At 45.9% G+C, this 57671-nt stretch carries 45 protein-coding genes (1 of these 45 running past the window's edge); 39 read left to right on the top strand and 6 right to left on the bottom strand.

The features are described 5' to 3' along the window. From H7T88_RS19290 to H7T88_RS19275, 4 genes are all read left to right on the top strand, one after another. A protein-coding gene (locus H7T88_RS19290; protein WP_221789911.1) for a Na+/H+ antiporter crosses the window boundary here: on the top strand, positions 1-788 show its final stretch. Its footprint begins 1243 nt before the window's first position; 788 of the gene's 2031 nt are visible here — the last part of the coding sequence; its start codon lies off the left edge, out of view; the stop codon is at positions 786-788. Between the two features lie 79 nt (positions 789-867). After that, entirely contained in the window at positions 868-1659 is a 792-nt protein-coding gene (locus tag H7T88_RS19285) for a polysaccharide deacetylase family protein (RefSeq protein WP_221789910.1), read from the top strand. Between the two features lie 292 nt (positions 1660-1951). Next, positions 1952-2164: a YwbE family protein gene (locus H7T88_RS19280; protein WP_090924399.1), complete on the top strand. Its 213-nt coding sequence runs from the start codon at positions 1952-1954 to the stop codon at positions 2162-2164. Next, positions 2161-2772: a DUF4269 domain-containing protein gene (locus tag H7T88_RS19275; protein WP_221789909.1), complete on the top strand. Its 612-nt coding sequence runs from the start codon at positions 2161-2163 to the stop codon at positions 2770-2772. Before H7T88_RS19280 ends, H7T88_RS19275 begins: the two co-directional genes overlap by 4 nt. Here the strand turns inward: H7T88_RS19275 and H7T88_RS19270 are convergent. After that, positions 2765-4180 (bottom strand): hypothetical protein, encoded by a 1416-nt coding sequence (locus H7T88_RS19270; protein WP_221789931.1) that lies wholly within the window; start codon positions 4178-4180, stop codon positions 2765-2767. The two genes, H7T88_RS19275 and H7T88_RS19270, sit on opposite strands and share 8 nt — an antisense overlap. A 516-nt stretch (positions 4181-4696) precedes the next feature. On the opposite strand from H7T88_RS19270, the gene H7T88_RS19265 reads away from it, so the two are divergent. The 20 genes from H7T88_RS19265 (at position 4697) to H7T88_RS19170 (ending at position 34336) form a co-directional block, all read left to right on the top strand. Further along, positions 4697-6490 (top strand): sensor histidine kinase, encoded by a 1794-nt coding sequence (locus H7T88_RS19265; protein ID WP_221789907.1) that lies wholly within the window; start codon positions 4697-4699, stop codon positions 6488-6490. Next, the gene (locus H7T88_RS19260; RefSeq protein WP_221789905.1) at positions 6465-8078 is read left to right on the top strand and encodes a response regulator transcription factor; all 1614 of its coding nucleotides are present in this window, start codon (positions 6465-6467) and stop codon (positions 8076-8078) included. Before H7T88_RS19265 ends, H7T88_RS19260 begins: the two co-directional genes overlap by 26 nt. Positions 8079-8259: 181 nt before the next feature. Beyond that, the gene (locus tag H7T88_RS19255) at positions 8260-9246 is read left to right on the top strand and encodes an ABC transporter permease (RefSeq protein ID WP_186809556.1); all 987 of its coding nucleotides are present in this window, start codon (positions 8260-8262) and stop codon (positions 9244-9246) included. 17 nt (positions 9247-9263) lie between these two features. Next, positions 9264-10172: a carbohydrate ABC transporter permease gene (locus H7T88_RS19250; RefSeq protein ID WP_221789903.1), complete on the top strand. Its 909-nt coding sequence runs from the start codon at positions 9264-9266 to the stop codon at positions 10170-10172. A 143-nt stretch (positions 10173-10315) separates the two neighbouring features. Further along, positions 10316-11845 (top strand): ABC transporter substrate-binding protein, encoded by a 1530-nt coding sequence (locus H7T88_RS19245; protein WP_090924404.1) that lies wholly within the window; start codon positions 10316-10318, stop codon positions 11843-11845. Positions 11846-12022: 177 nt separating this feature from the next. Next, on the top strand, positions 12023-12721 hold the full coding sequence (locus H7T88_RS19240) for a hypothetical protein (RefSeq protein ID WP_221789901.1): 699 nt from the start codon (positions 12023-12025) through the stop codon (positions 12719-12721). A 510-nt stretch (positions 12722-13231) separates the two neighbouring features. Beyond that, a complete protein-coding gene (locus H7T88_RS19235) occupies positions 13232-14986 on the top strand; it encodes a sensor histidine kinase (protein WP_221789899.1) in 1755 nt (584 codons plus the stop codon). A 26-nt stretch (positions 14987-15012) separates the two neighbouring features. Continuing rightward, positions 15013-16641, top strand: coding sequence for a response regulator (locus H7T88_RS19230; RefSeq protein ID WP_221789897.1), 1629 nt, complete (start codon positions 15013-15015; stop codon positions 16639-16641). A 124-nt stretch (positions 16642-16765) separates the two neighbouring features. Further along, positions 16766-18457 carry a type 2 periplasmic-binding domain-containing protein gene (locus H7T88_RS19225; RefSeq protein WP_221789895.1) on the top strand — a complete coding sequence of 564 codons (1692 nt, stop codon included), beginning with the start codon at positions 16766-16768 and terminating at the stop codon, positions 18455-18457. Positions 18458-18738: 281 nt separating this feature from the next. Next, positions 18739-19629, top strand: coding sequence for an ABC transporter permease (locus H7T88_RS19220; RefSeq protein WP_090924409.1), 891 nt, complete (start codon positions 18739-18741; stop codon positions 19627-19629). Positions 19630-19658: 29 nt separating this feature from the next. Further along, positions 19659-20537, top strand: coding sequence for a carbohydrate ABC transporter permease (locus H7T88_RS19215; RefSeq protein WP_090924410.1), 879 nt, complete (start codon positions 19659-19661; stop codon positions 20535-20537). A gap of 32 nt (positions 20538-20569) precedes the next feature. Next, complete coding sequence (locus H7T88_RS19210) at positions 20570-21655, top strand: glycoside hydrolase family 53 protein (RefSeq protein ID WP_260511014.1); 1086 nt, start codon at positions 20570-20572, stop codon at positions 21653-21655. Positions 21656-21709: 54 nt separating this feature from the next. Beyond that, the gene (locus H7T88_RS19205) at positions 21710-23782 is read left to right on the top strand and encodes a beta-galactosidase (RefSeq protein ID WP_312027642.1); all 2073 of its coding nucleotides are present in this window, start codon (positions 21710-21712) and stop codon (positions 23780-23782) included. A gap of 273 nt (positions 23783-24055) precedes the next feature. Further along, positions 24056-25495 carry an NAD-dependent malic enzyme gene (locus tag H7T88_RS19200; protein ID WP_154886469.1) on the top strand — a complete coding sequence of 480 codons (1440 nt, stop codon included), beginning with the start codon at positions 24056-24058 and terminating at the stop codon, positions 25493-25495. Next, positions 25495-26163 (top strand): HD domain-containing protein, encoded by a 669-nt coding sequence (locus tag H7T88_RS19195; RefSeq protein WP_221789893.1) that lies wholly within the window; start codon positions 25495-25497, stop codon positions 26161-26163. The genes H7T88_RS19200 and H7T88_RS19195 overlap by 1 nt, the downstream gene beginning before the upstream one ends. 318 nt (positions 26164-26481) lie before the next feature. Then, the gene (locus H7T88_RS19190) at positions 26482-27549 is read left to right on the top strand and encodes an FUSC family protein (RefSeq protein WP_221789892.1); all 1068 of its coding nucleotides are present in this window, start codon (positions 26482-26484) and stop codon (positions 27547-27549) included. Between the two features lie 147 nt (positions 27550-27696). Then, positions 27697-28158, top strand: a complete 462-nt coding sequence (locus H7T88_RS19185) for a pyridoxamine 5'-phosphate oxidase family protein (RefSeq protein ID WP_221789889.1) — start codon at positions 27697-27699, stop codon at positions 28156-28158. Positions 28159-28429: 271 nt separating this feature from the next. Beyond that, positions 28430-30805 carry an RNA polymerase recycling motor HelD gene (gene helD, locus H7T88_RS19180; RefSeq protein ID WP_221789888.1) on the top strand — a complete coding sequence of 792 codons (2376 nt, stop codon included), beginning with the start codon at positions 28430-28432 and terminating at the stop codon, positions 30803-30805. A 387-nt stretch (positions 30806-31192) separates the two neighbouring features. Beyond that, entirely contained in the window at positions 31193-32995 is a 1803-nt protein-coding gene (locus H7T88_RS19175) for an adenine deaminase (protein WP_221789927.1), read from the top strand. Between the two features lie 411 nt (positions 32996-33406). Continuing rightward, entirely contained in the window at positions 33407-34336 is a 930-nt protein-coding gene (locus tag H7T88_RS19170) for a hypothetical protein (protein WP_221789887.1), read from the top strand. A gap of 143 nt (positions 34337-34479) precedes the next feature. Here the strand turns inward: H7T88_RS19170 and H7T88_RS19165 are convergent, their stop codons facing one another. Next, the gene (locus H7T88_RS19165) at positions 34480-35415 is read right to left on the bottom strand and encodes a helix-turn-helix transcriptional regulator (protein ID WP_312027641.1); all 936 of its coding nucleotides are present in this window, start codon (positions 35413-35415) and stop codon (positions 34480-34482) included. Between the two features lie 169 nt (positions 35416-35584). On the opposite strand from H7T88_RS19165, the gene yicI reads away from it, so the two are divergent. From yicI to bcbE, 3 genes are all read left to right on the top strand, one after another. Next, entirely contained in the window at positions 35585-37903 is a 2319-nt protein-coding gene (yicI, locus tag H7T88_RS19160; protein ID WP_221789886.1) for an alpha-xylosidase, read from the top strand. Between the two features lie 117 nt (positions 37904-38020). Continuing rightward, positions 38021-39103 carry a phosphotransferase family protein gene (locus H7T88_RS19155; protein ID WP_221789885.1) on the top strand — a complete coding sequence of 361 codons (1083 nt, stop codon included), beginning with the start codon at positions 38021-38023 and terminating at the stop codon, positions 39101-39103. A 95-nt stretch (positions 39104-39198) separates the two neighbouring features. After that, positions 39199-40578, top strand: coding sequence for a bacillibactin exporter BcbE (gene bcbE, locus H7T88_RS19150; protein ID WP_221789884.1), 1380 nt, complete (start codon positions 39199-39201; stop codon positions 40576-40578). Between the two features lie 216 nt (positions 40579-40794). Here bcbE and H7T88_RS19145 read toward each other — a convergent pair whose 3' ends face one another. Next, on the bottom strand, positions 40795-42141 hold the full coding sequence (locus tag H7T88_RS19145) for an MFS transporter (RefSeq protein WP_221789883.1): 1347 nt from the start codon (positions 42139-42141) through the stop codon (positions 40795-40797). A 29-nt stretch (positions 42142-42170) separates the two neighbouring features. Continuing rightward, positions 42171-42638, bottom strand: coding sequence for a MarR family winged helix-turn-helix transcriptional regulator (locus H7T88_RS19140; RefSeq protein ID WP_312027640.1), 468 nt, complete (start codon positions 42636-42638; stop codon positions 42171-42173). A 165-nt stretch (positions 42639-42803) separates the two neighbouring features. On the opposite strand from H7T88_RS19140, the gene H7T88_RS19135 reads away from it, so the two are divergent. The 4 genes from H7T88_RS19135 (at position 42804) to H7T88_RS19125 (ending at position 44809) form a co-directional block, all read left to right on the top strand. Further along, on the top strand, positions 42804-43277 hold the full coding sequence (locus H7T88_RS19135; RefSeq protein WP_154886452.1) for an RbsD/FucU family protein: 474 nt from the start codon (positions 42804-42806) through the stop codon (positions 43275-43277). A 254-nt stretch (positions 43278-43531) separates the two neighbouring features. Beyond that, on the top strand, positions 43532-43663 hold the full coding sequence (locus H7T88_RS28825; protein ID WP_260511013.1) for a hypothetical protein: 132 nt from the start codon (positions 43532-43534) through the stop codon (positions 43661-43663). Then, complete coding sequence (locus H7T88_RS19130) at positions 43653-44135, top strand: GNAT family N-acetyltransferase (RefSeq protein ID WP_221789882.1); 483 nt, start codon at positions 43653-43655, stop codon at positions 44133-44135. The genes H7T88_RS28825 and H7T88_RS19130 overlap by 11 nt, the downstream gene beginning before the upstream one ends. Before the next feature lie 53 nt (positions 44136-44188). After that, positions 44189-44809, top strand: coding sequence for a TraX family protein (locus H7T88_RS19125; protein ID WP_260511012.1), 621 nt, complete (start codon positions 44189-44191; stop codon positions 44807-44809). 158 nt (positions 44810-44967) lie between these two features. Here the strand turns inward: H7T88_RS19125 and H7T88_RS19120 are convergent, their stop codons facing one another. Then, on the bottom strand, positions 44968-48672 hold the full coding sequence (locus H7T88_RS19120; RefSeq protein ID WP_221789881.1) for a non-ribosomal peptide synthetase family protein: 3705 nt from the start codon (positions 48670-48672) through the stop codon (positions 44968-44970). Positions 48673-48715: 43 nt separating this feature from the next. After that, positions 48716-50461 (bottom strand): methyl-accepting chemotaxis protein, encoded by a 1746-nt coding sequence (locus H7T88_RS19115; RefSeq protein ID WP_090923961.1) that lies wholly within the window; start codon positions 50459-50461, stop codon positions 48716-48718. Between the two features lie 510 nt (positions 50462-50971). Between H7T88_RS19115 and rpiA the strand changes: the two genes are divergently transcribed. From rpiA to H7T88_RS19075, 8 genes are all read left to right on the top strand, one after another. Next, positions 50972-51643, top strand: a complete 672-nt coding sequence (gene rpiA, locus H7T88_RS19110; protein WP_221789880.1) for a ribose-5-phosphate isomerase RpiA — start codon at positions 50972-50974, stop codon at positions 51641-51643. A 34-nt stretch (positions 51644-51677) separates the two neighbouring features. Next, entirely contained in the window at positions 51678-52277 is a 600-nt protein-coding gene (locus H7T88_RS19105) for a GNAT family N-acetyltransferase (RefSeq protein ID WP_221789879.1), read from the top strand. A 15-nt stretch (positions 52278-52292) separates the two neighbouring features. Then, complete coding sequence (locus tag H7T88_RS19100; protein WP_123064387.1) at positions 52293-52754, top strand: MarR family winged helix-turn-helix transcriptional regulator; 462 nt, start codon at positions 52293-52295, stop codon at positions 52752-52754. Between the two features lie 211 nt (positions 52755-52965). Further along, entirely contained in the window at positions 52966-54054 is a 1089-nt protein-coding gene (locus H7T88_RS19095) for a cobalamin B12-binding domain-containing protein (protein ID WP_221789877.1), read from the top strand. A 15-nt stretch (positions 54055-54069) separates the two neighbouring features. Next, on the top strand, positions 54070-55833 hold the full coding sequence (locus H7T88_RS19090; RefSeq protein ID WP_221789875.1) for an ATP-binding protein: 1764 nt from the start codon (positions 54070-54072) through the stop codon (positions 55831-55833). Between the two features lie 83 nt (positions 55834-55916). Next, positions 55917-56861 carry an alpha/beta hydrolase gene (locus H7T88_RS19085; protein ID WP_221789873.1) on the top strand — a complete coding sequence of 315 codons (945 nt, stop codon included), beginning with the start codon at positions 55917-55919 and terminating at the stop codon, positions 56859-56861. 29 nt (positions 56862-56890) lie between these two features. Next, positions 56891-57220, top strand: coding sequence for a hypothetical protein (locus tag H7T88_RS19080; protein WP_221789871.1), 330 nt, complete (start codon positions 56891-56893; stop codon positions 57218-57220). A gap of 42 nt (positions 57221-57262) precedes the next feature. Continuing rightward, a partial coding sequence (locus H7T88_RS19075; RefSeq protein WP_221789870.1) for a class I SAM-dependent methyltransferase occupies positions 57263-57671 on the top strand: 409 nt, incomplete at its 3' end.

The raw sequence follows: 57671 nt of genomic DNA, 5'->3' as shown, positions 1-57671 counted from the left end.
AAGAGGGGAAATCCTCCGATGAAAATACACCTCAGAAATCTGAACGCAGAGCACAGGACATTATGCTGAATGCCGCTATTCGAGCAGTCAAGTCTGAAATGAACGATGAAAATAAAGCAGCCGCACTGGCCGTTGTGTCTGACCTGTCCAAATATATTAAACAGGCGACAGGGCAGTTTACAGCAGATAATCGTAAAGCATTGCAGAAGCAGGAAACAGCGATCAATCTAATTGCTACACGGGCTGAGCGCAAAGAGATTGAAGTGATGATGGATGAAAATGCCCTTGGGCCTGAAGCGGCTTTCAAATGTGATAACTGGCTGGATCGTAAGGAGATGATGCTCTCCAACCGGACGAACACTCAACTGCTGGCGTCGCTCAACGAGATTGGACGAATGCTGGGTCAACTCTTCACAAACCGTTCCAGCAAACCACATCAGCCCTTTATGCTTGAAAATGCCGAACTGTTCCGCAAGGTGAAGCTACGCACCTCTCAGGCAGCAATCAAAGCTATCCGGGCACATATGAATGACTCCAATCGTGTGGCGGCTCTCGCGGTTATTTCCAAATATGAACGGGTGATCGCAAAGTTACGTGCATGGAATCAGGATAAGACGACGGAAGATCCGTTCAATCAGGATAAACTGGAACTTCAGATGCTAGCTATTCAGGAGCAACGCAATACAATACAACAACTGTATGAGAACGGAGAGATTACACGCGATGTTGCAGCCAGATTACGTCGTTATATCAATGATGTAGAGGCAACAGCTCTTAAAAACGATTAATGGATTATTCATGAGTTCGCATGAATCGGGCAATGCTAACGTAGAGTTTGACGTATGAAATTCAAAGTGAGGATATGACATGAACCTGAAAGCTACCCGATTCATCGCATTGTTCATACTGACTGGAACAATTCTTGGCAGTTCGACAAGTTGGGCGTATGCCAAGCCAGTGCAGAAGAACCGTCAGTATTATGAAGAACGGGGAGAGATCGTATGGGAAGTCCCCACGCAGGACAAACTGATCGCTCTGACTTTTGATGATGGACCAGACCCTGTTCAGACACCGCAGATTTTAGCTTTGCTCAAACAGTATCATGCGAAGGGAACTTTTTTTGTACTCGGCAAGTGGGCAGAGAAATTTCCTGACATCGTCATGCAGGAGCAACGTGAAGGACATGAGATCGCAAATCATACATTTGCACACACGTATGCGGTTCGTTCAACAACAGCGGACAAGTACTTGAAAGACATGCAAGCGGCAGAAGCTTCGATTGTAAATGCTGGTGCGGAGCGCCCACTGTTGTTCAGACCTCCTGGGGGGTATTATAACGATATGGTGATTCAGGCGGCGAAGCAGAAGGGCTATACGATCGTATTATGGTCTTGGCATCAGGATACTCGAGACTGGGCTCTACCTGGTGTATCAGCGATTACAAACAAAGTATTAAATAATGCTCGTAATGGAGACATCGTTTTGTTTCATGACAAAGTGGAAAGTAAATCCCATACGATTGATGCTCTTCGAATGATTTTGCCCAAACTGCAGGAACAGGGTTATCAATTTGTTACCGTATCTGAACTTCTTGCTGTGAAAGCTCGTGAAGCTTCCAAGGGCGGGGTGTCGTCCTCATTACCACGAAAGCATCCGTAGTGCAGGCGATTGAGAGCGATTGAAAGATTCATCTGTAAAACCAGCTGCACCTAGAATGTGTTGGAAAGTAAGATTTTTTAGTAAGTCTAAAGCTAATCACAGCCGCAATCAAGCTGAACCAATGATGCTTTGCGGCTGTTTGTCGTGAAGTTATTCATTGAATCTCGGTTTGGCGGGTATGCTGCAAATTGATTGGAAATAAGTCCTAGGCTTTTGTTTTACAATCGAAACGTCTACAATAGATAAAGTCTTTATATCAGACAGTATTATGTTAATAGAGAAGGTGAACAAGTTGAATGGACAAAAGAGAGCTGACATCAGACCTGGTTTAGAGGTGGATATCGTACTGAAACAGGATCAATCCAGTGGCAAACTCACGAGAGGAATCGTCAAGGATCTGTTAACCAAGTCTCCTTCACATCCTCATGGAATCAAGGTGAGATTGACAAACGGTCAAGTGGGGCGAGTGAAACAAGTAATTTCTGCAGGAAATCATCCGCAATGAGTGTGAACGGGAGGCTGGATACAACCGAAAAAGTAATGGCGCACCTGTCGGTTGGCAATCAACAGCAACAAGATGCTTACCGTGTGTTGCAGGAGAGCGGACTACTTTTCATGCTTTCTACCCACGCTGCGTTCCCTGCGGGGACGGTACCGATTGACGTGCATCTTCCTGATAGTGATCTGGACATCCTGTGTTATTCAGAAGATCTGAACGCTTTCCAAGTTAAGATGACTAGGCAACTAGAGAGCATTGCGGTGAACGGAAGGACAGAGTGGACGTTCGGAGATCATGCCTTAGGTCAGAACGTATATGTCACATGTAAACTGAGCTTGGGATTATGGCCTGTTGAAATATTTGCCCAAGCAATTCCTGTCGATCAGCAGAATGCCTACTTACATATGCAGGTCGAATGGAGTTTGTTGCAGTTATGGGGAGAGGTAGGGCAACGCGAGATCCGCAGACTTAAGCAAGCAGGGTGGAAAACAGAGCCTGCCTTCGCCCATGTCCTAGGGTTAGAGGGTGATCCTTACATAGCAATGAGAGATCTAGCCAGCCTGCAGAAACCGGAGCTGTGGGACTTTGCCAGATCACGCGTCACATTTAAATGAGAAAGATCGCTACAATTGTAGTTACCGTTAATCCGATGATAACCGGTTTCAGATTACGCCTCGCAAGTTCAAACGGGCTGACCCCGCAAATTGCGGCAGCCGGAATTAATGCCCACGGAATCAACGTTCCGCCGCCAACCCAGATTGCGGCTACCTGGCCCAGTGCGGTAAGTACCGGAGCCGAGTTTGTCGTACCTGCAAACATGGCAGCAATGGAACCTACGAGGGAAATTCCCGAAAAACCAGAGCCATCCAGACCGGTTACAGCTCCAGTGACGGTCATCGTAATCGCCCCGACGGTTCCATTCATTGGCACAATCCCCGCAAATGCAACGCCAAGATCATTGACGATCCCGTGTGACCCTTCAGGAAGTGGATTCATAAATAACTCCGTTATAGCAGCATCCCCGAGATAAAAGAATGCGGCAATCGGAATGACCGGACCAAATACTTTGAATCCGAACTGGAATCCTTCGATAAGATAATTAGTAGTTTCCTCTGAACCGTTATGGCGGTGTGCGGCAATGGAAACAGCAATCAGAATAACGACGGCGGTTCCCCCGATTAGTGCCGTTGCATCCCCGCCCTGAAGGTTCAGCACAAACATCAGTACGACATCCAGTGCGAATAACAACGGAATGAGTATAGCAAATATTTTTCTCAGACGAAGAGGCAATGTGGTAACTGGTGCAGACTCATTTGGTTCTGACTGTGACTCAGACGCCGGCTGCTGTCGTGGAGCAAACTCCTGTTCCTTCCATTTGGGGGTCTTCATTTCTTTGCGAAGCATCCAAAAGGCGGTAAGAGTAGATATCGTGCCCATGACAACGACGAGAGGAACACTCGCAACCATTACTGACGTAACTGGAATACCTGCTGCGTCTGCAGTAAGTTTGGGAGCACCTTGGATAATGTAATCCCCTGACAAGGCAATGCCATGCCCAAACAGGTTCATTGCAATGGCGGCTCCAATCGGAGGTAAACCTACGCGAACCGCTACCGGCAAAAGTACTGCTCCAATCAAGGCTACTGCAGGAGATGGCCAAAAAAATAAAGATACGACCATCATGATAAGTCCAATGCCCCAGTATGCAGCTTGAGGCGTGCGAATAAATCGGGTGAGCGGTGTGACCATGATTTCATTAATACCTGTGCGGATCAGAACACGGCTCATCGCTACGATAATTGAGATGATAAAGATTGTACTTAACAATTCCTTCGTTGCATAGATAAAACTGTTAAAAACCCCGGTGACGGAGCCACTTAATGTTTCAGTTGCCAGCAGTCCGATGGTCATAATGCCTGCGACACAGATAATGGTTGTATCTTTGCGCCGAACCATGACAGCGATAATCAGGACAATAAATGCCAAATACACATAATGCAACGGGACAAGTTGAATATTCATCATGATGACAGCCTCCTGCATCCCTGGTCATCGATCCTGGGAGTGCTATATCCTATGCATGTCAGACCCGCATGTTCAAGGAGGTGGTGATTATCTAAGGATATGTCCTGCTTTTATAAATTGAACTATTCATTTACACAAAAACGGAGAGGACAGAAAAAACCTGGAAAAGCGGAGCGCTCGCCTTTATCACCGGATTTTCCCATTAATAAAAGGGAATCAAAAAATCTGGGGATAACAGCGATTGGAAGGTTATTCTGTCATTGGAGTGCCCCGGTGTAAACGTCTTTAGTTCAACTTATAGAGCAGGATTTTTTTTACATCCAGAGAATTATATGAGTGAAACGAGCAAACACACGACAGGGGACTATGACTATAGCAAGTCACGATAACACACATCAGAGGGTCACCGAACCTGATAGACAACGGCAAACTGAGGTGATTACAATATACATGCCATCTTCAGGTAGAAATTAGAAAAAATTCAGCCAGCCTGAATCAAAAGGACGTTAATGTATGAACTTGATCCGTTCATTACGCTTTAAATTTATTGTGGGACTTACGTTAATCATGCTACCGCTGTTTATGCTGTTGTACTATAACAATGTGTATGCCATGAAGGTCGTACGTGATAAGGTATCCCTCACCAATATGAATCATTTGGCCAAAAACGTGGAACAAAATGAGCGTGTATTACAGGAAACCAATCGATATTTATACAGCTTGGGTGAGCGTGACCCTGATATTATCTCGCTGTTTTTTCTTGAATACGGAAGCGGAGATTACATCATTGCCAAGCAGCGAATCATGAACAAGTTTATGACCGATATCGGTTTCTATAATCTTATCGATTCTTTTTATTTGTATGATGCGGTGAATGATGACCTGTTGCTGGCAACCGCGGGCAATTATGATATTAAAAAATCGGTGGTACAGCGCAATATGCCTGCACAGATGCGGCAGCTCGAAGGGGATATCCAAAGGCCGGAATGGAGCATCGTCCGCGGAGGATCATTTAATGCACTTGTGAAAACGGTACGTATCAATCAGCAGTTCTATGCTGGCGCACTGGTCGATATGAATGCGCTGAATGACACACAACAGTTTGCTGAATCAAGTGACAGAGGTGGAGCGGTGATCGTTACACCTGATGGCAGAGCATTATCTGATTCTACGTTAAATAAGGGGCAGATCAAGCTGGTCGGCGATCATTTGACCGATTTGGAGAGTCCGTATCAGGTCATCTCGGAGCCGGATAGTACTGCTCGTCAGTATTTAATGGTGGGCATTCCCTCAGCCATGTCGGATATGAATTATATCGTCTTGTTGCCAGAGGAAGATATGATGCGTAACCTGCCGTTTTTCCAACAGATCATCAGGCTACTTCCGATCGGGGCGGCCGTTATTTTGATCACAGCACTTTTCTTCCTAAGACAGCTTCTGTTCCGTCCAATGAATGCGCTTATTCGGGGAATGAGAAGGGTTAGCCGAGGGGAACTCGATGTAACGCTGGAGGCACCGTCTTCGTCTGAACTGGAGTTTGTGACACGTAGCTTCAATCAGATGATTCAGGAAATTCAACATTTGAAGATTGATGTATATGAAGAGCAACTGCGTACGCGAGAGGCGGAGTTCAAGCAATTGCAGATGCAGATTAATCCTCACTTTTATCTGAATTCCCTGAATATTATTCATAGCCTCGCTTCCTTGCAAAAACATGAACTGGTGCAACAGATGGCTGGTCATCTGGCTGATTATTTCAGATCCAGCTTAAGGGCTGGCAAACGAGTGATCACGCTAAACGAAGAGATGGAGCACATTCGACATTATCTTGAAATTCAGAAGTTAAGGTTCCCGAGCAAGCTGGATTTTGAACTGGATATTGATCCAGAGGTGGGACATGTTGTGCTTCCGCCGCTGACAATTCAGCCTTTTGTCGAAAATGCAATTATCCATGGTTTTCAACGCAGAATGCAGTCATTTGTGATTCGGATTACCGCACGTCTGACGGAAACGTCCAGTAGTCAGGCCGAAGATGGTATGCTCCTGCTACAGATTGTGGACAACGGGGTCGGGTTCAAGCCCGTGCTACTAGAACAACTACAACGGGGAGAATATGCCAAAGATCCCGGGGGGCAACACATCGGGATATGGAATGTTGCACATCGGTTACTGGTGAAGTATGGTCCGGAGGCCGGGTTAACGTTTGAAAATAGGATAGACGGAGGCGCTGCAGTAAGCATTTATTTGCCTGCTCAGACCGAGGAGCAAGAAGGAGGAAATCATGCGGAACCTGTTGATCGTGGATGATGAAGTGTATGCCCTGCAAGCCATGCTGGAGGGAGTGGACTGGAATGCAGCCGGAATTGACCAGGTATTCGGTGCATGTGATGTGGAGGAAGCTCGGCAGGTCATCCGAACCCATGCTATCGACATTCTGATTTGCGACATCGAGATGCCTGGGGAAACCGGGCTCGACCTGCAGAGCTGGGTATTGAAGCATGACCCTGGCATTCTGACGATTTTTCTGACAGGTCATGCGCTCTTTGATTATGCCCAGACCGCCATCAAACTGAATAGTTTTGATTATCTGTTGAAACCTGCTCCCGCAGACCAACTGCTCAAAGTAGTTATAAGAGCATTGGAGAAGATTAGAGACGGAGAGCAACGCACACGAACGAACGAAGTTTACGAAACCGTATACAAACGCTGGAAAACCCATAAACCACTCCTGACGGAACGTTTCTGGAAGGACGCAGTATCTCAGCGAAGTGCACTTACTCCACAACGGCTGCAAAAACTTGCTGAACTGTACGGTGCAGAGATTGATCCCGAGGTGCGTGTACTGCCCATCGTGATCTCTGTTGAAGAGTGGGTACGTGAATTTAATCTGCGCGATGAAGAGGTACTGGAATATGCTCTACGCAATGCAGCGAGAGAAATATTACTCGGAGAGAAACCGGGTGAAGTGTTCCAAGATCACAGTGGCTTAAATATAGTGCTAGCCTATGAGCAAGATGATGTCATCCTTGCTGCTAGTGAAGCGGAGCAACGTTGTCAGCGTTACATTCAGGAGTGCGGCACATACTTCTACTGCCGGCTATCCTGTTATGTAGGTGCACCGGTAGCTGTAACCGAATTGCAAGGCATGTTGAATGAACTCATGGACATGGAGCGCCGCAACATTAAAGAGCTCGAAGAGGTTTTTGTGTATGATGAGCGGGATCGGGATCAGGAGGATCGGTTTTTGCCTATCCCGTGGTTCTCGGAGCTGTCTATCCTTTTTGAAACCGGCAAGGTAGAAGATTTGCGAGAACGTGTGGATGAAATTTTTGATTTACTTGCTGCCCAGGATGGGTTATCTCCAGAGATGTTACGGCTCTATTATCATGCGATGTTGCACGTTGTCTATCCGCTTCTGCACCAGAATAATGTGTCTATTCGCAGCTTGTATCCCGGAGAACGGGAGCCGGAAGAAGCCGTAGTCACGAGGTCATTACCGCAGTTGAAACAATGGACTCTGGATCTCATAGATCGTGTCATTCCCGTATTGTACCCGGATGATCAGAACCCGATGTCAATTGTAGATCAGTTATGTATCTATATTGAAAACCACATTGGAGAAGAACTGATGCGGGAGGAACTGGCTGCTTTTGCCGGATTTAACCCGGCATATTTGTCACGTTTGTTCCGTAAAGAAAAGGGAATGTCTCTGTCCGAGTTTATCCTTCAGCGCAGAGTGGCCATGGCGAAAACGTTGTTATCTCAATCCACCGTCAAGGTAACGGATATTGCGGGTAAGGTCGGATACTATAATTACTCTCATTTTACGAAAATGTTCAAAAAATGTACCGGCATTACACCACAGGAGTTTCGCAAACAATCCAGAACCATGTAATCAGGCGCAGCATGCTGCGCTTTTTGTTTGTTTTTTATGGCATCAAAGTCATAATTTGATAACTGAATAGGTCACCACAGCAGATAGAGGACTTGATCGCCCCGCCGTATACTTGAACCACAGGAGGCGCACGGAGCTTCATCCTGAGGAAGAATTCAAGAGGAGTGAGGGAGAACACGTTATGAAGACACAACCCCAAGCGGGTAAGGGCGTACGGATATCGGAGATACCGGAAGGCACGGTTCGAAAGCGCAAGTCCGTGTTGTACAATCTTGGCAAGTACAAGGTACTTTACCTGATGTTTTTGCCAGGCATTCTGTTTCTGCTGGTAAACAATTATATGCCGATGTTCGGCGTTCTGATCGCATTCAAAAATGTAAACTACGCGGATGGAATCTGGGGAAGCCCGTGGAGCGGGTGGGACAATTTTAAATACCTGTTCTCGACCAGCGATGCATGGGAAATTACGCGAAACACCCTTGCATACAACACCGTGTTTATTGCACTCAATCTTACTGTCGGTGTAGGTCTCGCCATTTTGCTTAACGAAGTTAAAAACAAAGCGATGTCCAAACTGTATCAGTCGCTGATGTTGTTACCTTATTTTCTATCGATGATTGTGGTTAGTTATCTCGTTTTGGCTTTCCTCGGCAAGGACTCGGGATTCATGAACTCAACCATACTGCAAATGTTCGGAGGACAGCCAATTGACTGGTACTCGGAACCGAAGTATTGGCCGTACATCTTGCCGCTTGTGAATACGTGGAAAAATATCGGTTATTATGCCGTCATTTATCTGGCCGCTGTTGTGGGCATTGATGAAGAATATTATGAAGCGGCTGTGCTGGATGGTGCATCGAAGTGGCATCAGATTCGTTTTATCACCATTCCGTTTTTGATCCCGCTGATTGTTATTATGACATTGCTTCAGATTGGCCGGATCTTCTATGCAGACTTCAGCTTGTTCTATCAGGTTCCGCTGGAATCGGGCGCGTTGTTCCCTGTAACCAACGTTCTTGATACGTATGTATATCGGACATTCCTCATTGGTGGAGACATCGGGATGTCATCTGCGGCAGGTCTATATCAAGCGATTGTCGGATTTGTACTGGTGCTGGTGTCCAACACCATCGTCAGACGGATCGACAAAGATAATGCACTATTTTGAGAGGAGGCAAGTCAGTTGTGAAAACACGTGATCCATTAGCTGTATCCAAGCGTTCTGCTGCTGTTATTCATTTCATGTTTTTATTCTATGCCATTGCCTGTATCGTGCCGATCATACTGGTCTTCGCCATCTCTTTCTCCGACGAGACAACGGTTATTGCGAATGGCTACAAGCTTATACCGGAGCAATTCAGCCTCACGGCCTATGAATTCCTCTTTAAAGATATGGATCAGATCATCCACTCGTATGGAATTTCTATCATCGTAACGGTTGTTGGTACGGTTACGAGTGTTGCGCTGACCGCATTATATGCTTATCCACTATCACGAAGAGATCTGCCATACCGAGGCTGGTTCGCCTTTTTCATCTTCTTCACGATGTTGTTTAACGGTGGACTTGTTCCCTGGTATCTGGTTTACGTCAACGTGCTGGATTTGAAAAACTCGATTCTCGCTTTGATCTTGCCGTTGCTCTTATCACCGTTCTTTGTACTTGTCATGCGTACTTTCTTCGCGAACTCCATTCCCGTTTCGATTCTGGAATCGGCACGTATCGATGGAGCAGGTGAATTGAAAACGTTTTTGCGAATTGTACTGCCGCTTTCATTGCCGGTTATGGCAACCGTCGCGCTGTTCAGTACGCTGAACTATTGGAATGACTGGTATCTTAGTATGATTTTTATTTCGGATAACCGGACGATCAGCCTTCAGTACCTTATGTACCGGACGCTGCTCGATATTCAATATTTAACAACCAACTCTAACGTTTCTTCACAGATCTCATCGCAGGGCGGACTTCTAAATCTGCCAAACAAAACGTTGCAAATGGCGATGGCTGTCGTCGGTATCGGTCCAATCGTACTGGCGTACCCGTTCTTTCAGCGTTACTTCATCAAAGGTCTGACAGTAGGTGCTGTGAAAGGATAACTCCGGCCGGTTAGGGAGGGAGTATGGTCAATCGAAGATAGACGAAAGGGCATATACAGAAAGCTTGCCGTTTATGAGGAATTGGGGAAGAACGGTAAACGTGTGGAAGACAAGGGTCCATTATATGAACAGGAGGGGTTCAATTGGTTCAATCGTTAAAAGTATGGTCACGTATGACGGCGGCGGCCATGGCACTGGCACTGGTGCTTGCAGGCTGTTCGTCAGACAAGGGAAACTCTGCAACACCTGGTGCTGAGGGCAGTACGCCGAACACAAACAATGAAAAGCCTTATGAGGTTTCCTTGTTCTATCCGGGAACACCTCAGAAAGATGTCGCTCTTGTGGAAGCAGAAATTAATAAAAAGATGGAGCCCAAGATTGGGGCAACCATCAAAATTAATGCTGTGGACTGGGGACAGTGGGATAACAAGCTGAACCTGATGATCTCATCAGGGGAAAAAGCAGACATTATCTTTACCGCTGCTTGGCAGAACTACACGGTAAACGTGGCGAAGGGCGCATTCTTGCCGCTGAATGAACTGCTTGATAAATACGGTCAGGATATCAAGAAAAATCTGGACCCTGCTTTCCTGGAAGGTTCCCAGGTAGATGGCGTGAACTATGGTGTACCAACGAACAAGGAGCTTGCTGCCACACGTGGCGTGCTGGTGCGCAAGGATCTGGCTGATAAATACAAACTGGACCTGACAGCAGTTAAAACATGGGCTGATTTGGAACCACTGCTCAAAACAATTAAAGAGAACGAACCGTCTGTTACTCCGTTCTACATGTCCAATACGAATGGTAATGGACTCTTGGAAAATCTGGATTGGGATTACCTCGGTGATGCATCTGTACCTGGCGTAATCTCTAAGACCGCAGGAGAGACTACCGTTTTGAACGAGGTGGAAACACCGGAATTTAAAGAAGCAGCCGAACTTGCACGTAAATGGTATCAAGCGGGTTACATCAACAGTGATGCAGCTACGTCCAATGTATTCCCGAAAGATCAGGCGAAAGCCGGTAAAGCTTTCATGTGGACGGATGGTATGAAGCCAGGTAAAGACAAGGAAGAGGAAGGTTATGTAGGACATCCGCTCACGCAAATTGAGATGACCAGTCCAACGATTACAACTGGGGATGCCTCTGGTGCAATGCTTGCGATCTCCCGTTCTTCCGAACAACCGGAGAAAGCAATGCAAGTCATTAACTTGTTACACTCTGACAAAGAAATTAACAATTTGCTCAACTTCGGTATTGAAGGCAAACACTATGTAAAAGTAGAAGGTCAAGAGAACATCATTAAGTTGCCTGACGGCGTAGATGCAAACAGCCGTACCTACAATCCAGGTGCACAATGGCAACTGGGTAACCAGTTCCTGAACTATCTGTGGGATAACGAAGATCCACAGAAATGGGAAAAGTTCAAAGAGTTTAACGCAAAAGGTGTAAAATCTCCTGCCCTTGGTTTCACGTTTAACAGCCAGTCGGTTAAAAACGAAATTGCGGCCGTAAATAACGTCAACAAACAATTTAAGCCGGGAATGACTTCGGGTGCCGTTGATCCGAATGAAATGATTCCGAAGTATTTGGAAAAATTAAAAGCAGCAGGCATCGATAAGATTATCGCAGCCAAACAAGAGCAACTGGATGCATTTTTGGCTCAAAAATAGTAAAAAAGCTGTCCTGAGAGATCGCATGATTCCATCATCCAATGCATCTCATCAGGCAGGACTCCAAAAAGGGATGTTATCGGTAAAAACCGATAACTCCTTTTTTTCGTGTCTGGATCGTTAATCAAAAATAGGAAAAATATGATATAATCAGGTGGTTGATTAGGAGGTGCTTTCGTGTCGAGAACCAGGCTTGTGTTCTCAGGGGGATTATTGCTGTTTGCCATCATCTTTACCTTTAAACATCATCTCGGTTTCTCAGTAGGGGATTCGCTGTTATTATTCATTGGTATTTCTCCGTATACCACATCCTATTTAAGTGGTGTACACATCACGATGTACTTTGGACTTGGAATGCTTGCCTGTGGATATTATCTTACGCGTAAAGAGATCATGTGTACGTTTCCACTTGTGGCAAAAACGTTATGGATTGCTGTTCTGGCTATCATACTCTGTTATTCATTTATGACAGACAAGTTGATGTACGTGGTGAAATGGGGAGCAACAGGTATGAATAGCATATCTTACATGCAGAATGACAGCTCATGCACCTATGATGTGTCATCTAATGGATATGCCTTGGCAACCTGTGAATTGACGCTGAAAAATTACAGTAACTCTGCGGTTGCTGTAATGGTTAAACCTGATTTGTATGGAAGCTATTCAAATCAGGATGATCCGCTGTCCGAATCATTACAGTCGGTTCATCTAGAGGCGAGACCGATTCGGATTGAGCCGAGGAAGACATTCACGGGTACACTTAAATTTTCAGGTGTGGCGGAAAGCCCGCTCGAAGTGAGGGGCAGATTGAAGGATATTGTATTAGATGTGGAAGTCGATGGAAGAAATACGGTTTTTGATTATGACATTCCTTAGTTCGTGATAAACAGACTCTAGTTTCAAGTACATAACATATATAATGAATCACTTGCAGAAGGAAAACATAAAAAAAGCTTTGCTTATACGGACGGAACCGGCAGATATGCCGGTTTTTTTCGTGTACAGAAGTTGAATTTAGTGCTGATAAATTGGTTTTATCTCCTTTTCCACAGGGGAGACAATGTTTAGGATAGATAGTGGGGCACTCTATTGATTTGGTTTGCCCGTGTGCAAGAAATAGATTGTAATTACAACCAATTTGATTACAATTAATGTCACGATATAAGTTAACTCTTTTTTACACGTTAACGGAGAGGACAGAAAAAACCTAGAAAAGCGAAGCGGTCGCCTTTATCACCGGATTTCCCCTTTTTTAAAAAGGAATCAAAAAATCTGGGGATAACAGCGAATGGAAGGTTATTCTGTCATCGGAGTGGATTGTGTAAAATCGTTAGTTCCACTTCTGTAGTAAAAGTAAAAAAACAAATAAAGCGAGATGAAACTTCCATGTCATACCGGACAAATCTGTTTTCCAAGATGGTCATTTTAATTCTGATCATGCTTATTCCCGTTGTGCTCCTGTACTGGTATTCCAATCATAAAACAACAGCCGTACTAAGGACTGAGCTTAATCGTTCGAACAGCAATCAGCTTGAATTTTTCCAGAATCAGGTCAATACCCATATTGAATTATTATCCTCTTGGCCGAACCTGCTGATTCATGACCCCGATATTGCGAGCTTTCGGCGCATATTTGCGGAGAGCCGTTATTTTGATCTGGATGCCATCAATCTCGTCAAGCGAATCCAGAACAAGCTGAGTATTCAGGAAAGCTCATCTAACTGGGAGACCAAATTATATCTGTACTCTCCATCGCTTGGCAGGGTGATCTCGGAACGGGATGCCCGTACTTATGACAAGCAGGCTTTAAAAGAAAGCCTCATCTCTGGCTGGGATGTGCACAAAATCGAGGATGGGCAGAATGATCGGTTCAAATTCAGCTGGATTACGGTGTCACCTTATGGCATCGAGAATCCTGCGGAGAATGCAGAAACGATTATCAAGCTGGAGTTCGATAGCGATAATATCCGTGACATGCTCGATAAATTCAAAGGCGACGGCAGGCATGACCCGTTCTATTTTCGCGAAGGGACTGGGGTGATCTATAACCGGACATCAGATCGTACGTTAACTAATCAATTAATCAAAGAATTATCTAGCCATACACTGCAAGACGTAGAAAATCGCACGATCGTCATTGGAAATGAGCCATACATGGTCAATTCTGTGAAATCGAGTACAACCGGCTGGTATTTGGTCGATTACATGCCGCTTTCAGATATTTTGAAACCGATTCACCAGTCGAATCAGCTGTTTTATTCTGCAATGATTTGTCTGCTGCTGATGAGTTGTATTGCGGCGTACTTGTTATATGTGCAAGTTCAAGTACCGGTAAAGCAACTGATTCGCGGTTTCCAGCGATTGAAGCAAGAAGATTATTCGGTTCGTATTGAGCCCAAAGGCCGTAATGAGTTCAGTTTTTTGTCTGAACGTTTTAATTCCATGGTGGAAAAGATTCAGCAGTTGTTTGAGCATGTATACCTTGAGCAAATCCATGTCCGGGAAGCACGTTTAAAGCAATTGCAGTCACAGATTAACCCGCATTTCTTCTATAATTGTTTTTCATTCATTACGAGTATGGCGAAGCTGAAGCGAGTCGATGCCGTTGTGGCTATGTCGCATAATCTGTCGAGGTATTACAGGTACACCACAAGACAGGAGCGGGATGTTGTTCCGTTATCTGAAGAGATTGAATTTGTGACCAACTATCTTGAAATTCAACGTATGCGTATGGAACGTATCCACTACACGCTGGATCTGCCAGAAGATATGTTGCGGATTGAAGTGCCTCCGCTAATCGTACAACCTCTGGTTGAAAATGCGGTCATCCATGGTATCGAAGCGGATGCAGAAGCCGGAGAGATCCGGGTGTCCGGTGAGCAACGAGGCGGTACACTTTTTTTGATTGTCGAAGATGATGGTCAAGGAATGACGCAAGAAGAGCGAGAAGCGATGTTGATCAAACTTGCAGGTACTATGGATCAGGAGATGGGCTGCGGATTGTGGAACGTGAATCAGAGGTTACAACTCAGGTATGGAGGGAAGGGTGGCATTGAGCTGGCGGAATCAGAGCTCGGGGGAGTTCGTGTGACCTTGTCATGGCCAGTGGAACAGCAACCTCTGCTGAAAGACAAAGAGTGAATATAAGGGACTAGGGAGTGACCACATTGATTGATATATTGCTTGTGGATGATGAAACATATGTAACAGAAAGTTTGGAGTTAACGATTCCTTGGGGGGAACTTGGAGTCACGACGGTGTTGCGTGCAGCATCGGGCAAGGAAGCGCTGGAGATTATGGAAGAAAATGCAGTGGATATCGTCGTGACGGATATTCGCATGCCAGGTATGACAGGCCTTGATCTGATTGCGGAAGTAAACCGGCGCTGGCCTCATGTGCGCTGTATTCTGCTGACAGGTCACAGTGATTTTGATTATGCTAAAAAGGCAATTCAATTACAGGCGGCTGACTATATTTTAAAACCTGTTAATGATGATGAGTTTATGAATTCGGTATCAGCGGCGATTACCTCTCTGCGGGATGAGTGGGATGAGTTCGACAAATATCATCGTCTGCTGTACAGTCGTAAATCCGACTACAAGATTCTGAGAGAGAATCTTATGCATGATTTGCTGCTTGGCCGAGAGGTTTCGTCGAAAGCGCTGCGCGAGCAATTAGAGCAATATGAGCTTCATATAGAGCCGGAACACCCTGCTGCGATGATGCTGATTCGTCTTGCTGGACGTTTTGCATCCATGGATCAGCAGTCCATTGATTTGATGGATTTTGCTGTTGGAAATATCGCCGAGGAAGTGCTCGGGGAGACCTATCATGTCTGGTTCAGCCGTGGGCCACATGATTGCTTGGTGATGTTCCTGCAGAACAGGGAACAGGCGGAAGAATCCCTGCTGGTTAACAGTCCATTACGTAATGTCGCCGAGACCTTCCGGGAGCATGTGGTGCGTTATCTTCAAGGAGATTTATCCATCGTTGTGACCCCTCCGTTTCCTTTTAAAGAACTCACCAACGTTTATCGAAAAAGCCTGGGTTCTCTTGTTCTTTCGGGACCGGAAGAACACAAGATCATCTATGTGGATATGGAAAATACCATAAACAAGCGCCCCGAAAATGATGCGGCTCAGGCTCTTGAAGAGTTGTACAAGCCACCGGTACTGCCGCAGCTACTGGAGACCAAACAATGGGAGACAGCAGCCGCCAAGTTGAATGCCGTTTTTGATGCGGCGGATCAGGTTTGCTTGTCCAGAGAGTATGTGTATGAGATGTACTTGTCGGTTACCAATGCTTTTATGTACATCGCCCACAAACAGGGTCACTTGGTGCACGAGATCGACCATGCGGGGTTTGACTTGTTGCTGGCTCATCAATTGATCCAATCTCCAGAGAAGCTAAGGCGCTGGGCCATGGATATGCTGGCGAAGCTGCAGGAGGAATTGTCCGATCAGGAGGGAGCACAGAGTCGTAGACATGTCATTAAACAGGTGCAGGAACTGGTGACCAGAGACACCGGGCAAGACCTCTCCGTGAAGATGATTGCGGATAAAGTCTATTTACATCCGGTATACCTTTCGAAAATATATAAAGCAGAGACAGGCGAGGGTCTGGGAGATTATATGATTCGCATGCGTATGGAACGGGCACTGTATTTGCTTAAAAATACGAATAAAAAAATATATGAGATAACGAGTGAACTCGGATATCAAAATCCGCAATATTTCAGCAAAATGTTCAAAAAACATTATGGGTTAACACCGAATGAATTCCGGGATCAGACATAAATACAACATCATTCGAGCATATAGGTTGGCAAAGGTGCAGAAATCTTGATTTCGTATCATAGGCTGATGTACCTGACCCGTCCTATAATGAAAGGGTAACCAAAACGATTTAAGGGGGAACAACATGAGAGCGCAATCAACGAAAAAGAGATTCTTGTCGCTTCTCGCTACAACGCTGTGTCTGACTGTCGTGCTTGCAGGATGTTCAGGTGGCAATGAAAGCAAAGAGAGTGCAACACCCAGCTCCACAGGAGCTCAAAATGAATACAAGGAAAAGTATGATCCAGCGGTAACGATCACGACGGCATGGGGGATTGACCCGGAACTGAAATTTAAAAACGGTGAATCCATGGAAAATAACGTAGCTACCAAATGGGCAAAGGACAAATTTGGTATTGATATCAAATCCCTGTGGTCCGTGACGGATACGAACAGTGCATTCGCAACAAAATTGCGTTTGGCGATGTCTTCCGGTCAGGAAATGCCTGATATCGTTACGGTTGGACAACCGGACAATCTGGTGGCTCAAGACTTAATTGACTCGGGTATGTATCAGGAAGTTGGACCATTGTTCGATAAATATGCTTCAGACACATGGAAAAAAGCGATGGAGCAAGATCCAAACGTATGGAATCAATACAGCCGTGACGGTAAAAGAATGGGTATTCCCGTACTGGATTACGCATACAACAACGACTACCTGCTCTGGATTCGTCAAGACTGGCTGGATAAGCTGAATATGAAAGCACCAACAACCATTGACGAGCTGGAAGTGGTTATGGATGCATTCAAAAACAAAAATCCGGATGGTCTTGCGCCGGATAAAGTAACACCCCTGAGCATTGGTTTCAAGAAATCCATGAATACATGGATGGGTGATCCATCTTGGATCTTCGGCGCTTATGGTACACTGCCTTCCCAATGGAATGTAGGTGCAGATGGCAAGCTGGAGTATGGTTCGATTAACTCAGGCATGAAACAAGGGTTGACAAAACTGAATGAATGGCTGACAAAAGGATACATTCCTCAGGAAGCAGCGCTGTGGGATGAGAACAAAACGGCTGAGCCGGCAGTGGCAGGTACAGCAGGAATTATCCCTGGCCCTTACTGGATGAGTGGATGGCCATTGATCGATACCGTGAAGAACGTACCAAGTGCCGTATGGAAGCCCATTGCTATCCCGGCTGGACCCGATGGTAAAGCAATGCGTCACGGAACACAGTTTGTTAACGGTGTGACATTGATCAAAAAAGATATGGCACATCCAGAAGCATTCTTTACGTATCAAAACTACCTGTTTGATAATTATGCAGATCCGAAGCCAGGAAGTGAATATGATAACGGTTTGTTTGATGGATACGACTATCAATTGGATGCCAACGGCAAACAGAAAAAACCGGATGAAATCGATGGTGGATATGTCAACGTCGTACGTTACCTGCTTGTTCGTGACGGCGCGCGTATTCCGGATGCTCAGATGAAAGCATTGATGAATCTTGCAGACGGTAAAGAGCCGCAAACGAAGCTGGAAAAAGACGTAGCAGTGAACTACGGACCTGAAACGCCTGCAGCAGCGAAAGTGTTGCTGGAACAGAAAGATATTTCTTTCAAAGACATGTTCACAGGGCCTACAACGAAAACGATGAAGTCCAAACTGGATTACCTCAACAAAATCGAGAACCAGACCTTTAATGAGATCATCTATGGCAAGAGTCCGGTCGATTCGTTTGATACCTTTGTTCAAACATGGAAATCCGGTGGCGGCGATCAGATCACTCAAGAAGTGAACGAATGGTATGACGGCGTGAAAAAATAATCGGCTATACACGATGAAAATGTAAAGCCAAACGTGACGCACAGACGATAAAAGTCTGTGCGTTTTTTCATTTTTCAAACCTTGAAGAATGCATAAAAAACCTGCGAAACGGGGGAATACAGCTCCAAGAGTCCCTCTTTCCAGTACATGTCCAAAGTAGTTGCTTTTGTGCCATTTATATTGCTTTTATGCGCTGTTTTGGGGTGCTGGTAGGTTGATATAATTTGCCTATAGAGCCACTCAGGAGTACTTGAGTAGGAAGAATTACAGGGGGAGCAATCATGAGAACTTTAAAACGAACTTGGCCATTCCACGTAATGCTGCTGCCAGCCATCATCTTTCTGATTATTTTCAGTTATGTGCCTATGGGCGGAATCGTTATGGCATTCCAGGACTACAAACCATGGATGGGTATCAGCGGCTCGGATTGGGTCGGGCTTGATAACTTTAGATATTTATTTGAACGTGATGATAGTTTGCAGGTTATCTGGAATACCCTCATCATCGCGGTACTCAAACTGATTTTTAATTTGTTTGTCCCGTTTGTGTTCGCCATTCTGCTCAATGAAGTTCGCAAGATGGCCATTCAGCGTACGATCCAGACGCTCGTATATCTGCCTCACTTCTTGTCCTGGGTTATCCTGGGCGGAATTCTGCTTGATCTGTTGTCGACGGGAGGACTTGTAAACCGGGTGCTCGGCACATTTGGCCTCGGACCCTACTTCTTCCTTGGAGATAACAGTTTGTTCCGACCAACGATCATTTTGACGGATGTGTGGAAGGAATTCGGGTATAACATGATTGTTTTCCTGGCTGCCCTCGCCGGCATTAACCCGGCGCTGTATGAAGCGGCAGAGATCGACGGAGCAAACCGCTGGAAGCAAACGCTCCACATTACGATTCCGTCACTTGTACCGATGTTGATGGTCGTTGGAACGCTGGCTTTGGGTAACGTACTCAATGCAGGATTCGATCAGATTTTCAACTTGTACAATCCGCTCGTATATCAATCAGGAGACATCATCGATACATTCGTATACCGCTCGGCGTTGGAAAATGGAGAGATGGGCTTTGCAACCGCAATTGGATTGTTCAAATCGGTCATTAGTATGGTTCTGATCCTCGTATCCTACAGCCTGGCCAAGAAATACGCCGGATACCGCATATTCTAATCGAATGAACAGAGAAGGAAGGGACTACGATGTATCATAAATCACCATCATATCGCATTTTCAATGTCATCAATATCAGTTTTCTTATTCTGATTGCTATCATGTGTATTGTGCCAATGATTCACGTACTGGCTGTATCTTTCAGTAACAAGGCTGCGGCAGATGCAAATCTGGTCAGTCTCTGGCCGGTAGGGTTTTCCCTCGAAGCCTATAAAAAAACAATGAATAATCCGATTTTCCTGAACTCACTCTGGATTTCACTACTTCGTACCGTCATTGGTACAGGTATTACACTCCTGATTACTTTCCTGGCGGCATATCCGCTATCCAAGGAAAATAGTGAGTTCAAAGGCAGAACGGTATACTCCTGGATTTTCGTCTTCAGCATGATTTTCAACGGCGGTTTGGTACCGTTCTACATGGTTATTCAAAAGATTGGTCTAATGGATTCCTTCTGGGTGCTGGTGCTTCCGGGTGCAGTCAATACGTTCCTGGTCATCCTGATGCTTAACTTCTTCCGCGGCATTCCGAAAGAGCTGGAAGAGGCGGCACTGATTGACGGAGCGAACCATTTCAGAACCTTGTTCAGCATCTTCCTGCCGATCTCTATGCCTTCCATTGCAACGATTGCACTGTTCAGCATGGTGTTTCACTGGAATTCGTGGTTTGACGGTCTCTTGTACATGAACAATGCGAAAGATTATCCTTTGGCAACCTTCATGCAGACGGTCATTATCAAACGTGACATGAGCACGATGGCGATGAATCCGCAGGAAATGGCAACGATCTCGCAAACGACGGTGCGTGCAGCCCAAATCTTTATCGGAAGTGCGCCGATTCTCATTGTGTATCCATTCCTGCAACGTTTCTTTGTAAAAGGTATGACACTGGGCTCAGTAAAAGGCTGAGCCTCAATCCCTAATCACTGGAGGCTGATATTTTGAATTCATCAACCAATCAACCATTTGTTCTCGGCATGGATGTGTCATTTATGGACGAGATCGAACAGCATGGGGGAACATATCGTGATGTGGATGGCAAAGAAGAAGATCTGCTGACCATTCTCAAATTAAATGATACTAACGCTATCCGGCTTCGCATCTGGAATGATCCCGTCGGCGGATACTGTAATCTGGAGCGCACGGTAGAAGTAGCCAAACGAATCAAGGCACAGGGATTACAGTTTCTGCTCGATTTCCATTACTCTGATCGCTGGGCTGATCCCGCGAATCAGTGGAAACCGAAAGCATGGGAGAACCTGTCCTACGAACAGCTTAAACTGGCTATATGCACATATACGGCGGATGTGCTTCGCACATTGAAAGAACACGACGCTTTGCCGGATATGGTTCAGGTTGGTAATGAAATTACGCCAGGCATGTTATGGGATGATGGACGTGTCGGTGGTGAAGAGCATGATACAGACGAACAGTGGCAACGTTTTGCAGGGCTTGTGAAGTATGGTATTGCAGCGGTTAAATCCGTTGATCCCTCCATTCAAATCATGATTCATATTGACCGCGGCGGCGACAATGCCGAAAGCCGTAAGTTCTATGATCGTTTCGAGGCGTTAGGTGTAGAGTTTGATGTCATCGGTCTGTCTTATTATCCTTGGTGGCATGGAACGTTGGATGCCTTGCGTGACAATTTGAATGATCTTGCCAAACGCTACGGCAAACCAATTAACGTGGTTGAAACGGCATACCCGTGGACGCTGGAACAGCCAGAAGGCATCGAATGGATCATGAATCAGGAAGACATGCTGCTGCCAGGTTATCCTGCAACGGTAGAAGGACAAACCCGATATCTGAAGGATATGTTACAGATTATTCGTGATGTTCCCGGCGGTCTGGGCCATGGATTCTATTATTGGGAGCCTGCGTGGATTCCGAGTAAAGAAGAATGGTCTGTGGGGCACCCGAACAACTGGGGTAATCTGACGATGTTTGATTTTAAAGGGCGCAAGCTTGAATCATTTAAGGCGTTAACTGCGGCGCAAGAATTGAATGTTACAACTTTTGTTTAAAAGATATGCATTAGGTAAATTATCGTAATTCAACAGCAAGGGAGTTTTTCATAAATGACGTACAAATTTCCACCCGTAAGTTCCAAAGCCCCGCACATGCTTCATGGTGCTGATTACAACCCGGAGCAGTGGCTTCGTTATCCAGAGGTACTTGAAGAGGACATTCGTTTAATGAAACTGGCGAAGTGTAATGTGATGTCCATCGGTATTTTCTCCTGGGTATCCCTAGAGCCGGAAGAAGGCGTGTATACGTTTGAATGGCTGGATCAGGTGCTGGACCGTTTTGCCGCGAACGGGATCTATGCGTTCCTCGCAACACCAAGCGGTGCCAGACCGGCCTGGATGTCGGCAAAATATCCTGAAGTGTTGCGTGTCTCGGAAAATCGGGTTCGTAATCTGCATGGTTTCCGCCATAACCACTGTTATACCTCTCCGGTGTACCGGGAAAAAGTAACGGCGATGAACAGCAAGCTGGCGGAACGTTACTCGGATCACCCGGCTGTCATCGGCTGGCATATCTCGAATGAGTTCGGAGGAGACTGTCATTGTGATTACTGTCAGGAAGCCTTCCGCGGCTGGGTTCAAAACAAGTACAAAACACTAGATGAATTGAATCATGCGTGGTGGACAACATTTTGGAGCCATACGGTAACGGATTGGAGTCAAGTCGAGTCTCCGGCACCACACGGCGAAACTCAGGTTCATGCGATGAATCTGGACTGGCGTCGTTTCGTAACGGATCAGACAGCGGATTTCATTGTTCATGAAACGAAGCCACTCAAGGCGAAAAATCCAAATCTGCCGGTAACGACGAATCTGATGGAGTTTTACGGCGGTTTGAACTATTGGAAGTTCGCAGACATTCTGGATTTCCTCTCTTGGGACAGTTATCCGACATGGCATGATGCAGAGGACGATGCGAAACAGGCATCCCGGATTGCGATGATGCATGATATTGTTCGTTCAATCAAAGGCGGACAGCCTTTCCTGCTCATGGAGAGCACACCTAGTTCTACGAACTGGCAGGATGTAAGCAAGTTGAAGCGTCCTGGCATGCACCTGTTGTCCTCCTTGCAGGCGGTAGCTCATGGATCAGATAGTGTTCAGTACTTCCAGTGGAGAAAAAGCCGCGGATCAAGCGAGAAGTTACACGGTGCGGTAGTAGACCATGTAGGCACAGAGCATACCCGTGTGTTTCAGGATGTGACCGATGTAGGTACAGCACTGCAGAGCATGGAGGATATTGTAGGAACTACGGTTCCTGCTGAAGTTGCAATTATCTTTGATTGGGAGAACCGCTGGGCTGTCAATGACTCCCAAGGTCCACGCAACATCGGGGTGAAATACGAGCAGACGGTAGAAGCTCACTACGAAGCGTTCTGGAAAAAGGGCGTAGCGGTTGATGTCATCGATATGGAAGCTGATCTATCCAAGTACAAAGTGTTAGTGGCGCCGATGCTTTACCTCGTTCGTGAAGGAGTAGGCGAACGGATCGAGAAGTTTGTAGAGCAGGGCGGTACATTTGTGGCAACCTACTGGTCTGGCATTGTGAACGAAAATGATCTGTGTTTCCTGGGTGGATTCCCTGGACCGCTTCGTAAAACGCTTGGCATCTGGTCAGAAGAGATCGACGGATTGCATGATCGTGAACTCAATGGAATTATTCCAGCGCAGGGGAATGAACTGGGACTCACTTCGGAGTATGATGCAATTGAGCTTTGCAACCTGATCCATCTGGAAGGTGCGAGGTCACTGGCCGTGTATCGTTCCGATTTCTACGCTGGGCGTCCAGCATTGACGGTAAACGAGCTTGGCTCAGGGAAAGCTTATTACATGGCTGCTCGAATGAAAGCGCCGTTCTATGATGACTTTTACGGCAAGCTGATTGCTGAACTGGATCTGGAGCGTGGTCTGAAATCAGACTTGGCTGCAGGGACTACTGCACATGTTCGTACCGACGGTAATTCCGATTATGTGTTCATTCAGAACTACACCGAGCACGAGAAACAGGTTCAGTTGGACGGTCCGTCGTATACAGATGTACTTAGTGGAGAAGCGGTTGAATCAAGTCTGGACTTACAGCCATACGACATTCGTGTATTGCGCAGAGCGGCGAATCGTAAGTAAGTTTAACGGGAGATATGAATAGGGCATTGGAGTTTATCGGAAACATGAGCCTTAGGAATGCACTCCGATAAATGAACGAATGTTACACCTAGAGAGATATTAAAATGGATTGTCTTGAGCCTTCAAACAGGTGCCAGGACAATCCATTTTATTTTTTCTTTTATGGGACTTGAGGGCTTTTTTTGGACAATATAAAGGATAATCGTGTCCACGTAGCGAAGACAAACACGTAACTTGTCAACTTAAGACTTTCATTGTCTGGGAGGAATTGAAATGAATCAGAGAAATCTGGACGGCAACAGCATTATTATTCGGCTGGAAATGACAACGAAAGATATCAAGTTTGGCGAAGTGGCCTCGGCCATCTCGGAAGCTGGAGGAGACATTATTGCCATCGACGTCATTTCGACCAATCAGGATGTCAGTGTGCGCGACTTGACTGTCGCGGTCACCGATTCACAGGATAACAGCAAAATTATAGAAGCAGTACGCCAGCTTAAAGGCGTGTCCATCGTTAACGTATCAGATCGTACATTCCTGCTGCATCTGGGCGGCAAGATTGAAGTTACACCGAAGACACCGATTCACAACCGGGAAGATCTGTCCCGTGTGTACACACCGGATGTGGCTCGGGTATGTTCGGCTATATCAGAAGAGCCCGGCAAAGCTTTTTCATTAACGATTAAACGGAATACCGTAGCGGTGGTTTCTGATGGTAGTGCAGTGCTTGGACTTGGTAATATTGGCCCGCGTGCAGCCATGCCGGTAATGGAAGGTAAGGCGATGCTGTTCAAACAATTCGCAGGTGTGGATGCGTTCCCGATCTGCCTGGATACACAGGATACCGAAGAGATCATTCGCACTGTGAAAGCGATATCACCTGCATTTGGCGGCATTAACCTTGAGGATATTTCTTCTCCGCGTTGTTTCGAGATCGAACGTCGGTTAAATGAAGAGCTTGATATTCCGGTATTTCATGATGATCAGCATGGTACAGCCGTTGTATTGTATGCAGGTCTGATCAATGCGCTCAAACTGGTTGGCAAGTCTATCGACGAGGTGAAAATTGTCGTGTGTGGCATCGGAGCTGCGGGTGTAGCTTGCAGTAATATCTTATTATCTGCAGGAGCGAAGCGGCTGATCGGTGTGGATCGCGACGGAGCGATCGTACGTACGAATTCTTATGATAATGATGTATGGACGGAATATGCGGCACGTACCAATCCCGATCTGGAGACAGGTTCCCTACGCGAAGTTATCCGTGATGCCGACGTATTTATTGGATTGTCCCGCGGTAATCTATTGACACGTGAAGATGTGCAGACAATGGCGGACAATCCTATCGTATTTGCCATGGCGAACCCGGTACCTGAGGTTATGCCGGCTTTGGTTGAAGATATTGTTGCGGTCATGGCAACCGGACGTTCGGATTATCCGAACCAGATTAACAACGTGCTTTGTTTCCCAGGTATGTTCAGAGCTGTTCTCGATTGCCGGGCGACGGAAATTAATGAAGAGATGAAACTGGCTGCTGCTCAAGCGATAGCCTCATCCATCTCAGATGAAGAGCGTACGCGTTATTACATTATCCCAAGTGTATTTAATGATAAGATTGTCAAATCGATGCGCAATCGTGTTATTGAAGCGGCAATCAAGACAGGTGTGGCGAGACGTGTCCCGCGTGAACAAGCACGTGAAGGCGGAGAATCCTGATGACATTAGATTCATCCACTAATGAAAGCATTTTGGAAGCGGCTCGTATCTTTGTGCAAGAAGAGGCTTCCAAACATTCCGACGGACATGACTGGACACATATTCAGCGTGTCACTGCCCTGGCGGTCAGGCTAGCACGGCACATGGGTGCAGATCCGTTTGTATGCCAGCTGGCTGCACTATTGCATGATGTACCGGATGAGAAGCTCAATGACAGCTTGGAGGCCGGTATGGCAAAGCTGAACACTTGGCTGGACAACCAGCCACTACTAGAGCCTTCCACACGGGAAGTGGTAGTAAACATAATCAGTACGATATCCTATGCGGGTGGGCAAGGGGCTGCAGTCGACTCGTTGGAAGCACAAGTGGTGCAGGACGCAGACCGGCTTGATGCGCTGGGGGCGATTGGAATTGCCCGTACGTTTGCCTTTTCAGGAGCCCGTGGGCGTGAAATGTATGATCCATCCTTACCGCCGCGGGAACAGATGACCCGCGAGGAATATCGCAATGGGCGCAGCACTACGATCAATCATTTTTACGAAAAGTTATTCAAGCTTAAAGATCTGATGAATACATCCTACGGCAAGGAACTGGCGCAGCGGCGTCATGAGTATATGGTGCAGTTTGTGGAGCAGTTCAAGCAGGAATGGGAAGGCACGGACGTATAAATGTATAGAAGGTCACCATAGGTCTTTAAAGGCTAAGTGGTGACTTTCTTTCTTAGATTAACCCTTACATAACCAAGGTTCAGGACAAAAGAAACGGGAAGGAAGCTTCTTCTGTCTTCGTAGTGGCGGTATAAATAATTTACTTATTTGAAATCGTGTCTAAGACTTATGAGAATGAAGATGCAAAGCCATAAGCTCTCATGGTACAATAAATCGTTCTCCTGAACTCATTCGGGCAAAATAAGAAATATGGGGTAATAATGAACATGATCATCATCAAACGTAAACGAACAGGTCGGGAAAGAGGAGGGAGATGCCATGTCATTTGGAGCACGTGTACTTAAGACAGGTATAGCGGTCACGCTGGCTTTATATCTGAGCAGTTTGTTCTTGAACCCGCAATCTCCTGTGCCTGCCGCGATCGCAGCGATATTTGCCATGCAACCTTCCATCTATCGTTCATGGAAGTATTTCCTTGATCAGTTGCAGACGACCACGCTGGGCGCAATTGTAGCGCTACTGGGTGGGATGGTGCTGTCCAACGAGCCCATTGCCGTGGGCTTGATTATTGTGCTGGTTATTATGATTTGTCTTAAATTAAATATGGGTGAAACGGTTGGGCTAACACTGGTCACGGTGGTATCGATTATGGAAGCTTCAGGAGATTGGCACTTTGCGCTGAATCGCTTCTTGCTAACGCTTGTGGGCATTGTATCCGCCTTTCTGATTAATATCTCGGTGTTCCCTCCTAAACCGAAGGTGCAGTTTGTGAAGCAGATTCAGAGTGTGTTTAATGGGATGTCACTGCTTCTTCGTACATCGATCTCCGATGAGATCAAAGAGGTTGTTTTCCGGGAAGAGAAAAGCAATCTAGGCGGATCGATCAAGTCTTTATCTGACAAGTATCATTTGTTTGAAGAAGAGCAGAAGAAGATGAAACGTGCCAAGTTCAGTGAAACCCGTCAGATGGTTGTATATAAACAAATGCTGTTAAGTTTGCAAAAAGGATACGATGTACTGGATTCGGTAGAACGCCATTACTTTCAGGCACAGCGGACACCGGAAATGGATTTGTTTTTTGATACCCATCTCGAACGGGTTATTAAATTTCATGAGCATGCCTTGCTCAAATTTGAAGACAAACTCAAACCAAATGGCGAAGAGGCCGCACTGTTTGTAACCGAGAATGATCATTTCATGGAACAGGCCATTACCCAGTTTGATGTCGATAAGGACGGCATGTTAAGGTTATCTATTGTGGCTGCAGCTATATACGATTACGGATATCAGCTGGAGCGGTTGAATCGACTTGCGGACCATGTGCGCACTTCAAGTGAAGATAAAGAGTCGCATGACCACATGCTAAATTGGCTGAAATGGCCTTAGATGGCAAAATAAGATACAATATAGGCAATATAAAGCCCGGACAGTAGCGTCCGGGTTGTTTGTTCTATCGGTGAATGCAAGTGACTTGAATCGCTGAGAATCGATAGGAATCAATGGTAACCATTATGAATGAACTGAGGGGTAGAAATGGAGATCAAGCAGTTGGATGCAGAACTGTTGGAATGGTTAGGCGGAAGCGATCTGGAGAGCAAACAGCATGAAGCGATGCAGTTACTAACCGTCACTGGTGGACAATGGCCTCATCTGGCGATGATCAGCATGGGAGAAGTTATCGCTATAAGCCCTGATTGCCTTCGGTTGGCGCTCTGGCAAGGGACACAAACGAGTATGAATATGATGGAAACGGGTAAGGCTACGTTAATTGCAGTGCATGGTCAGCGTATATTGCATATTAGGCTTGAAGTCCGTTTACTTCCTGAACTCGGGGACACGATTCACCCGCGAGATCGGTATGAGTGTAACATCCTTCATATTCGGATCGATCAGGCACCATATGCAGAAATTACGTCTGGTATTACGTTTCAATTAAAAGATCAAACGGGGGCATTAGCACGCTGGAATGCAACCATTGAGGAGTTGAGGAAGTAGAGGGACAGGCACATGTGGGTAATACTGTGTGACGCGGTAAAGCTCCTAGATCAATGAACAAAGCGACAAGACCACAAGCAAAAATAACAAATAACGTCTCCGCTTGCATCGGGACGTTGTCACTGGTACAATATAAAATGGTTTTCAGAAAATTAGAATTAATTAACATAAAGTTAAAATGTTTACTTTCTAATAATTATACCATTGCCTTTTCGGGCTTGTCAAATGGATATTCGAAGACACAATCCGGGGAAAGAGAGGCGCATAACATATGAGTAATGAGCAACAGTGGAACCAGGAACAGGAGCGGGTGAATACCGTGACTGATCAGATTGAGCGCAAAATCGCTACATTGGAAGAAGAGGTAGGCTCCTTCCGTGACGAAGTGGTCGGGATGCGTAAGGATTTCTGGGATGAAGTCACAATGAACTTTAGTGAAGCCGATGATGTCGGGGAGACGTCAACGAGTATGCGGCAACAATCGCAGGTTTTGTCCGATCGTGAACGAAGTCATCTGAATACAGCTGCGGCTTTGGATAAAATGAAACGACTGCATCATTCACCTTATTTCGGACGAATTGATTTCAAGGAGGATGGATACCCGGAATCGGAACGTATCTATCTGGGTATTGCATCCCTGCTGGACGAGAAGGAGGAGTCCTTCCTGATCTACGACTGGCGTGCACCGATCTCCAACCTGTATTATGATGGTGCGCCTGGACCGATCTCTTACCGTACCCCAAGCGGCGAGATTAGTGGAGAGATAGAAATGAAACGTCAATTCGTCATTCGGGATGGGCGTATCCGTTTCATGTTTGATACAGGGGTAACGATCGGAGATCAGTTGCTTCAGGCTGTGCTGAGCCGAACGTCTGATGCACAGATGAAGAGCATTGTGGCAACGATCCAGAAGGAACAGAACCGGATCATTCGTAATGACCGGACGCGTATGCTGATTGTTCAGGGCGCAGCAGGAAGTGGCAAAACCTCTGCCGCTCTCCAGCGAGTCGCTTATCTTCTCTATAAATACCGCGAGCATTTGCAAGCGGATCAGATGGTTCTTTTTTCACCGAACCCGATGTTTAACAGTTATGTATCTACGGTACTTCCAGAGCTTGGGGAAGAGAATATGTTGCAGACGACGTTTCAGGAGTATCTGGAACGCCGTTTGGGACGGGAATATCAGCTTGAAGACCCATTCATCCAGCTGGAATATGTGCTGACAGGAACGGAGGAGCCTGGTTACGATGCACGAATGTCCAGCATACGATTCAAGTCCTCTGCATCATTTTTGAAAGTCATTACACGTTATAAAGAAAGCATGTTAACGGGAGGCATGAAATTCAAGCCAGTTCGTTTTCAGGGTAAGGCGATTGTCGATGCGGAAGCGATGGCAGCGAAATTTTACAGCTTCGATTCGTCTGTCAAACTTGTTAGCCGCCTGGAACTATTACGCGATTGGTTGCTTAAGGAACTTTCGACGTTTGGTAAAGGTGAACTAGGTGCACCGTGGGTTGATCAGCAGCTTGATCTAATGGAAGCGGAAGATTTGCAGCGCGCTTACCAACGCTTGAAACGTAAACAAAGGGGCAAATCACATACGTTTGATGATTTTCAGCAAGAAAGAGAGATTCTGGCGAGAATGGTGGTCAGTGACCGACTGAAGCCTTTGCGCAAATGGATCAAATCACTGCGTTTTGTGGATGTCCGTCAGTTGTATGCAAACCTGTTCGAGGATCAGGCGCAGATGGTTCGTCTGCTTGACAGGGAACCTTTGCCTGTCCACTGGGAAGAAATCTCGACCATGACGTTACGCAGATTAAGGATCCAGGAGTTGGCTTATGAGGACATTACGCCGTACCTGTATTTGCGCGAACTGTTGCTGGGATTCCATATTAATTCGAACATTCGCCATGTCATTATTGATGAAGCTCAGGATTATTCTGCCTTCCAGCTCGCTTTTATGAAAAGACTCTTTCCACACGCGAAAATTACGGCTCTGGGTGACTTTAACCAGGCTATTTACGCCCATTCATCCGTACTCAGCGGCACTGGACCATTAAGTGACTTATACGGGCCAGAGAACACGGAGGTTATTGTGCTGACACGCAGTTACCGCTCTACGATGGAGATAGTGGAATTTACACGCGGCATGGTTCCTGGTGGGGAGGAGATCATCCCGTTTAACCGAAATGGAGAGAAACCTAAAGTCATCGTGACTTCTGATTCAAAGCAGCATGTGCAGCAAATTACGGCAGATCTTCATCATCTGATGCAGGAGGGGTATGAATCCGTAGCGGTCATCTGCAAGACGGCAGAAGAGAGCCAGGAAGTACACAACCTACTAAGTCAAAAGCTGAATACTGCCCCTAAGCTGATCAAAAAAACAACGCTGGCTTTTGAACAGGGCGTTCATGTGATTCCTGCTTATTTGGCGAAAGGTGTGGAGTTTGACGCAGTCTTAATCTATAATGGCTCCGCTGATGCCTATTCCCGTGAGCAGGAACGTAAGCTATTCTATACCGCCTGTACCCGGGCAATGCATTTACTGCATGTATACTCTTTAGGAAAACCAAGTCCATTTATCACCTCACAGTCAGAAGAGTGGTACGAGATGAAAGATATCCCTGCAACTCGTGTGGAGTAAAAAGAGCACTAATCTCCGAGCGATATGTTGGGGTGAATACTCTTGCAAGATGAGGTCAGCCAGACATGTTCTGGTTGGCCTTTTTTTGTGTATGCTATGAAGAGAAAGTTGCTAACAATAGTGACATAAGCAGACATATCTTAGTTGTTATTGATAAATAAGGTGAATCTCCTTGTGCATGTATTCAATAGATGTAATTTTTCTTTACACACGAAGCTCAGGCTCATATAATCGTAACAATCTATTTTTTGGAGCGTTGCATGATGATGGGGAAAAAAATTCATTGTATGAGTAACAAATACTTTAATTTTAAGAGCAGGCAACGGAACAGGGAATCTAACGAAGGAGGCAGGTAATTTGAAAACAACAGCTTTTGAGCGGCCGCTGATGGCCGATTGTGTACCGGATCTGGTCGCTACAGCCCGAGGAGATAAGAAGGCAACTTTGGTGATTCGGGGCGGTACTTTGGTTAACGTGATATCAGGGGAAATCTTGCCGGATATGTCTGTCGCTGTGCAAGGGGCACGAATTGCGTATGTTGGCAGAGATGTAAGCCATACGATCGGAGAACATACCCGCATTATTGAGGCAGATGGAAAGTATATTGCTCCGGGACTATTAGACGGTCATTGCCATATTGAGAGCACACAGATGAAAGTATCGGAGTTCGCAAGAGCTGTACTGCCTTCCGGTACGACAGGTGGATTCTTTGATCCGCATGAAATTTCCAATGTGCTTGGGCTTAAAGGACTGCGGCTCATGCTGGATGAAGCACGTACTACTCCCATGGCGGCTTACATGCAAGTAGCTTCATGTGTACCTTCAACTCACCCAGGGCTGGAGACTACAGGAGCTTATATTGGGCCGGAAGAGGTAGCAGAGGCACTATCATGGGGACCGGACATGATCGGCCTTGGTGAAGTGATGAACTTCCCGGGAGTGGTGTACGGGGATGAGACCATGATTGGGGAGATTCAGGCAACTCTGCGCGCTGGCAAAGTGGCTGATGGACATTTTACTTGGGCCTCGGACGACTGGCGTCTGCCTGCTTATGCGGCGAGCGGTGTGACAGGAGATCATGAGTGTGTTACAAAAGAAGATGTAGTGGAGCGCTTGCGGCTGGGGATGTATGCGAAGATGCGGCAGGGTTCTGCATGGCATGATGTCGCGGAGACGATTAAAGCATGTACGGAGCTTGGACTCGATACCCGGCGAATGATGCTGGTAACGGATGATCGAAGCTCGGAATCTTTGCTAAAAGAGGGTCATATGGACTTTGTCGTTCGACTGGCCATTTCCCAGGGCGTGAAGCCAGTAACTGCGTTCCAGATGGCTACGATTAATACGGCAGAACGTTTTGGTGTGGCGCGTGATATCGGGGCGGTGATTCCGGGTAACATAGCCGATATTATTTTGTTAGACGGACGCCTTGCGGATGTCCGTGTAGGCACAACGATTGCTGCAGGGCAAGTCGTAGCCGAGAACGGTAAAATGACAGCTGTGTGGGACACGTTCACTTATCCTGAGGAAGCGCTCAATACGGTGAAGCTGGAAGCAAACATCCAGCCGCAGGATCTGGAACTGTCTGCACCTGTTGTGGAGGGAACTATAGGCGCACGCATCATCCATGTGACGGAAAATCATGTGGAAACGAAGCAGAAGCATGTGCAAGTGAATGTGCAAGGCGGCAAGGTGGTTCTGCCTGCTGCTGGTGAGATATGCAAAATTGCCGTGCTTGAACGCCATAAACAAACGGGAAATCGCGCAGTGGCATTGGTCGGTGGGATCGGGTTCACTTCGCCAGCAGCTATAGCCATGACGGTAGCCCATGACAGCCACAATCTGTTAATCATCGGAAACGATGATGCACTTATGGCAGAGGCCGGTAATCGTGTCATTCGTATGCAGGGCGGTGTAGCTGTTGTAACAGATGCGGGTGTAACCGAGTTTCCTCTTCGGATCGCGGGACTGATGTCGGTGGAGCCCTTCGAAGTGGTAGCGGAACAATCGGCAGCAGTCAGTGAAGCACTGCAATCGGCAGGATGTACGTTGAACAATGCGTTTATGACCTTATCGCTGCTGGCGCTGGTGGTTATTCCTGAACTGCGTTTGTCTGACATCGGACTGGTACGCATCTCTGCAGAGGGCATTGAACGGGTCTCTTTGTTTGATGAAACGAATGTGGATTAAGCAGATAAAGCAAAGGTAAAGCATCAAATGAGAGATATCGAGTAATAAATATCAATGTTTCATTGCAAGCCTCGCCGCCTTCGGGCGGTTTTTTGTTTGGAGAAGAAAACGCTTCCTAGGTCTACAGAATCGAAGTATTAAAAGGAAATATAGACTGAAGTCGTAACTGAAATTCTGATTTTTTACATATAACATTAAATTTTGTGACTTTTGGACTATATATTCAGAACTGTGAATTCCCGAAATAAGTTATATGATTCTTTCGTCGTGAGTCTTAAAGGTGATGTTGCGTATAAAAGCAGTTTAAATTCATGGAACTTCCGTAATGATGCAAAAAATGAATCCTAAACGACATCCTTTCACCCGGATTTATACGTAAGAGCTGCCATAACTTCAAGGGAGTGTACAAATATGAAAACCAAAAAAGAATTTCGTTTTATTCTGCTGATGAGTTGTCTGGTACTGTGTTTAAGCACAGCCTGTTCTACCCGAGTGGATGCGGTAGGTTCGGTAGAACCGGTAGACAGTTATGCCACAATACATGGCAAGCTGGATCGGCCTGTGCGGGGGACGTGGGTGTGGGATACGACTCAAATCCGAAATAATGCGCAGGATATTTTAAGTTTTGCTAAGGCCAACAACATTAATACGATCTATCTGCAGATGAACCGGGACATTAAAATCCCTGAATATAAGAACTTTATCCGTCTTGCACGGGCTCAAAATATCGCTGTGGATATCATGGATGGACGTTCCGCTTGGGGACTGACTGAAAGCAGGGAACAGATAGCTTCCTTTATGGACTGGATTGAAGCTTATCAGGCACAGGCACTGGCTAACGAGAAATTTGCAGGTATTCATCTGGACATTGAACCTCATGTGCATCCGCAGTGGAAGATCAATCAAGCCAGCGTCATTACGCAGTGGCAGGGAAATGTAAATTATATTGTAGACCGTGCTGCGCGTATGAAGATGCCTGTTGCCGCTGATCTGCCGTTCTGGCTGGACAATTACAAAATTCCAGGATCAACGATGGCTGTGAGTAGCTGGATGATCCGCAAATTTGATTCCATTACGATTATGGCTTATCGGGATACAGCTGCTGCTATCTACAATGTGGCAAAGGACGAACTTATCGATGCGGCCTCTGTAGGTAAGAAAATATCGATTGCGGTGGAAACGAAGCAAAGCAAGGAAGGCGACTTTATTACCTTTTACGAAGAGGGGGACGCCTACATGGAAGAACAGTTGAAGCTGGTAGAGAAAATGGCGAGTGCCCACGCTTCCTTTAATGGCTTTTCTGTACATGAGTATTCTTCATGGAAGACGTTAAGAAAGTAGAGCAAGCCACCAAACAATAGAGGTTAACGTAAATAAAAGGTGCTTGCAGCTTACGTGCTGAAGGCACCTTTTTGTTGACCTTGTAAACATATATTCTAGCAAAAACTCATCAATGGTAACCGTCGATGTGATTCATTCCTTTTTTAAACCAGCAAAGTCTCTGTAAACGCAACAGGCACCAGTGTGATATTTTCGGAAAATATTTTACGATACTGAGACGGTGTTGTGTTCTTGTGTTTCTTAAAGGTAGTAATGAAATAACTCAAATGCTCAAATCCAACATCCATAGCGATATCAACAATCTTATGATCCGTATTCTCCAGCTGTGCGCAGGCCTGCTGTACCCGATAATAATTGATGTAATCGACAGGGCTCTTCTGCACCAACTTTTTGAAAAAACGACAGAAATGTCCCTCGCTCATATTGGCTTCATCCGCCAGGTCTTTCAGCTTCAGCGGTTCAGGATAATGCTTATGAATGTAACTGAGCACTAATTTTAGACGCTCCATCTTATCCGGTGTGCCCCCGTTAACTGCGCTTTTGAGCGGAAGCACCTTCCGCTGTTCAAACATGCGAGCAAGCATGAGATAGAGATAGGCTTTCGTGGATATCTCACAGGTGTCTGTCCCGCTCGCGTGATCTGCGAAGATGCGTTTCAGGTAGGCCAGAACTTCTGAACCCCAAGCTTCATTAGCTGTAATGTGATAGGGGAGCTGTATACTTTTTCGCAAAATAGGTCCAATAAACTTCTCCTGCACCGCATCAAACGTATGACTACCGAGCAGATCCGAATGAAACACAATGGAAGAAAATATACAAGGCTCATCGCCCATCAGATATCCTGCATGAATCTCACCTCGATGAATAAAAACAGCCTCTCCGGCCTTCACCTCAACCCGGTTCATGTCAATTTGAAACACAGCAGAGCCTTGCGTCACCATCGTAAACTCCATCTCATCATGCCAATGGCAATCGAGAATGCTGTCCCCATTTAATTGCTGAATGTCGGGATACACACTGACCGGATACATGGCATTGCCGTGGATTCGATCTTCCCGTAAATGTTCCCATTCCATCATGGAACCTCCTTATGCATATAAATAGATGTAATCGTTTGCAAATTATTATAGGAATTCGTCAGAATTACGTTTGGAATATCAAAATACTGATATAAATGATCAAAATCCAAGAAGAAAATCGTCATTAATATCAATATCATTATAGTATAACCGAAGGAGGTAATCCAAGATGAAATTTACCGATGGCTACTGGCAGATCCGCGACGGATATCATGTTCAAAATCCGGCGGATATTCGAGATATTGTACAAAAGGGTGATTCCTTTACTGTATATGCAGCAACGAAACGCATTGAGCGCAAAGGCGATACACTGAACGGAACGCTGCTCAAAGCAACCTACAGCTCCCCGATGCCTGATGTCATTCGTGTGCAATTGAACCACCATAAGGGCAAAGTTAATCCAGGCCCCGAGTTTGAACTGAACACGCTAAATACCGATGTGCAAATTGCGCAGGATGAGAACGGTGCAGAACTGAAAAGCGGAAATCTTCGTGTAACCGTGAACAAAACAAAAGGCTGGGATATCGGCTTCCACTATAATGAAAAACGCCTGACAGGAAGCGGCTGGAGAGGCCCAGCGTACATTGAGTCAGCATCAGAAGGTACGTTCTTCCGGGAACAACTGGAGCTGGGCGTGGGCGAGTATGTCTATGGCCTTGGTGAACGATTCACTCCGTTTGTGAAAAATGGTCAGGTCGTGGATATCTGGAATGAGGATGGCGGTACAAGCAGTGAACAGGCCTACAAGAACATTCCGTTTTATCTATCGAACAGAGGATACGGCGTATTCGTCAACCATCCTGAGAAGGTATCCTATGAGATCGCTTCCGAGAATGTATCGAAAGTGCAGTTCAGTGTTCAGGGTGAGACGCTGGAATATTTCATTATCGGCGGTGCTAATCCGAAAGAGGTGCTGGATAACTACACTAAGCTCACAGGTAAACCGGCTCTGCCGCCGGCATGGACATTTGGTTTGTGGCTGACGACATCGTTTACGACAGATTATGATGAAGCGACCGTTAATCATTTTGTCGATGGCATGGCTGAACGTGATCTGCCACTATCCGTATTCCACTTCGACTGCTTCTGGATGAAGGAATATCAATGGTGTGATTTTGAATGGGACAAAAATATGTTCCCTGATCCGGAAGGCATGTTGAGACGGTTGAAGGACAAGGGACTCAAAATCTGTGCGTGGATTAACCCGTATATTGCCGAGAAATCCATTCTGTTCGATGAAGGTATGGAAAAAGGTTATCTTGTCAAGACAGCCGATGGCAGTGTATGGCAGTGGGATAAATGGCAGGCGGGCATGGGGCTGGTGGACTTCACGAACCCAGAGGCAACTTCATGGTACAAAGACAAGCTGAAAGGTTTGATTGACCAGGGCGTGGACTGCTTCAAGACCGACTTTGGCGAAAGAATTCCGACCGATGTTGTGTATTATGACGGTTCCGATCCGGTGAAAATGCACAACTATTATACCTTCTTATACAACAAAGCGGTATTTGATGTACTTGAAGAAAACCTGGGTAAAAACGAAGCCGCTCTGTTTGCCCGCTCAGCAACCGTAGGTGGTCAACAATTCCCCGTACATTGGGGTGGCGATTGCTCGTCCAACTATTCGTCCATGGCAGAATCACTGCGCGGTGGATTGTCGCTCGGTCTTTCCGGGTTTGGCTTCTGGAGCCATGACATCAGCGGTTTTGAAGCGACAGCCGAGCCTGATGTATACAAACGTTGGGTACAGTTCGGGTTACTCTCTTCACACAGCCGCCTGCACGGTAACGAATCGTATCGTGTGCCTTGGTTGTTCGATGAAGAGGCTGTCGATGTTGTGCGTGACTTTACGAAGCTGAAGCTTAGTCTGATGCCGTACCTGTTTAATTCCGCGGTAGAGTCCTCTGTACAGGGATTGCCAATGATGCGGGCGATGGTGCTGGAATATCCAGATGATCCGACTTGTGCGACACTTGACTTACAGTACATGTTCGGAGATTCTATCCTGGTTGCACCGATCTTCAACAAAGAAGGTAACGTTCGTTATTACCTGCCAGAAGGTACATGGACCAATTATCTGACAGGGGTAAAAGTTCAAGGTGGGTGCTGGATCAGTGAAAATCATGACTTCAAAACACTGCCAATGATGATCAGACCGAACAGTTTGATCGCGGTAGGTGCGATAGACAGCAAGCCGGATTACGATTTTGCGGACAACGTATCATTGCATTTGTTTGAACTTGCTGATGGGCAGACAGCGCAAGCGGTTGTTGTAAATCAAAGTGCTGAGCGTGAGTTGCAAGTGACCGCCACACGTAACGGTTCGAAGCTGGAAGTTCGTGCTGAAGGTGCAGGCAAGCCATGGAAAATCGTGCTTCGGGGCATTGATTCCGTATCCAACGTGGATGGCGGATCACAAGAAGCTGGCGAGCAAGGCATCATCGTAACGGCATCAGCAGGTGCAAGCCAACTTACAATTGAGCTGTAACATGTTAGAATAGACCATAAAGGGACGGTGCCTGAAGGCGCCGTCTGTTTGTTTATTTATACGAAATAAATGGATAGTTCCTTCAAGGAGAGAACGGAAAGTGGGAGGCAATACAATATGGCACACCAACACTCAGACAACCAACAGCATCCGAATCCGAATCAGAACCAGCACCAACATTCGGGCTTACATAGCCCAATATCAGCAGAAGTTTTGCATGCACTGGTACATCGACATTTTGGAGATCACGTTGTCGTAAAACAGTACGGACTGCTGCAGGGTGGTTTGTTTAACACGACGTATCGCATCCAACTGGAGCATACGGCGATTACGGACGTCATTTTGCGCCTTGCACCGGAGGGTATACAACCACTGCAACTGGCAAACGAAAAGGGTGAGCAACTAACCGAGCGTGATCCGTTATTTTCATTTGAACGCACAATGATGGCCTCGGAACCTGTCGTCTATGAGCATTACCGTAAGGCAGGTATTCCTGCACCGGAAGTACTGGCTTGTGATGACAGCGCTCAGGATGTTCCGCGAACCTATATGTTTATGGCGTTTATCCCAAGCGTGCAGCTTGATGATGCGTCTATCGAAGAGAAAGACAAAAATCATTTGTATACCCAATTAGGCATGTACACAGCCACCATGCATCGGATCGAAGGAGCATTATTCGGTTGGCCTCAGGCGGATGGTACGATTCGCGGATCGGAGCACTGGTCTGAGGTGTTGATAGCTATCGCTGATGAAACAAGCAAAAAAGCGGCCCTAGTAGGGTTTATGCCTGGCATAGGCGAGAAGATTACGGCAATCTTCAAGCAAAATAAAGCTCTTTTTGATCAAATTAAACAACCTGTGCTTGTCCATAATGACCTATGGGCAGCAAATGTGCTTGTGCACGGTAAACAAGGGGGAATGAGCATTGCCGCTGTTATTGATGGAGATCGCTCGATGTTCGCCGATCGGGAATACGAGGCCATCCTCAACACGGATTCTGCCGCATTTCACGCAGGTTACGGCCGTTCCCTTGAATCCTCACCAGAAGGGCAAGCACGCCGGCTTGCGTATCGTCTATTGTCCTCATACTTTAACGCTTACGTTCATCAGCATCAGGTAGACCAACCGGAAGATGGCCGAATATTTGAGGAGCGTACGTTGGATTTGTTGGAAAAGTGGAAGATCGAACAATTCCGCTAATGGAACCTATCCATTTTGACATATGCTGAATAATCACCCCCGGATTAACCAACAATAACGCTGTTGTGTGTAGAATCTGCGAAGGTGGTTAGGGTATGTCTGATAAAAAGTGGGACCTTGTCGCACTTGCTTCCATCCCTGTTATTATGACACTGGGGAACTCCATGCTTATACCGATTTTGCCACAGATTGAACGGGAATTGAAGGTATCTTCATTCAAGGTCAGTATGCTAATAACGGTATATGCTGTAGTGGCCATCTTGCTCATTCCATTGGCAGGATATTTATCGGATCGATTCGGCAGGAAAGCCGTGATTATTCCCAGTCTTGTCATTGCAGCAGCCGGAGGTGCAGTGGCCGGGATTGCCGCATGGTTCATGAGCGGTAATATCGCCTATTGGACGATTCTTGGGGGAAGGTTTTTGCAGGGAGTGGGTGCAGCAGGCGCATTTCCGATTGTCATCCCTCTTGTTGGAGATATGTTCAAGAATGAAGATGAGGTTAGCAAAAGTCTGGGTATTATTGAAACTTCAAACACCTTTGGCAAAGTGCTTAGTCCGATTCTAGGTGCTGCGCTGGCGGTGTGGTTGTGGTATTCGCCGTTTTTAGCGATTCCAGTACTATGTCTCATTTCACTTGTGCTCGTAGTATTTTTGGTGAAAACACCGAAGAGGAAGGAAAAACCGCCTACATTTTCGGAATTTGTTGCTTCTATCCGTGACGTTCTCAAAGTAAAGGGACGCTGGTTGTACGCTTTGTTTGCGATCGGTGGAATTTGTATGTTTCTTATTTTTGGCGTCCTATATTATCTTTCTGAGACGCTGGAGAGTGAGTTTGCGCTCAAAGGTGTAGTCAAAGGACTGGTTTTGGCCATCCCTCTGGCATCGTTATGTCTGGCTTCGTTTTTGGCAGGCAAGTGGATTGGTAAAAATAAATCACGCATGAAATGGCTCGGTTTTGCCGGACTAGCTTTGGTAACGGTATCGCTGGGGATCATCGGCATGTTCGATAATATTTACGTTGTGGTGGGATTGTTCACCCTAGGGAGTGCGGGTATTGGTGCTGCACTGCCATGCCTCGACACGTTGATTACAGAAGGTGTAGACAAAAAGCAACGTGGTACCATTACAGCCCTGTTCAGTAGCATGCGTTTTATCGGCGTATCGCTCGGTCCACCCGTTGTTTCTTTGTTGATTGGTTCCCACCATTTTTTGCTTTTTGGCATTCTGGCTGCGTCAGGTGCTGTCGGAGGTCTGCTCACATTGCTGGCGGTTAAACCAGAGAAGAGAGGTGAGCCTACTTCTGGCAGTGATGAGAAGCAAGATGATCAGGAGAAGCAGGACGAAGAAGACAAGCACGGTTATAAAGAGAAGCAAGACGGTCAAGATAAGCTACGCAAAAGGCGTGTGCAAGAAAGTGAAACCGACCAAGGATACAGACCTTCGCCACTGCGCCGCAAAAAAAGTCCTTACTGATGGGTGGATGGAATGCTCCCTTACGTTAAAGGGAAACCTGAACCTGAAAACGCGTTTACGTCTCAGAAAGCAGCGTAGCTGCTTGCCAGATGTAAACGCGTTTTTTGTACTGACAACGTCACAGGTGATATTGTCAGTGTGGATATTTTTATGAACACCCATGTTAAGGTAAGAACCTCAGTAAATACATATTATGAAGGAAAACGTAATTATCTATTAGTTTCTTTTATCAGGTGCTACTTGCACATCATTCGTATCATGTGAAGCAGCGCTACCCGTTGCCGTGATATGTGTATGGGATAACAGCGGATGCGTTTCGATCTGGAAACTGCCACTTCGTTTACCCTGAATCAGATAGATCAGCAGGAACAATGCCATAAATAAAACAGAGTAGCGGTACATTTCCGTATAACTTGTCAAGGAAGCGATAGCGCCAAGCAAAAGTGCACCCGTAGCAATACCAAAATCAAGTGTGTTCAAAAACATCCCGTTCGCCATCCCCCTTTGAGCAGGGGCGACGACTTGAATCATCCAGGTCTGTATGGATGATTGCATAGAGCCATATCCAATACCATAGATAAAAGCAGCGACAAACAAGATGGGCATCGTCGTTGCCCAGGAAAGCGTGACAAGTCCAAGTGCGATACATATTGCCCCAGGAATCAATAAAGCTTTAGGACCCTTACTGTCGTAAATTCGACCGGCGAACGGTCTGACGAGTAGAACAGCCAGTGCATTAAACAGGAAAAACAGCGCTGGGTTAGCGAGATGCGCTTCTTTGCCATACAAAACGATAAATCCAACCAATCCGCCGTAGGTAATAGACAGCAAACCGTTCAGCACACTTGGAAGGATCAGTTTTCGGTTAAACGGAGCCTTTTCTTTAGAACTCGGTTTTGCTCCTGAAACAGATGCAACATCGCGAGTAGCTTGCTCTTGATGTGACGATTGCATCGAAATAGCCTGCGTAGTCTTTTTCTTGGCTATTTTTTTACGTGTCAGGCTGTAACTGAGTGGATAGATCACAGCAATCACTCCGGCTGTACTGAGCATAAGGGTGACAAACCCAGCTCCTTGTAGCAAAGTGACACCGATAATCGGCCCCATGGACATCGCCAGACTGGTGGACAATCCAAAGTAACCCATGCCTTCGCCCATTCGTTTGACGGGTACAATATCAGATGCCATGGTTGGAAATGCAGTGCTGCTGAGCCCGAATCCAACCCCAAACACCATGCGGAGCAGAAGCAGAACAGCGATACCCGCAGCAAAATAATAGCCGAGCGTAGCAAGCAGGGCTACAGACAAGCCAATATAGATCATCGCATTACGAAAACCTTTCTCAAGCGCTTTCGCAGAAAAGAGTCGTGCTACGATGGCACTTAATGCAAACAGGCAGGTGAACAGGCTGACTTGAAATGCATTGGCATGGAATCGATCCTGTACATAGGAAGGTAATGGTGAAACGATCATGTGTAGCTGCAGAAATAATAGAAAATTACACAGCATGAGCAAAATAAAATCGGTCGTCCATAATCGGACAGGTGCAGATTGTTCTTTCATGGTGAAACATTCCCCCTGAGTTGTAATAGTTACAGATTGTGATTAATGAGGGAAAGAGTATGTTTAAATGCTTCCATCTGGTCTTCCGGTATACCTTCAGCAAGTTTTTTATTCATTTCTCTTTCAATTGGAACAAGCACATCAATTAATGCTTTGCCATCTTTGGTAGGATACAGCAGATAGGCTCTACGGTCCTGGTCGCTCGTGCGGCGCTCGACCCAGCCTTTTTTCTCCAGTAAATCGATAATCCGTGCGGTGGTGGGCTGGTCTTTGAACACAAATCCTGCCATTTCTTTCTGATTAACGCCTTCCTTACGTACCACATTAAAAAGCACAGAAAATTGCTCTGTGGTAATATCGTAGGGTTTAAATTGTGCCGCTAGAAGGGCAGATGTTTTGCGGTGGGTGAGTCCGAGCATAAATCCGACGGACTGCTCCAGAGAATAATCCATGTATTGATGAACCTCGCTTCCGTAGAAAATGTCTCTAAAATTCATATAGTTGTTATAACAACTATATGTGTAACAAGTAATTTTGTCAAAGGAAATGGTAGTGCCGCAGGAGTGGAGCACATCGATGCAAAACGTTAAAAATCCTGCTAGAATAGGGATGAAACGGCTTCCAAAGTAATAAAAAATTTGTTATGTAAGGAGCGTTTAATCATGCTGAAAAATATTCCTGCGATCCTCCCGCCAGAGTTGCTTAAACTGATGTCCGAAATGGGACATGGGGATGAACTTGTGCTAACGGATGCGAACTTCCCTGCAGCCAGTCATGCTGAACGTTTAGTACGCTGTGATGGCATAGGCACTGTGCAGCTATTGGAAGCTATATTACAGCTATTTCCGCTAGACACCTATGTAGAGCGACCAGCCGCTGTCATGCAGGTGGTTAAAGGTGATCCGGTCATTCCGATCATCTGGGAAGATTATCGGCGGTTAATCGAGGAGTACGAGGATATGAGCGAAGCACTTGAATACGAGGATCGTTTTGATTTTTATGATCGTGCCGCCAAAGCTTATGTCATTGTTGCAACGGGTGAACGTGCTCAGTATGCAAACCTCATTTTAAAAAAGGGAGTTATTTTCCCTGAACCAGGACATGTTCAAGAGCGGCTGAATTCAGAAACCTATTAAAATCCATATGCGTTTAGGGCGACGGAGCTGGCGAGGCTTTCGTCGTTTTTTTACGTTTGCCTGATCATTCCGCTTACGATCTGCTGATCAAGTCTGATCCGAATTCGGTTCGTGCAGCCACTTCAAGCAATGGTTACCGTATTTGTCAGTGAACAACGATCACTATAGTGTGCAACAATTGGGTAGAAATATACTTTATGCCTGGCATGTTTCGGGAAAGGGGACATAAATGCAAACTTTACGCCTGTTGATGAATGGGGGAAAGGTATGATTTCTTTTACAATGAACTTAAGGAAGATTTGATTCGAGGGATGTATCGTAAGGAAAAGAATGAAGCGAAAGAGGGGAAAAAAGTACGTGGAAAATACAAAGAGAATGACAATTAAAATTAGACAAGCGACTTTAAATGATATTTCGGAAGTATCGAGACTTTTTAATGAGTACCGCATATTTTATGGTCAACATTCGGATCTAGAGACAGCTACCTTTTTCATTAAAGAACGAATGAGTAAGCAAGAATCAATGATTTTTGTTGCTGAGTGTAACGAAGAATCAAAGGTGCCTGATACAGCCCTGGGGTTGGTACAGATTTATCCGAGTTATAGTTCTGTCTCGATGGGACCGATCTGGATTCTGAATGACCTGTTCGTGGATTCAACATATCGGCAGCAGGGGATAGCCCGAAAGCTGATGCAGGCCGTGATGAAGCAAGCGAAGAAACAGCAGATTCTTCGTATTGTACTTTCTACGGCGATCAGCAATCGGCAGGCACAAGCATTATATGAATCCGAAGGATATACACAGGATCAAAGCTTCATGTATTATGAATGTAACGTCGAGCGTGAACATGAATCCTGATTAAAATGCTATAGATCATCTGGTATTGTCGGGATGAGGAGGGATAACCAGATATGATGCAGTGGATTGCGATGATTACGATGTTGATAGATCATATCGGAGCTGTGTTTTTTCCACATGTGGTTGAACTGAGAATCATCGGTCGTATCGCTTTTCCAATCTATGCCTTTGCCGTATTTATCGGCTACAAGCATACACGTAATGTTCAGAAATACATATGGCGGTTATTCTGGATTGCAGTAATTTCCCAGGTTCCGTTTATGGCTGCGTTTAATCATTTTTCACTGAATGTGGTTTGGACCCTGTGGTCGGCACTGCTTGTTCTGCTGGCCCTAGATAAGCTTCCTTCGAAGCTGATTAGTATCCCGATTGCGATCGGGGCGGGATGGGTAATGGAATGGTCACATATGGATTATGGTATGTATGGTCTGCTTCTCGTGCTGTTATTCCGTTATTTCAAAGGGCCGGTGCTGGTTATGGCACATGTTATATTAAATGCCCTTTACCTGATGCTGCACCATAGTTTTCTGCAGATGTACAGCGTAATTGCAACAACTGGTATTGCTATTGCACAGTACTACCAGGCAGGTTTCCGTTTGAAAGGACCCCGGTGGATCTGGCGTTATTTCTATCCGGCTCATCTTGCTATCATTGCAATAATCCGCTGGCTATAGTTTTTGTGATGCAAAGATAGCGTATAAAAGGGGTAACGCTTATGATGATCAACTATCAATTTTAACTCATCTTTATACAAAAAAGCCACTTATCGCCGTAGCGATAGAGTGGCTTTTGCTATATTTCTTTCTATTGATATCGTTATCCGACATATCGTTTAATCTGCAACCGTTGTTGTACCATAATTCGGACGGATCGCTGCGGGGAAATAACCGATCTGAACTGCATAGTCCAGCATGGTATGAATGAAACGCTCATCGGTCTTGGCGCAGAAGATTCCAGCTGGTTCAACGTAAGCCGTTGTTACCGGCGATGCATAGGCATATGCTGAATCCTTCGCTCCGTCACCTTCCAACTGAGCGATCGCAAGTTGCAGAGCTTCCGGCTCTTTGGCAATGGTTGTATCAAACAGCCAGTGTTGGTAGTCTTCAAACGGCATCGTTTCGACATCGTAACCTGCACGCTTCACGGCTTCTACCAAGGCATCATACCGAATCGGCTCTGGATTACAGATATGGAATACACGTCCGGCTGTATCCTGACGTAAGGCCAGATGCACGATTGCTTCGCTGGCATAATTGATCGGGGTAAAGTCCATCAGCCAGTCCGCGGCAGGCGCTTTGCCCAGCAATAACATTGCTTTGATCATGCGGTAGATCGCATTGCTATCGATATTGGTCTGAAAACGACCTGTACGAGAATCACATGTCAGGTTGCCTGCACGGTAGATACTGACTGGCACGCCTTCTTCTGCGGCGGTCATGAGTACTTTCTCCGCTTCGAGCTTACTGTCGGAGTAAACGTTGTCCACATGTAAATCTTCCGGGAAACGGTCATATTGCAATGTCGATTCCCATTGTCCACTGAGGGCCAGATCTTCGGGTATGCCCATCGTTGATATGTGATGGAACGAAGCCCCTTTTTTGTTACGTATCAGGTCTAGCAGAGCAACTGTGCCTTCGACATTGGTTTTAGCGAACTGTGCCGCCTCCCCGAAATGACGAACATCAGCCGCGCAGTGAATGATACGGTCAATCCTTGACTCAAGCAACGATTGTTGCTCAGCGGCAAGACCCAGGTTCTTTTCCTCCAAATTCCCCTCAACAATCACAACACGATCTTCAAGCTGGTCAGCAAGTTGTTTGCCGAAATAACCTTGCATCACTTTGCTTAAACGTGCCATTGCTGTCGTGCCATCGCTTGGGCGACGAACAAGCGCGTAGATCCGTGCCGAAGACGTCACAATTAACTGTTGCAGTACATGTGAGCCCAGATAACCGGTCGCACCCGTCAATAGCACATGCTCAGGCTGAAGAATGTTCGGATATCCAAGCTGTGGAGACAGTTCCACCGGATGTTCGGAAAGCTGCGTGATGATGCCATTTGCAGTGGTTGTCCGATTCGCTGGTTCACGTTGCTCCGTTAAAAGTATGGCTCGGCGAGCAAGAGCACGAATTGTTTTTTCTGCAAAGAAATCAGCGATTTTCAGCTGCGGATAATGTGGTTTCAGAAGAACCAGTACATGGATGACTCGCAGGGAGTCGCCACCAATACTGAAGAAACTGTCTTCGACACCAAATTCTTCGTGTTGTAAAATCTCCTTCCAAGCATGGAAGAGTATAGATTCCGTTTCTGTCTCAGGCATCACGCGGTCTGGCTGATCGGTATGACGTTCAGCATGTGGCATGGACACCATGGCCTTGCGGTTGATTTTCCCTGTTGGTGCAATAGGCATCTCATCCAGCTGGCAAATCCATTTGGGTACGAAGTACGATGGTAGTTTCTCTGAAAGTGTTGCTTTGATATCCGTTACGGAAAGGGTGCTTCCATCTTTGGACGTAAAGTAACCCACGAGCATGTTTTGGCCGTCCGCTTCCTTCTTTGCAATAACGGCAACATCCTGGATCTGTTCCAGTCTGGCCAGATGATCTTCGATTTCACCGATTTCGATTCGGTGACCCCGAATTTTCAGCTGAGAGTCACTGCGTCCCACATATTCCAGTAATCCGGTATCCAGCATTTTGGCAATATCACCGGACTTGTAGATTTTCTCACCAATCGCAAACGGATTATCAATAAAGGATTGCTCTGTGCGTTCTGGCAGGTTCAAGTACCCTTTGGCAAGTGCAGGAGTTGCGATATACACTTCGCCTGGTACGCCTACAGGGCATAGCTGGTGTTCTTCGTTGACAATGTATACTTTGTAATTATGAATAGGTCTGCCAATCGGAATATTAACAACGTGTCCTGGGACCTGTTCACTGATCCGGTGTGTCGTGGTGGCCACGGTGCATTCTGTTGGTCCATATACATTAACGATGTCAATCTGATTGCCAAATTTGCGTTGGAAAGCCCGAACCTGCTCCCCGTAGAGAGCTTCTCCAGCTACGGTGATGATACGCACTTTTTCCAGTTTATGAAAGCCTTCATCTGACAGATAAGAGGCCAGTTGATTAAAGAAAATCGTTGGCAATATCGTAATAATGGTCGTCCCTGTTCTTTGGATTGCACTTGCAAACTCTTCAATAGATACTCGTTCTTCCGCCGATAACAGATAAAGCTCGGCTCCATAGAACAGAGCACCGATCGTATCCCATACGGATGCATCGAAGCTGTATGTGGCAAACTGCGTTAATACATCGCCAGGTTGAATGTCGCAGTCACGCTGTACAACACTGCCCAGATTGGTGACACCCCGGTGAGCGATCAGTGCGCCTTTCGGTCTGCCAGTAGAGCCTGAAGTATAGATGACGTAAGCGAGATCATCAGGTTTGATATCCAGGTTCGGATTGCTGGCAGCAAATCCTGCAAGTCGTCCGTCCACGGAAAGAATGTGACGTACCGTAGAAATGCCGGAAAACAATGCTTTAGCTTGATCGAACGAGGCTTCTGTTGTCAGTACAAACGGAGAAGCCGTATCTTCGACAATGTAACTGTTCCGTTCTTGCGGATGTTCGGGATCAATCGGCACGTAGGCACCGCCTGCTTTAAGAACACCGAGCAACGAGATAATCGTATCCAGGCTGCGATCCATAAAAATACTGACAAATTCACCTTGCTTTAATCCGTTGGATATTAACACGCGAGCAACCTGATTCGCGCGTTCATTTAATTCCCGGTACGTATAACTCGCTGAAAGTGAGGTAATCGCCGGAGAATTCGGGTATGCCGCAGCGACGGCTTCAAACCAGCCATGGATGGTCGGATGCGCTGGCTCAAGTACCGCGGTGTCATTCATTTCCCGATAGAGCAATCGGTCTGAAGCAGTCAGTATGTCTACTGCACCGATTGCTTTGTGATCATCACGCAAGAGAGCGAGAAGTAATGTTTGAAAATACTCCGCATATCGCAATATCGTTGATTCTTGTAACAACGAACGGTCATAAAACAGATCGAGAATCATCTCGTTCTGATCATAACGAACGTTCCAATTCATCACCTGAGGTGCCTGAGGCAACTGGACACTGTTTAGCATAAACAGTGTCTCAGGATATCCTCCGGTTTGTTGTGTATAAGGAATCTGAAGTTGCCGTGTAATCTGTTCGAATAATTCACTGAAAGTTGTCTTGCCCTGAAGCTCTAATGAAAGATAAGAAGCTGCCTGATCCGGAGCAAGTACTCCAATCGCGAGCTCCTCTTCAGCAGACAATCGGAATAACAAGGCTGCATAAGCTGAAAGGAATGCAGGGTACACCATCTGTTCCCCAAACTTCTGATTAAGTTCACGACTCAATGACGCTTTCAATGTAATATGAGTAGACTCATAAGAGAATGTTTGCTGGCGACGTCCATAATCCAATGGAATCTGAAGAACAGGCAAGCCAGATTCCACGGAGTGGGAGAAAGATTGGTTTTCAATCACTTCAGGTATCCTCCTTGGTTGAAACCGAGTGTTAGTTATTTTTTTATTGCTGTTTGCTTACATTGAAATGAGAAATCAATTCCTGTAGTTCTTCAGACATATCGTTGAGTCGAGTAGAGGAGTCTACCAGCGTAATCAGAGAAGCCTTTTGCTCGTCTACAGATACAGAGATTTTTTCACTGCTATCAGCTGTCTTGCTTACACTTGCAGACAAGTCATCCGCTGTTGCGGTCATCTCTTCTGTGCCTGCTGAAATTTCCTGGGTTGCACTTGAAACTTCCTGGATTTGGTGGGATACCTTTTTCGCTGCTTCCAGGATTTCATCAAATAATTGACCGGTTTGATCCGCTACGGAGAGACCTGTATCTACTTCAGAAGTACCTTGTTCCATGGCTTGTACAGCTTGTTTAATACCGGCCTGAATCTCTTGAATCAATACGCCAACCTGACTGGTTGCCTGTTCGGACTGTTCGGCGAGCTTACGTACTTCGCCAGCAACTACCGCAAAACCTCTTCCTTCTTCACCTACACGAGCCGCCTCAATGGATGCATTAAGAGCAAGCAAATTAGTTTGGCTTGAGATCCCCGAGATTATGTTCAGAATATCACCGATTTCCTGTGAACGGCTCTCCAGCACTTCGATCGCTGAAGCTGTATTTTTCACAGATTGCGTAATCAGGTTCATTTGCTCGGATACCTGACGAACTACAGTATTACCTTGTTGTGAACGACGCTCCATCTCATAGGCTTCGTCCGCAACACTTGCGGAACTACTCGCAATGGTCTGGATTACGGTAGCCATCTCGGACATCGCGCGTGCACTATCACGGGTAGCCTGTTCTTGTGAACGGATGTTTGTACTAATATGAGTAACGTTATTGTTAATGGAGTCTGCATTTTCACTGTTGCGCTCAGAGACTTCATAGAGTTCCTTCGCAGACTGGTTTACTTCCTGGGAGGTCATTTGCACTTTAACGATCGTGTCGTTGATACGGCGTACCATGACATTGAATTTTTCGTTTACAAGTCCCAGATCGTCTTTTCCTGTCGGGATGTTGACATCCAGATTACCTCTGCTGACTTCATCGATGCCTTTGATCAGATGACGAATCGGAGAGAGGGTATTTTTCACGACAAGATATTGAATAATGAGGAACAGAAGCAAGAACGCTACCAGAATAATAACTCCATTTAATAACAAGGAATTCAGACCTTTTGGAACTGCGCTGGCATCCGCATCCACAGCGAAGTATGCGAAAATTTTGCCGTTGCTGTCTTTGATCGGATAAGCAATGGTCGTCCAGGTTCCGAAGTCATCGGAATAAAAGGTGGTGAACGTTGGACGATCGGTATTTAGCATCTCTTTCAGAGCATTGGCTACAACGACAGGTTGTTCGTACATATCGCCAATATTTACATTGTCGCTCTGAAAAGCCTCTCTCAGGTTTGTTGGCATCGCAACAAGGGAAGTTAACCGTTTGTTGTCGCCGCCAAGCTCCACACCGAAGATATAGGCTTGTGCAATGTTAGGATAATATTTTTGCATTTCGTCGAAATAAGCTCTTAGTTTCGTCTGAGCAGTACCTTCGTAGCTGCGCTCTGTAATTGCAGTTTGTACATCTGCCGCATTGATATCTTGAGCCCACTTTTTCGTAATCTGCGCTACTTGTCCATGCAGTTGATCAACCAGAATCGTTCTTTGGAAGTAATAACTGCTTGCAATCAGAGCCACGCCAATAATGATGATGTTGGTAAATGAGAGCAATAGGTTCTTAGAGAAAAACGACATGTTTTTCCAACTCAATGATTTCACTAAACTCCACTCCTGATCTTCTGTAAATTAAAAATCTGTAAGATGCGCTTTTGGAGCAAAAAGTTACTTCATTCTGTCATCTCCTTCTAAAGGGAAAGTGCGACAATGGTCTTGGTTTTCTTAGTCACTATGCAAGACTTATGTACCTTTTGAAACCAGTGTGTCTAATTATTAAAACACATCTATATCTATTATGTCGTGTAAAATGTCGTTAATTTGAATAGTTTTGTTAAAACTTTTTTAATATTTTACGTATTTATGGACATATCTTTCTTTTTATAGGTAATTAGTACTGTTTATTTTTAAAAATTGCCATTTTTTAGTTTCATTCTGTATTCTATAACATAGCGGGAAAAATTACACCATTTATCATCAGAAAGCCGATCTTAATCTGTTCAGGAAGCTTGGATATACATCGGATGAGGTTTTATCTATAATAACTACATAATGGTTTATACAAATTAATGAGCAGGCGGGGGTTAAATAATGAATCTGAAGCAGATTGCAGCAGAACATGCGGCAGCGTTCGTTGAAGATGGAATGAAAGTTGGTTTGGGCACAGGCTCAACCGCATATTATGCGATATGTCGAATTGGGGAGCGGGTTCGGGAAGGTCTGAACATTCAGGCAGTAGCTACCTCAGAGGCTTCAGACAAGCTGGCACGAGAATGGGGTATTCCGATTATTCCTTTTGACCAGATTGGACGACTAGATCTGACGATTGATGGGGCGGATGAAGTGGATCCGGATTTTAACCTGATCAAAGGCGGTGGCGGAGCTCTATTGCGTGAAAAAATAGTGGCAGCAAATAGCGATAAGCTGATCATTGTTGCTGACGGTAGCAAGGCTGTACAAAAACTGGGGAAATTCCCTTTACCGGTCGAGGTTGTACCCTTTGCATCGGAATGGACTTTTCAGGCGCTTGAGAATATGGGATGTCAGCCAGAGTGGCGGATGGATGGGCAAAAACAATACCTTACGGATAACGGAAATCTGATTGCAGACTGCCATCTGGGGTCCATTGCCGATGCTTCCGAACTTAACGTACAACTGAATATGTTACCAGGTGTCGTGGATAATGGACTATTTGTGAAGATGGCGGACGTTGTGATCATTGCCAAAGAAGACGGCACTATCGACGAACTTCACCGTCCGTAACGAATTTGACGGAAAGTTGGTGTCATGATCTAGAATGAGAGAATTTACCCTTAGAGATGATGAGCTTGTTCTTCGAATCGTGGAGCAAGATGACCTTACTGAACTATATGAGCTGATTTATAAGGATGACAATCCCGAATGGAAAAAGTGGGATGCACCTTATTATCCGCTGGAGCATGAGCCATACGAGCGTTTTGTGCAGCATACACTTGCACGGTTGGAAGCAGATCAAAAAGCAGGGCGGCCAGCATCCCTTCGTATCATTGAGGCAGACGGAGAAATCGTTGGAATGATCAGTTATTATATTGAAGATCCGTTATCGATGTGGCTTGAGATGGGAATTATCATCTACAAACCTTCTCGATGGGGGAGGGGGATCGGTACACGTTCACTTTATATGTGGTCAGGTCATTTATTTGAAAATCTGCCCATCGTGAGGGTTGGACTGACTACGTGGTCTGGTAATGAGCGAATGATGCAGGCTGCAACAAAGATCGGACTGCAAATCGAGGGGCGGATGCGGAAATGCCGGCTCGTTCTTGGAGAGTATTATGATTCAATTCGGATGGGCATGCTCCGCGAGGAGTGGGAGCAGAAGTTATCCGGTGAAACGGACGGAAATGTATATAACTGATGGAGGATTATAGAAATGCTGAAAACGGAGGATAACCGGGAGTTGTCATTGCAATTGTTTGTGGTTCTTATTCGCGCATACAATTCAGTGACATCACGTTCCAATCGGGACATCCAAAGCCATGGACTCAATTCCACAGAATTCGGAGTACTTGACTTGTTATATCATAAAGGACCACAGGCTTTGCAAAAGATCGGTGAAAAAGTATTGATGTCTAGTGGCAATATTACGTATGTTGTTGACAAGTTACAAAACAAGAATTTGCTTTTTCGGCGTCCCTCCAAGGAGGATCGCCGGGTTATATATGCGGAATTGACGGAAGAAGGGAAACAGTTATTCACGCAAATATTTCCACAGCATCATCAAGTCATTATTGACATTCTGGAGGGGCTTGAACCATCCGAAAAAGTTGAGGCGATACGCCTACTGAAGAAACTAGGGCTTGCTGCAGAAGGCAAAACGGACCTGCGTATATAACGTGGATCCGTTTTTTTTGTGTCTTCAACATACCTCGGATACTGGCTATATGGCTTGCGTATAGCTACATAATATAGGAAGATTGTTTTATATCATCGAAATGATATAGAACTCTTCATGTATACTAGATAAGTAGAGTTTCCTAAACGGAATGATATACATGATATAGATTTATGCAGCACAGGATGCAGGGCAAAGGAGGAATGCGTCGATGAGTCATCGGGAGGCCGGAGAACGTTTACTTCAAGATGCAGAAATCTTGGCTGAGAAAATAACCGAAATGCAGTATCGTTTGCAGCCCGACTTAATGGAACGTTTCGGTCCAATTGGAAAAATAAGAACCAAGCAGGACTCACAGTACAGTCTGAGCTATCTGGCAGAAAGTGTGCTTGTGAAAAGTCCCGGTTTGTTCACTCACTATATATCGTGGTTAAAAGTTCTGCTTGCCGGCTATCAGGTATCTACGGAAGATCTGGAAATGAATCTTCAGTTGATTAAAGAGGCGTTAAATGAAGAAATCGAACAACCTCACCGTGAGTTTCTGTTGGAATATCTGGAGATGGGGATCGATGTAATGAAGCATATGGATACCCAGGCCAGCTTTATTCATGCATCCATGCCCTACGGGCTCGAAGCAAAGACGTATTTGCAACATTTGCTAGATAATAAACGCAAGGAAGCTTTCGAAATTGTAGAGTCAGAACTGAATGATGGTGCAACGATCCGCGATATGTATCGCTACATTTTTCAGCCTGTTCAATACGAGATCGGCCGGTTGTGGCAACGGGGACAGATTAGTGTTGGTCAGGAACACTTTTGCACAGCGGCAACACAATCATTTATTTCTCGTTTGTACTCTAGATGGCTGATTGGACCGAATAAGGGAAAAAAACTGGTTGCAGCCTGTGTGGGGAGTGAACAGCACGAGATTGGGTTACGCATGCTTACAGATGTATTCGAAATGGAAGGCTGGGATACGTATTATCTTGGAGCCAATGTCCCGAATGGAAGCATTGTGGAAGCAATCAAGCGACATGAGAGTGATGTAATAGCGATTTCGGTGACGATGACTTATCATCTTCATCTGGCTAAAGAGTTGATTGAACGTATTCGCAACCATGCAGAAACGGCTCATGTCAAAGTGATGGTTGGCGGTTATCCGTTTAATATAGACAAGGAATTATGGCGAACAGTCGGTGCTGATGGTTATGCACCTGGAGCAGAAGAGGCTGTTGCTATTGCTGAGCGTCTGCTTAATCATCCGGTGTCGCTTGACAATGTAAGTACGGCAAGTGAATAGGAAAGGGATGAAGGGATGCCGAGTGACAATGAAGAGATACAGAGACTGCGTAAAACGATTGAGCAGTTATCTGACCAACTGATTCGAAGCAAGGAGCAAGAGGAACGCACTCTTTCAGCATTTTCTGATATGAATAATGAGCTTGTGACGCTTCAGCGGCAACTTTCCAAGAACAATGCGGGTCTTGAGTCAGCACGTCAGAAGGCTGTAGCATCTGACGAATCCAAAAGTGCTTTTATGGCGGTCATCAGCCACGACTTTCGGACACCGTTAAACGGAATATTGGGGATGGCTGAGTTGTTAGCGTTATCGCCTTTATCGGAGGAGCAGAAGGATTCAGTAATTGTTATCCAGGAGGCAGCCAAGCTTTTGCTCAAATTAATTCAGGATCTTCTGGATTTTTCCAAGCTTGAAGCAGGTCAATTGCGTCTTGATCAGGGAGAGGTAAAGCTCCAAGAGATTATGGATTACATCTTGCGTCTGCTTAAGCCCCAGATTGATAAGAAAAGAAATCGCATGATCATGGATTGTGACCCAGAAGTCGCCGCCGTGCTTGAAGGAGATTCCACCCGAATTACACAAATATTGATTAACCTGATTCAGAACGCAAACAAATTCACTACCGATGGATATGTTAAGGTGGAAGTTAAGCTTGTAAGGCAGCAGGCACGCACTCAGCTTGTACGCTTCGAGGTGCATGATACGGGAATTGGTATTTCAGAAGAAGATCAGATAAGTTTGTTCGAACCCTATATGCAGACAGAGCAGGGACGTTCGAAAGAGTATGAGGGTACAGGTCTTGGTTTATCGATCTGCAAGTCACTTGTTCAATTAATGAACGGAGAGATCGGAATCAGGAGTAAGGAAGGGGAAGGTTCCATTTTCTGGTTTGAGCTTGAACTTGGGCTACACATGGTGGAAAGCAAAGAGAGTGCCCAGTTAACGGTAGCTGACGAAACTTCGGATCTTGCAAATGATGCCAAAAACGATGTTGGCGATGCGACGAAGAACAGCTCTAAGGATGCACCTGAGCAAGATGCTCGCACCTTGCCCATTCTACTGGCTGATGATAATGTTATTAACCGTCAGCTTGTTCAACTGCAACTCAAAAAGCTGGGTTTTACTGAACTCGAATGTGTATCCAGTGGGGAAGAGGCTGTAAATGCGTTTCGTGATAAAACATACAGTCTGATCTTGATGGATAGTATGATGCCCGTTATGGACGGGATTGAAGCAACACGCCAGATTCGTGCAATAGAGCAGGATGAGATGCGTCCATCGACGCCGATTATTGCAATGACAGGCAATGTAATGCAAAGTGAGAAGGACAAGTGTTATGAGGCTGGAATGAATGACTTTATCGGTAAGCCATTTACCTTAGAGGTGCTCGATACGACCATTCGGAAGTGGCACTCGGCATCGAAACCTGTACAGATTCTGAATTTGGACGTTGTCCGTGAGATTGCTGAATTAAATACGGATGGGAGCCAAACGTTGCTCAGTATGTTGCTGGAGATGTACCGGGCGGAAACGCCAGGTAAAATTGAGGACTTGCGCAGACATGTTGTTTCAGCCGATCATAAGGCGGCGGCCGAGACTGCCCACGACTTGAAATCAGGAAGTCTAAGCCTCGGAATTAGTTATCTCTCAACGTTGTTCAGCCAGATTGAGAAATACGCGAAACAGGAACTAACCCATCAAGCAGAACCACTGCTTGATAAGCTACTTCCCGCGTACCAGGCTGCTTGCGGAGCGCTGCAGCAGGCTAATAAAAGTTGAAGCATGCTAGGTTATGACGGCATTATAATTGATTTAAATATGGAGTCGCTTTAACTCATAGACTGAAATGGAGGATTTTTTACATGATATTTTACGGGCTGGCGGCTCTCATCATCATCATCATAGCTCTGCTGTGGGTTGGAGGACTTTATTTCTTCAAGACAGCGATTCGGCGTACGCCGAAAACATTTTTGGCGGATAACCCCAATCTTAAGACGGAAGTGGAAGATGAACTGATCAGTACGGTTGCTGATTTACAATGGCTTGATGCTCAGGATACCAAGACCGTTACCATCCAGTCTCAAGATGGATTGAGACTCTCTGGCATCTGGCTTCCTTCCAAGAACAAGTCTGCAAAGACAGTTATTCTGGCTCATGGCTACTCGGGGAAAGGCAGAGAAATGGCGGGCTTCGCCCGATTTTACGCTGAAACCCTGGGTTATCACGTATTAATGCCGGATGATCGCGGACATGGTCAGAGTGAAGGAGAGGTCATCGGATTTGGCTGGTTAGATCGGAAAGATTATGTTCAGTGGATCGGATGGGTGCTGGGACATGCAGGACTAAATACAGATATTATTCTGCATGGCATATCGATGGGAGGTGCGACTGTGCTGATGACAGGCGGGGAAGAGCTGCCTGATCAGGTCAGAGCCATTGTATCGGACTGTGCCTATACATCGGTTGAGGAGGAATTGACGTTCCAGTTGAAGCAGTTGTACAAGCTACCACCCTTTCCATTCATTCCGGTGACCAGTTTGATTACAAAATGGAAAGCCGGATACTCATTTAAAGAAGCATCTGCACTGAAACAACTCGCCAAAGTTAACGTTCCGGTGCTCTTCATCCATGGTGAGGCGGACCTGTTTGTACCAACGGAAATGGTGTATCGCTTGTACGAAGTGTGTAAGTCAGAGAAGGAACTGCTGACGATTCCTCGTGCAGGTCACGGAACGGCCTTTCAGGTTGATCGCGAGAAATATAAAGCGGTGCTGGGAGCTTTTTTGCAGAAACATATGCCACTTTGAGACCGGTTCACCGATGGAGGGAGATAGATATGCCACGTTTTTCAAGAGAATGCTCGTATTGTCATCAACCTATGAGAGAAGATGAATTCAAATGTAAGTCGTGCGGCAATATGGTAACGACCAAAACGGCCAAGCCAGATCAGCCATATATGTCGGAGTATGAAGAATCGACATTGGATCGTTATTCTATGGTGCTGCTCGTGATCATGACGATATTTTTTGCGCCCATTGCGATGACCATTGGTGGAATACTGTTGTTTAATGACTATGCCAGTAAACGGGATGCGGGGAAAATACTTGTCACGGCCAGTTTAATTATGATAGTAATTTATATGATTCTTTTCTTCGTTTTTAGGTGAACGTTACTGTAAAGGTCTAAATCCATTGCAGGAGGTAACTGAATGCGGGAAGAACAATTTGAGGCTGCTCGTCAAGCCGAAGCGGGATATCATTCTAACTTTTATAAAAACAATGAATTGTTTGAAGACGGAACATGGATGTCCAGACCCATGCCTATGGTGATGGAGATGTTGGAACGTTTGCTTGTTCATAAACAGGAATTACGTGTACTTGACCTGGGATGTGGTGTGGGCAGACATACGATTCCGATTGCACAACGTCTGGCAGATACAAACAGCGAGGTTATTGGCGTGGATCTGTTGGATGAAGCGGTAGACGGACTTCACAAGTATGCGAAACAGTATGAGGTGGATCACATCGTTCAGGCCGAAAAAGCAGATGTTGAGCATTACCGGATTCAACCGAAAGCTTTTGACTTTATTGCGGCCTGTTCCTGTCTCGAACACACAT

Source organism: Paenibacillus cucumis (ex Kampfer et al. 2016) (assembly GCF_019748695.1).
Taxonomy (GTDB): Bacteria; Bacillota; Bacilli; order Paenibacillales; family Paenibacillaceae; genus Paenibacillus; species Paenibacillus polysaccharolyticus.
The sequence above is the reverse complement of the archived record's forward strand: the minus strand, read 5'-3'. Positions and strand labels throughout refer to the sequence as shown.

Coding starts and splice junctions, on each gene's coding strand:
- H7T88_RS19285 (WP_221789910.1), top strand. CDS start 868: ATGAACCTGAAAGCTACCCGATTCATCGCATTGTTCATACTGACTGGA.
- H7T88_RS19275 (WP_221789909.1), top strand. CDS start 2,161: ATGAGTGTGAACGGGAGGCTGGATACAACCGAAAAAGTAATGGCGCAC.
- H7T88_RS19270 (WP_221789931.1), bottom strand. CDS start 4,180: ATGAATATTCAACTTGTCCCGTTGCATTATGTGTATTTGGCATTTATT.
- H7T88_RS19265 (WP_221789907.1), top strand. CDS start 4,697: ATGAACTTGATCCGTTCATTACGCTTTAAATTTATTGTGGGACTTACG.
- H7T88_RS19260 (WP_221789905.1), top strand. CDS start 6,465: ATGCGGAACCTGTTGATCGTGGATGATGAAGTGTATGCCCTGCAAGCC.
- H7T88_RS19255 (WP_186809556.1), top strand. CDS start 8,260: ATGAAGACACAACCCCAAGCGGGTAAGGGCGTACGGATATCGGAGATA.
- H7T88_RS19235 (WP_221789899.1), top strand. CDS start 13,232: ATGTCATACCGGACAAATCTGTTTTCCAAGATGGTCATTTTAATTCTG.
- H7T88_RS19225 (WP_221789895.1), top strand. CDS start 16,766: ATGAGAGCGCAATCAACGAAAAAGAGATTCTTGTCGCTTCTCGCTACA.
- H7T88_RS19220 (WP_090924409.1), top strand. CDS start 18,739: ATGAGAACTTTAAAACGAACTTGGCCATTCCACGTAATGCTGCTGCCA.
- H7T88_RS19215 (WP_090924410.1), top strand. CDS start 19,659: ATGTATCATAAATCACCATCATATCGCATTTTCAATGTCATCAATATC.
- H7T88_RS19205 (WP_312027642.1), top strand. CDS start 21,710: ATGACGTACAAATTTCCACCCGTAAGTTCCAAAGCCCCGCACATGCTT.
- H7T88_RS19200 (WP_154886469.1), top strand. CDS start 24,056: ATGAATCAGAGAAATCTGGACGGCAACAGCATTATTATTCGGCTGGAA.
- H7T88_RS19195 (WP_221789893.1), top strand. CDS start 25,495: ATGACATTAGATTCATCCACTAATGAAAGCATTTTGGAAGCGGCTCGT.
- H7T88_RS19190 (WP_221789892.1), top strand. CDS start 26,482: ATGTCATTTGGAGCACGTGTACTTAAGACAGGTATAGCGGTCACGCTG.
- H7T88_RS19185 (WP_221789889.1), top strand. CDS start 27,697: ATGGAGATCAAGCAGTTGGATGCAGAACTGTTGGAATGGTTAGGCGGA.
- helD (WP_221789888.1), top strand. CDS start 28,430: ATGAGTAATGAGCAACAGTGGAACCAGGAACAGGAGCGGGTGAATACC.
- H7T88_RS19175 (WP_221789927.1), top strand. CDS start 31,193: ATGGCCGATTGTGTACCGGATCTGGTCGCTACAGCCCGAGGAGATAAG.
- H7T88_RS19170 (WP_221789887.1), top strand. CDS start 33,407: ATGAAAACCAAAAAAGAATTTCGTTTTATTCTGCTGATGAGTTGTCTG.
- H7T88_RS19165 (WP_312027641.1), bottom strand. CDS start 35,415: ATGATGGAATGGGAACATTTACGGGAAGATCGAATCCACGGCAATGCC.
- yicI (WP_221789886.1), top strand. CDS start 35,585: ATGAAATTTACCGATGGCTACTGGCAGATCCGCGACGGATATCATGTT.
- H7T88_RS19155 (WP_221789885.1), top strand. CDS start 38,021: ATGGCACACCAACACTCAGACAACCAACAGCATCCGAATCCGAATCAG.
- bcbE (WP_221789884.1), top strand. CDS start 39,199: ATGTCTGATAAAAAGTGGGACCTTGTCGCACTTGCTTCCATCCCTGTT.
- H7T88_RS19145 (WP_221789883.1), bottom strand. CDS start 42,141: ATGAAAGAACAATCTGCACCTGTCCGATTATGGACGACCGATTTTATT.
- H7T88_RS19140 (WP_312027640.1), bottom strand. CDS start 42,638: ATGAATTTTAGAGACATTTTCTACGGAAGCGAGGTTCATCAATACATG.
- H7T88_RS19135 (WP_154886452.1), top strand. CDS start 42,804: ATGCTGAAAAATATTCCTGCGATCCTCCCGCCAGAGTTGCTTAAACTG.
- H7T88_RS28825 (WP_260511013.1), top strand. CDS start 43,532: ATGGGGGAAAGGTATGATTTCTTTTACAATGAACTTAAGGAAGATTTG.
- H7T88_RS19130 (WP_221789882.1), top strand. CDS start 43,653: ATGACAATTAAAATTAGACAAGCGACTTTAAATGATATTTCGGAAGTA.
- H7T88_RS19125 (WP_260511012.1), top strand. CDS start 44,189: ATGATGCAGTGGATTGCGATGATTACGATGTTGATAGATCATATCGGA.
- H7T88_RS19115 (WP_090923961.1), bottom strand. CDS start 50,461: ATGTCGTTTTTCTCTAAGAACCTATTGCTCTCATTTACCAACATCATC.
- rpiA (WP_221789880.1), top strand. CDS start 50,972: ATGAATCTGAAGCAGATTGCAGCAGAACATGCGGCAGCGTTCGTTGAA.
- H7T88_RS19105 (WP_221789879.1), top strand. CDS start 51,678: ATGAGAGAATTTACCCTTAGAGATGATGAGCTTGTTCTTCGAATCGTG.
- H7T88_RS19100 (WP_123064387.1), top strand. CDS start 52,293: ATGCTGAAAACGGAGGATAACCGGGAGTTGTCATTGCAATTGTTTGTG.
- H7T88_RS19095 (WP_221789877.1), top strand. CDS start 52,966: ATGAGTCATCGGGAGGCCGGAGAACGTTTACTTCAAGATGCAGAAATC.
- H7T88_RS19090 (WP_221789875.1), top strand. CDS start 54,070: ATGCCGAGTGACAATGAAGAGATACAGAGACTGCGTAAAACGATTGAG.
- H7T88_RS19085 (WP_221789873.1), top strand. CDS start 55,917: ATGATATTTTACGGGCTGGCGGCTCTCATCATCATCATCATAGCTCTG.
- H7T88_RS19080 (WP_221789871.1), top strand. CDS start 56,891: ATGCCACGTTTTTCAAGAGAATGCTCGTATTGTCATCAACCTATGAGA.